Raw genomic sequence first — 56,013 nt, 5'->3', positions numbered from 1 at the left:
GTTTGAAGTGACGCGCAGCCCGCCCTATGTGGCGCGTGGCATCACCCTGACTCTGCCTTTTACCCCGCCCGGAGCCAGCGATCGACAACTTGAGCTGATTAACGCCGAATACGACGCGGCCAGCGGCCAGCTCTACACGTTTGGTAAGGGCCGTGGATTAGGCGACTGCGGCAGGGCGACACGCTGGCAGTTTGATGGCACACGTTTTGTGTTAGCGGAATATGCGGAAGAGTCGACCTGTGACGCCTGGCACAGCAGTGATGACTGGCCAACCCTGTGGGTCAGCCAGTCTGACGGTGGCGTTCAGCAGCGTTAACGAATGACCTGCACCATCATCGGTGAGCCAAGCTGGTTGCCGACCAGTTCGGCCAGCATATTATTCACACCGTCGCTCATCGGCGTAAAGCGGGTCAGCGGCGAGCGCGTCACCACCACAAAAACCCCCACGTTATGCTGCGGCACCATCGCCATATAGGTGATGAATCCACCGCCGCCGCCGGTTTTCTGAATGATCCCTGGGCGACCACTTTTCGGTCCCATGTAGACCCAGCCCATGCCCAGCGCATCCGCTTTACCCGGCACATCCATACCTTCAACTTTATTGAGCTGATCGCGGCGATAGATCAGCGTCTGCAGGCGATCGATCTGCGGCGTGCGATGGTTAACCGACGAGTTCAGGAACTGCTGCATCCAGCGGCCCATGTCATCCGGCGTTGAGTAAACCCCGCCGCTGCCAATCGCGGCCAGCGTGTTATTACACGGGCTGGCCCCTTTTTCGGCCACCATCAGACGTCCGCACTGCTCAGGCGACGGCGTAAACGTGGTGTCCTTCATGCCGAGCGGGCGGGTAATCAGCTGCTGAAACAGCGCCGGATAGGGGGTTCCGCTGGCACGCGACAGCGCATCACCCAGCAGATCGTAGCCCAGGTTGGAGTAGGCGGCACTGCTGCCTGGTGCCGCTTTGAGGTTCGCGCGCGCCAGCCATGCCCAGCGTTCGCTCTTCGTTGGCCAGACAAACACCGGACGCTGTGCTTTGCCGCCGGGCTGCTCGCGCGGCAGTCCGCTGGTGTGAGTTGAGAGATTAATCAGGCGAATCGGCTGGCCATTGTAAGTAGGCACCCGTGCACCCGGAGGCGCATATTTACTCAGGGGATCGTCAAGGCGAATCTGTCCGCGCTCAGCCATTTTTACCATCACTTCACTGGTCATCAGCTTACTCAGCGAGGCGATACGAATCAGCGAATCTTTCTGCGGACGGACATTGTTGCCGGGACGGGTTTCACCGAAGCTGGCGAACACCCGCTGATTGCCATCAATCGCCACCAGCGCCATACCGGTTGCGCCGCTGCCATAAAAGATATGTTCCGCATAGCGATCAACAATCTGTGAGGCCAGCAGCGGATCGGGCGCAACCTGCGCCATGCTTTTTAATGGAAGCAGTGAAACCATCAGGGCCAGTAAATAGGGTGTACGCATGTTCAACGGAAGTGGCTTCGCTATAAAAATCGGAGGAAATCTGCCTTCACTCATCAGGATGCATCAGGTCGCAGCCGCGTTATCCCGGCAGAATGACAGCAGGAAAAGACGGTCAGCCCGTGCACAGGCAGCATTAAGTATGACGGCTCTATAGTAATCAGTTTGCGCGGAGCGGGAAGAGGGGAATGGATATTTTTTTATCTGCGAGGCTGCAAAATAAAATGGCCCTTCCCGATGAGGCCGGGAAGGGCAAAAGCATTAAACCGGCTTGAGTAATGCTTCAGCGTGGCTGACGATGTTCTCAACCGTAAAGCCAAACTCCGGGAACAGCTGACTGGCTGGCGCGGATTCACCAAAGGTGGTCATGCCCACAATTGCACCGTCCAGACCGACATACTTAAACCAGTAGTCAGCAATACCCGCTTCTACCGCCACACGCGCTTTCACGCCGCTCGGCAGTACCGATTCGCGGTAAGCAGCATCCTGCGCATCAAACAGGTCAGTAGAAGGCAGTGAAACCACCCGCACCTTGTGACCGCCTGACGTGAGCTTCTCAGCTGCACCCAGGGTGATCTCAATCTCTGAACCGGTCGCAATCAGAATGACTTCTGGCGTGCCGTCGCAATCCTTCAGCACGTAGCCACCGCGTTTGATGTTTTCGATCTGCTCCGGGGTGCGTTCCGGCTGCAGCAGGTTCTGACGTGACAGGATCAGGGCAGTCGGCCCATGATGGCGCTCGACAGCAGCTTTCCACGCCACCGCGGTTTCAACCTGATCGCATGGACGCCATACGCTCATGTTTGGCGTCAGGCGCAGGCTGGCGATCTGCTCAACCGGCTGGTGCGTCGGGCCATCTTCGCCCAGACCGATGGAGTCATGGGTGTAGACCAGAATCTGGCGTGCCTTCATCAGCGCTGCCATACGCGCGGCGTTACGCGCATATTCGACAAACATCAGGAAGGTTGCGGTGTAAGGCACGAAACCGCCGTGGTGCGCGATACCGTTACCAATTGCCGTCATACCAAATTCACGCACACCGTAGTGGATGTAGTTACCCGCCGGATCCTCTTTGATCGATTTAGAGCCTGACCAGATGGTGAGATTACTCGGTGCCAGGTCAGCCGAACCGCCGAGGAACTCCGGCAGCATTTTGCCATAGGCTTCCAGCGAGTTTTGTGACGCTTTACGGCTGGCGATTTTCTGCGGGTTAGCCTGCAGATCCTGGATGAAGCGGGCCGCTTCCGTTTCCCACGAGGCGGGCATTTCGCCATTCATACGGCGCTCATACTCTTTCGCCAGCTCGGGATGGGCCTCTTTATAAGCCGCAAACTTCGCATCCCAGGCTTTTTCGCGTTCAGCACCCGCTGCTTTGGCATCCCACTGCTGGTAGATTTCAGCCGGGATTTCAAATGCCGGATAGTTCCAGCCAAGCTGTTTACGGGTCAGCGCCACTTCGGCCTCGCCCAGCGCTGCGCCGTGCGATTCTTCTTTACCGGCTTTGTTCGGTGAACCGAAACCGATAATGGTGCGGCAGATAATCAGTGAAGGCTTATCGGTGACGCTCTGCGCTTCTTTGATCGCCTCGCGGATAGCATCAGCGTCATGGCCATCGATGTCGCCGATGACATGCCAGTTATAGGACTCAAAACGTTTATGCGTATCGTCGGTAAACCAGCCACTGGTTTCGCCATCGATGGAGATGCCGTTATGGTCATAGAAGCCGATCAGTTTGCCCAGACCCAGCGTGCCCGCCAGAGAACAGACTTCGTGCGAGATCCCTTCCATCAGACAGCCGTCGCCCATGAACACATAGGTGTGGTGATCGACGATTTCATGGTCCGGACGGTTAAACTGTGCAGCCAGCGTGCGCTCAGCAATCGCCAGGCCCACGGCATTAGCCAGGCCCTGACCCAGTGGGCCGGTGGTGGTTTCAACGCCAGGCGTATAACCGATCTCCGGATGGCCTGGGGTCTTAGAGTGCAGCTGACGGAAATTTTTCAGCTCTTCAATCGGCAGGTCATAACCGCTGAGGTGCAGCAGGCTGTAAAGCAGCATTGAGCCGTGGCCGTTGGAGAGGATGAAGCGGTCGCGATCAAGCCAGGCGGGATTGGTCGGATTGTGCTGGAGGAAGTCGCGCCACAACACTTCGGCGATATCGGCCATACCCATCGGCGCACCGGGGTGGCCTGAATTTGCCTTCTGTACTGCATCCATGCTCAGTGCACGAATCGCATTTGCCAACTCTCTGCGTGAGGACATAAAGTTCTCCCTTGTTATGCATCAGGGCGGGAAAGTCCCGCCCGATTAAAATAAAATAAAGACTACAGGCGTGCGGCGAGCACATCTTCCAGCTTCTGCTGGTCAACCGCGAACTGGCGGATGCCGTCAGAGAGTTTTTCGACTGCCATTGGATCCTGGTTATGTTCCCAGCGGAACTCCGCCTCGGAGAGCGGCGACGGCTGATGGAAGCCCTCGGTAGAGGGTTCCAGTTTGCGCTCCAGCGGCGCATCGCTGTTCTGCAGCTCTTCCAGCAGGTTCGGCGACAGTGTCAGGCGATCGCAGCCGGCCAGCGCGATAATCTGCTCCACTTTACGGAAGCTGGCACCCATGATGATGGTGCTGTAACGGTGCTTTTTGTAGTAGTCATAGATACGACGCACAGATTTTACGCCTGGATCTTCATCCGCCACGTACGGTTCCAGTGGCTTGCGTGAGTTGTACCAGTCGTAGATACGGCCCACGAACGGAGAGATCAGGAACACGCCCGCTTCAGCACAGGCACGCGCCTGCGCAAAGGAGAACAGCAGCGTCAGGTTACACTGGATGCCGTTCTTCTCCAGCTCTTCCGCTGCACGGATGCCTTCCCAGGTTGAGGCCAGCTTGATCAGCACGCGTGAACGATCGATGCCGTGCTCTTCATACATCCGAATCAGTTTTTCTGCTTTGGTGACACACATGCCACGATCGAAGGAGAGGCGCGCATCCACTTCGGTCGAAACACGGCCCGGTATGCTTTTCAGGATTTCCATACCGAGGTTAATCGCCACTTTGTCGCTGGCATTGATAATCTGCGTCTCTTTGCTGCCGCCCTGTTTTTTCGCGTATTCAATCGCGTCATCCATCAGGTGCTTATATCCTTCCAGACCTGACGCTTTCAGAATGAGTGAAGGGTTGGTGGTGGCGTCTTCCGGATGGTAATTACGAATCGATTCGATATCACCACTGTCCGCCACCACGGTGGTGAACTGTTTTAGGGCTTCTAGCTGGTTCATCTCTAAACTCCTTGAAAAGAAAAATGAAAGCGAACAGGGTGCACCTCAGGCCTCGCAGCCGGTCTGTGGCATGTTCTGCTACCGGTAACGCGAACCCATAACATTGCAACAGAGACTTTCTGATGAAAATGCGGTTTCTCTGATTGTTGCGCTGCGAGGCGGTGCGAAGGAGCCGTCATGCGGTTTTTACCGTGGGGTGCGCCATATTCCATCCTTAAGCATAGCAGTCAGGACGAATGACGCAGGCTACACTGTAGCAATCTGTGCCCTGTGAAACGGAACGGGTCTGTCGTGAGAAAGGTAAGCGCAGCGCGGGTTGCGGGCCGCGCTGCAGCAGAAGAAGCGATCAGACGGGGAGGTTCAGCCAGTTTTTTACCGGCAGGAAGTCGCGATAGAGCGCAGCTTCAGGCGAGTCGGCATCGGGCTGATAATCATATTCCCAGCGCACAAGTGGTGGCATCGACATCAGAATCGATTCCGTACGACCGCCGGTCTGCAAACCAAACAGCGTGCCCCGGTCCCACACCAGATTGAACTCAACATAGCGACCACGGCGGTAGAGCTGGAACTGGCGCTCACGATCGCCCCACGGATGATCTTTACGGCGCGCCACAATCGGCCGATAGGCATCCATAAAGCCGCGGCCTACTGCCTGCATAAAGCTGAAGCTCTGCTCAAAGTGGGGCGTGTTGAGATCGTCAAAAAAGAGGCCGCCAATGCCGCGCTGCTCATCACGATGCTTCAGATAGAAGTAATCATCACACCACTTTTTATAGCGCGGATAGACATCCTCGCCAAAGGGCTGACAGAGATTGGCGGCGGTCTGATGCCAGTGCAGCGCGTCTTCTTCAAAGCCATAAAACGGCGTCAGGTCAAAGCCGCCACCAAACCACCAGACCGGATCGGCCCCCGGTTTCTCTGCGATAAAAAAGCGCACGTTGGCGTGGCTGGTCGGCACATAGGGGTTATTCGGGTGGATCACCAGCGACACGCCCATCGCTTCAAAGCTGCGACCGGCCAGCTCAGGCCGGTGCGCGGTCGCTGATGCCGGCATCTGATCGCCATGCACATGCGAAAAGTTAACGCCCGCCTGCTCAAATACCGTGCCGTTGCGCAGGACGCGGCTCTGACCGCCGCCGCCGCCAGGGCGCTGCCAGCTATCTTCAGCAAACTGTGCGCCGCCATCTTCAGCCGCCAGCTGGTTACAAATCTCATCCTGCAATGCGAGCAGGAACGCTTTTACGCGGGAAATATCAGCCATCTTTTCGCTTATCGTTTGTCAAAGTCTGACGCGATTATACGCAAAACTGCGCCGCTTGCATGAGCGCGGCGCGTCGCACGATGCAAACCAGCCAGACGAATCAGGCGTTGCGTCGGTCAAACTCATCGAAGTAGTTGACGATGCCGCTGGCAATCGCTGAAGCAATTTTCTGGCGAAACGCGGTAGTGCCGAGCAGCTGCTCTTCACGGGGATTGGTAATAAAGGAGGTTTCGACCAGCACCGAGGGGATCGACGGTGACTTGAGCACCGCGAAGGCCGCCTGCTCGGTATGCTGGCTGTGCAGATGGTGCACCGGACGGATCTGATCCAGCACGTGCTTGCCCAGCGTCAGGCTGTTTTTGATGGTATCGGTCTGTACCAGGTCAAACAGGATCTGCTGCAGATAGTGATCCTGCTGCTGTGCCTTTACGCCGCCCAGTTTGTCCGCATCGTTCTCACGCTGTGAGAGATAACGTGCCATCGAGCTACTGGCACCGCGGTTAGAGAGCGCAAACACCGAGGCGCCGCTGGCATCAGGGCTGGTAAAGCCGTCGGCATGAATCGACATAAAGAGATCGGCACCGTGCTGATGGGCGATTTCTACCCGCTGATAGAGCGGAATAAAGTGGTCACTGTCGCGGGTCAGGCGCACTTCAATGCGCGGATGGCTCTGAAGCTGACGCTGCACGTTACCGGCAATCTCCAGCACGATATGCTTCTCTTCAGAACCCTCTTCACCCACCGCACCAGAGTCGATGCCACCGTGCCCCGGATCGATCATCACGATGCGTTTACCGTTTTTCGCTGGTGGGGCAGGGCGCGTATGACGATTTGCCCCGGTAAGGCCCGTCTGCTCTTTAGCCTGAATCGCACGCGGCGATAAAATGGCCAGAGCCAGCCCGGAAAGAAGTAACTGACGACGATGAATCAAACGTTTAAGCAGCTGCATGTACGGGTCCGGTAACAGGAATCTTGCCGGTGTTATAGCCTAAGGCTCTGTTGCCTGCGATCACAGAACCATTTCAGGGCATTACTTTGTATTGCAGGTCGCGAACAGAAAATTTGCGCTTTTTTATTTTCCGCCGGTCATCGAGGGTTGCGTGCGGCAGAGAATGCGTGATAATCAGCAAATTGTGCTTATCTGCAGGTAAATAAGATGGAAATCCGCGCCTTCCGCCAGGAAGATTTTGAAGAAGTGATCACTTTATGGGAACGTTGCGATTTGTTACGGCCATGGAACGATCCCGAGCTGGATATCGAACGCAAAATGAATCACGACCCCGATCTCTTTCTGGTTGCTGAAGTGGGCGGCGTGGTCGTTGGCACGCTGATGGGCGGTTACGATGGTCATCGCGGCGCGGCTTACTATCTCGCGGTGCATCCAGACTATCAGGGACGCGGCTTTGCGAATGCCCTGATGAACCGTCTGGAGAAAAAGCTCATCGCGCGCGGCTGTCCGAAACTGCATCTGATGATCCGCGAAGAGAACGATCAGGTGGTGGCGTTCTATGAGAAGCTCGATTATGAGCCGGTCGACGCGCTGCTGTTTGGTAAACGTCTGATCGAAGATCGTGAATACTAACCCGTTGCCTGGCTATTCGCCGGACGAGTATGACGCCAGAGGGCAGCTGCGGCTGCCGTTTGTTTTTTGGCCGATCCTGTTACTTCAGGCGCGGACCTGGCTGCTGCTGGTGATGGCCGGAGCGTCACGGCAGCAGGGCAACGACCTGCTGGCACTGTTCTATCCGGATCGTCAGGCGTTCTGGGTCGGCCTGGCGCTGGGTTTACCGGCGCTGGCGGGCCTGCTGCTGACCGGCTATCGCACGCGACTGCCGCGCCTCTGGCAATCCTGGCGCAGCGTACTGGCGCTGTCGCTGCTAATCAACCTGCTCTGGCAGGGCTGGCAGTTTACGCAGGGCGATTTGCTCAGCTCACCGCTGCCCTTGTTGCTGACGCTGTTCGACCTACTGGCGCTAATCTGGCTGCAGTCGAATCGTCGCTGCCGTGACTGCTTTCTGCCTGAACATCATCTCAACTAAACTTTTTGTCGCTTTGCGACTCCAAGCAGTTCCGCCTTTCCGGCATCGCATTTACAGGAGTTCTCATGAAAGCTGTTCGTTCCACGCTACTGATCGCCGCCGTTGTACTGAGCGGCTGTGCCAGTTCGGGTTCCGGCGCTGACAGCAGCCAGCAGGCAAGCTGGTGGAATCCGCTGACGTATCACTGGTCTTCGGCACTGCCGTGGAACTGGTTCGGTTCTTCGCTGACCGCGACTGAACAGGGTGTGGGGGGATTAACCGCCTCCACCGCCATGAAAGAGGACGCGATTAAGGACGGACTGAACGGTGACTATACCCTGCGTCAGGGCATGCGCAGTCAGAACGGTCAGGTGGTCTCTTTCTGGCAGGCGCTGGATGACGGCAAGGTTAAGCTGGTGATTTACGGACAGTCGCAGATCGAACGTATTGAGGTGATGGACAGCGCGATTGCCAGCAGTGACGGCAGTAAAGTGGGCGACGCCTTCAGTAATAAGTTCAGTAAAGCCTTCGACAACTGCACACTCGCCAGCGGCACCGATGCGCGTGATGTAGCGTGCCGTGCGCCTGGCAGCCAGCATCTGACCTATGTCTATCACGGCGACTGGCATGGACCGGAGGGATTGATGCCCTCTGACGATACCCTGAAAAACTGGAAAATCAGCAAGATTGTCTGGCAGCGTTAATCTTTTTCTTCAGCGCGCCGCTCCTCAGGCGGCCGCTGACGCCTCTTAAACCCCTGCCAGAACGGGCTGCACGCGGTTCCTCTCCTCCATCGGCTTTTGCTGATTTCTGCATAAACTCTGCCGTCGTCTTATGCTTTTTTCGACTTTGAAATCATCAAACGATATATAAAACCGCTACTGGTTTTCACTGAGTTATAAATAAACTGATGCCTCAGCGGGTGAGATCCGCATCAAACTTTTTCAGGGTGCCAAATGACATTACAAGCGATGAAAAAAATCGTGAGCGGTATCGCGTTGTCGCTGAGCCTGGCCGGCGCAGCCAATGCCACTGAACTTCTTAATAGCTCATACGATGTGTCGCGGGAGCTGTTTGTCGCCCTGAATGCCCCGTTTGTTAAACAGTGGGATGCCAGTCACCCCACTGATCCACTGACCATTAAGATGTCGCACGCTGGTTCATCGAAGCAGGCGCTGGCTATCCTGCAGGGACTGCGCGCAGATGTGGTCACGTACAACCAGGTAACAGATGTGCAGGTGTTGCACGATAAAGGCAATCTCATTGCCGCAGACTGGAAAAGCCGTCTGCCGAATAACAGCTCGCCTTTCTACTCCACCATGGCGTTTCTGGTGCGCAAAGGGAATCCAAAGCAGATTCATGACTGGTCAGATTTGACCCGCAGTGATGTGAAGCTGATTTTTCCGAACCCGAAAACCTCGGGTAATGGTCGCTACACCTACCTGGCCGCCTGGGGTGCAGCAGATAAAGCGGACGGCGGCGATCAGGCTAAAACCCGTGCCTTTATGACGCAGTTCCTGAAAAACGTGGAAGTGTTCGACACCGGCGGTCGCGGCGCGACCACCACCTTTGCTGAACGCGGCCTGGGCGACGTACTGATTAGCTTTGAGTCGGAAGTGAATAACATCCGTAATCAGTACGGTAAAGATGAATACGAAGTAGTGGTGCCGAAAACCAACATTCTGGCGGAGTTTCCGGTGGCATGGGTGGATAAGAACGTCGCGACGAATAAAACCGCTGATGCGGCCAGCGCCTATCTGAACTATCTCTACACGCCAGAAGCGCAGAATATTATTACTCACTACTATTATCGTGTGAACAACCCACAGCTGATGGCAGAGCAGAAAGATCGCTTCCCGCAGACCAGCCTGTTCCGGGTCGAAGAGGCCTTTGGCGGCTGGGATAAGGTGATGCAGACGCATTTTGTCAGCGGCGGTGAGCTGGATAAATTGTTATCGGCGGGGCGCGGATAATGTTTGCAGCCAGCCATAAACGCGTGTTGCCCGGCTTCGGTCTCAGCCTGGGTACCAGCCTGCTCTTTACCTGTTTGATCCTGCTGTTGCCGATTAGCGCCGTGATCATGCAGCTGTCGCAGATGACGCTGCAACAGTACTGGGATGTCGTGACCAACCCTCAGCTGGTGGCCGCCTATAAGGTGACACTGCTCTCTGCCGGTGTCGCGTCCCTGTTTAATGCGGTGTTCGGCATGCTGATGGCATGGATCCTGACCCGTTATCGTTTTCCAGGCCGGACACTGCTGGATGGCCTGATGGATCTGCCGTTTGCTCTGCCGACTGCGGTAGCAGGTCTGACCCTGGCCGGACTCTTTTCTGTCAACGGCTGGTACGGACAGTGGTTCGCCCAGTTAGACATCAAAATTTCTTACACCTGGATTGGTATCGCCATTGCCATGGCCTTTACCAGCATTCCGTTTGTTGTGCGTACCGTTCAGCCAGTGCTGGAGGAGTTAGGACCGGAGTATGAAGAAGCGGCCGAAACGCTGGGTGCCACGCCGTGGCAGAGCTTCCGCCGCGTCGTGCTGCCGGAAGTTGCGCCTGCGCTGCTGGCCGGTACGGCGCTCTCCTTTACCCGCAGCCTGGGTGAGTTCGGTGCGGTAATCTTTATTGCCGGTAATATCGCCTGGAAGACGGAAGTCACCTCGCTGATGATCTTTGTCCGGCTGCAGGAGTTCGACTATCCGGCAGCCAGCGCTATCGCTTCGGTGATCCTGGCGGCATCGCTGATTCTGTTATTCGCGATTAATACACTGCAGAGCCGCTTTGGCCGTCGTCTGGGAGGTCACTAATGGCCGAGGTTTCACAACTCAATCACGCGGCGCGTCAGCCTGTGAACTGGGGCAAATGGCTGCTTATTGGTATCGGCGCACTGATCTCGATTCTGCTGCTGGTGGTGCCGATGGCTTCCATCTTCTGGGAAGCGCTGAATCAGGGGCTGATTGTCGCGCTCAGCAATCTGGCCGATCCGGACATGCTGCACGCCATCTGGCTGACTGTGCTGGTGGCGCTGATTACCGTTCCGGTGAACCTGGTGTTCGGCACGCTGCTCGCCTGGCTGGTGACGCGCTTTACCTTTCCGGGCCGTCAGCTGCTGCTGACCCTGTTTGATATTCCTTTTGCCGTGTCGCCCGTCGTAGCCGGTCTGATGTATCTGCTTTTCTGGGGCGTGAATGGCCCGGCAGGCGGCTGGCTGGATGCGCATAACATTCAGATTATGTTTGCCTGGCCTGGTATGGTGCTGGCGACGGTGTTTGTGACCTGTCCGTTTGTCGTGCGCGAACTGGTGCCGGTGATGCTGAGCCAGGGCAGTCATGAAGATGAAGCGGCGGTGCTGTTAGGCGCGTCCGGCTGGCAGATGTTCCGTCGTGTGACGCTGCCGAACATTCGCTGGGCGCTGCTGTATGGCATCGTCCTGACCAACGCCCGTGCGATTGGTGAATTTGGTGCGGTCTCAGTGGTCTCGGGATCGATTCGCGGTGAGACCTACACCTTACCGCTTCAGGTTGAATTATTGCATCAGGACTACAACACCGTTGGCGCGTTTACTGCCGCCGCCCTGTTAACCCTAATGGCAATTGTGACGCTGTTTCTGAAAAGTATTGTGCAGTGGCGTTTAGAGCAACAGCACAAACGCCTGCAACAGGAGGGAAATCATGAGCATTGAGATTAACAAGATCAACAAGTCCTTTGGTCGCACCTCGGTGCTGAACGATATCTCTCTGGATATTGCCTCAGGTGAAATGGTGGCGCTGCTTGGCCCGTCAGGCTCGGGTAAAACCACGCTGCTGCGGATTATTGCCGGGCTGGAGCATCAGAACAGCGGTCAGATCCGTTTTCACGGCAACGATGTCAGCCGCCTGCATGCGCGCGATCGCCAGGTCGGCTTTGTCTTCCAGCACTATGCGCTGTTCCGTCACATGACGGTGTTCGACAACATCGCCTTTGGCCTGACCGTGCTGCCGCGTCGTGAACGTCCTTCAGCGGCGGAGATCAAACAGCGTGTAACCCGTCTGCTGGAGATGGTGCAGCTGGCGCATCTGGCTAACCGCTTCCCGGCACAGCTGTCAGGCGGCCAGAAGCAGCGTGTGGCGCTGGCGCGTGCGTTGGCAGTTGAACCGCAGATTCTGCTGCTGGATGAACCCTTTGGCGCGCTGGATGCTCAGGTGCGTAAAGAGCTGCGCCGCTGGCTGCGTCAGCTGCATGAAGAGATTAAATTCACCAGCGTGTTCGTGACCCACGACCAGGAAGAGGCGATGGAAGTCGCGGATCGCGTGGTGGTGATGAGTCAGGGCAACATTGAGCAGGTCGGCACGCCAGATGATGTATGGCGCGATCCGGCGACCCGCTTTGTGCTGGAGTTCCTGGGTGAAGTGAATCGCTTTGATGGCGAAATTCAGGGATCGCAGTTCCATGTCGGTGCGCACCACTGGCCGCTGGGTTATACCTCAGCTCATCAGGGCGCGGTTGAGCTGTTCCTGCGTCCGTGGGAAGTCGACGTGTCACGCCGCAGCAGTTTAGAAACGCCGCTGCCGGTGCAGGTGCTGGAAGTCAGCCCGCGTGGCCACTTCTGGCAGCTGGTGGTTCAGCCTGCTGGCTGGCAGAGCGAGCCGTTCTCACTGGTGTTTGAAGGTGAGCAGACAGCCCCGATTCGCGGCGAGCGCCTGTTTGTTGGCTTGCAGCAGGCGCGGCTCTATAAGGGCGACACGCCGCTGCGCGCAGTTGCCTTTGCACAAAGCGCCTGATATTTTCTCATCAACACCGGGCGGGAGTGTCACTCCCGCCTTTTTTTCGCCTCTCGTTTGTAAGATGCCAGGAACTGCACCGTGACGACTCTTGAACATACCATCGGCAATACCCCGCTGATTAAGCTGCAGCGCCTGACGCCAGCTAACGGCAGTGAGGTCTGGCTCAAGCTGGAAGGCAATAATCCGGCAGGCTCGGTAAAAGATCGCGCGGCCTGGTCAATGATCAATCAGGCGGAGCTGCGCGGTGAAATTTCACCCGGCGATCAGCTGATTGAAGCCACCAGCGGCAACACCGGCATTGCGCTGGCGATGATCGCGGCGATGAAAGGCTACCGACTTCGCCTGCTGATGCCGGACAACATGAGTCAGGAGCGGCAGGATGCGATGCGTGCTTATGGCGCAGAGCTGATTCTGGTGCCGCGGGAGCAGGGCATGGAGGGCGCACGCGATCTGGCACTGGCGATGGCGGCGCGTGGTGAAGGCCGGGTGCTGGATCAGTTTAATAATCCCGATAACCCGCTGGGTCACTATCAGACCACCGGGCCGGAGCTGTGGCAGCAGTCGAACCAGCGCATGACCCATTTTATCTCCAGTATGGGCACGACCGGCACCATCACCGGTGTGGGGCGTTACCTGAAAGAGCACAACACCGGCGTGAAGGTGATCGGTTTGCAGCCGAGTGAAGGCAGCAGTATTCCGGGCATTCGTCGCTGGCCGCTGGCCTACCTACCGGGGATCTACCGCCCCGACTTAGTGGATGATGTGATGGATATGACGCAGAAAGAAGCGGAAGAGACCATGCGGGTGCTGGCTCGCCGTGAAGGTATTTTCTGTGGCGTCAGTTCGGGCGGTGCGGTGGCGGGTGCGCTGCGTATTGCGCAGGCGAATCCGGGCAGCGTCGTGGTGGCGATCGCCTGCGATCGTGGCGATCGTTATCTCTCGACCGGACTCTATCATCAGTAATCTCTGCTGATACGGAACCAGACCTGTGCGCGCCTTTAACGCCCACAGGTCTTTTTTTTAGCCAGCATTCCCATAACGGATAGACTGAATCTGTAAGGATCGCGTAAATCAGGCTGCGCGAATGCCCGGCACAGGACAAAATAGCGCCAATTCTGTCGAGAGATAACCATGAAAATTTTGCTTGTTGATGATGATGTCGAATTAGGCACGATGTTAAGCCAGTACCTTATTGCCGAAGGATTTGATGCCCAGCTGGTGCTGACCGGCAGCGCCGGGATTCAGGGCGCACTCTCCGGCGAGTTCACTGCCATGATTCTGGATATTATGCTGCCCGACATGAGTGGCATCGATGTGTTACGTCAGGTGCGCCAGAACAGCCGGATACCGGTGATCATGCTGACTGCCAAAGGCGATAATATTGATCGCGTGATCGGCCTGGAGATGGGGGCGGATGACTATATGCCTAAACCCTGTTATCCCCGTGAACTGGTCGCCCGCCTGCGCGCGGTATTGCGCCGTTTCGAGGAGCAGGTACCGCAACCGGATGCTAAAGAGCCGCTGCGCTGGGGAGACCTGACGCTTAATCCTGCCACCCGAATGAGTGAATGGCAGGGTAAAACCTTCGATCTGACTGCTTCAGAATTTAATCTGCTGGATCTGCTGCTGCGCGCGCCGGATAGGGTCGTGTCAAAAGATGAACTCTCTGAAAAGGGGCTGGGTCGTCCGCGTGAAGCCTATGACCGCAGCGTTGATGTGCACATCAGCAACATCCGCCAGAAGCTTAGCGCGTTAACCGCTGATAGCATCAATATCGAAACCGTTCGCAGCATCGGTTATCGCATTCGATGAAACAGAGTTACCGCGGTCGCATGTTCTGGAAGATCTTTATCGGCTTCTGGGTCGTTTTTGTCATCATGAGCCAGCTTATCTGGCTCGGTTTTTCGCTTTCCGGTAAACGGCATGAACCGCCTGAAATAATGGCTATCCGTCGCATTATTGATCTGCAGATGACCTCTGCTGCATCGGTGCTGGAGCGGGGCGGGCCTGATGAGCTGAACGCGATGCTGTCTGACTGGGATGAAACTGACCGTCAGTTCTTTCACGTTACGCAGCAGACTAAATCGCCACAATCCCAGGACAGCGGCAACCTGGATTTCAGGGGCCCTCTTCCTGAAGAGGTGGTGCGCTGGGTACAGGGTGCGGATGGCAAAGAATATCAGCTGCGCTACGACCTGGATGGCATGCGCTTGAACAGCAAACAGAACATGATGCCGCGAAAATTTCTGAATATTCCCGAGCCGATGTTTGTCTTCGCCGGTTCGGTGGGATTGCTGTTCAGTCTGCTGCTGGCCTGGAATCTGACGCGACCCATGCGTCAGTTGCGGGAGGGATTTTCCCGCGTCGCTGAGGGCGATTTAAGCGTGCGTCTGTTCCCGATTATGCGTAAGCGCCACGACGAGATTTCAAATGTCGCAGAAGCGTTTGATGCCATGGTTGAGCGGCTTGATACCCTGGTGCGCGCCCGGGAAGAGCTGTTGCACGATATCTCACATGAGCTTCGTTCACCGCTGGCGCGACTGCAGCTGGCGACCGGACTCGCCAGACAGACGCCAGAAAGCGTAAACAGTTCGCTTGATCGCATTGATGAAGAGGCGCGTCGCCTGGACAAAATGATCGGTGAACTGCTGACGCTGTCGCGGGCTGAACATGAAAGCATCCCGGATGAGCAATATTTTGACCTGACCGGATTACTGGAGGCGGTCATCACCGATGTCCGCTATGAAGCACAGATCCCTGGTGTGCAGGTGGAGTTACAGGTTGACGAGCGGGGCGATTACACCGTGCGCGGCAATGCGGAGCTGATACGGCGCGGTGTCGAGAACGTCTTACGCAACGCGCTGCGCTTCTCTTTGCCAGGGCAGCGGATTGAGGTCGACTTGCGTACAGAGCAGCAGTGGCTGGCGATTCAGGTGCGCGATCAGGGGCCGGGTGTCGATGAGGAGAAACTCTCCAGTATTTTTGACCCGTTTGTGCGGGTGAATTCGCCGCTGATGGGCAAAGGTTATGGTCTGGGACTGGCTATCGTGCGTAAAGTGATACTGGCGCATCATGGTGAAGTTGAGGCGCGGAACCGGCCAGAAGGCGGACTTGAACTGACGCTGCGCCTGCCACACTGGCAGGGTTAAAACTTCACACAGCAGAAACAATAACGGCACCCGCAGGTGCCGTTATGTTATATACGAATGCTTACTTTCTGATGCGAATCACCGGCGTTTCGCCGACGGTGACCTGGCCAGACAGCTTAATCAACTCCTTGATTTCATCCATGTTGGAGATGACAACCGGTGTCAGGGTTGATTTTGCTTTCTCTTCCAGCAACGGCAGATCGAACTCAATAACCACGTCGCCTTTTTTGACCTTCTGGCCTTCTTCAGCAATGCGTTTGAAGCCTTCACCTTTCAGTTCAACCGTATCGATACCGAAGTGGACGAACAGCTCGATGCCGTTGTCTGATTCGATCGAAAAAGCGTGATTGGTTTCAAAAATCTTGCCGATAGTACCATCAACAGGTGCAACCATTTTGTTGCCGCTGGGTTTGATCGCAATACCGTCGCCCACGATTTTTTCTGCAAACACCACATCTGGTACGTCTTCAATGTTCACGATTTCGCCTGACAGAGGCGCTACAATGTCGATTGTCCCAGCGCTATCCGTTTTTTCGCCAAAAAGTTTAGAAAACAAACCCATGATCTTCTCCTAAGCAGTAATTTGGGGCCAGCATCATGCAGGTCAGCAGAGCGTTTTTTCCTTAATGAACTTGTTAACCAGGTTCATTAAGTCTTCCGCTGTCGGTTGAGCCAGTGCCTGCTCTGCCAATGCCTTCGCATCTTCAAAATTAGTATTACGAATGATTTTCTTGATGCCAGGGATAGAAATGGCACTCATGCTGAACTCGTCCAGCCCCATTCCCAGTAACAGTAGTGTAGCACGTTCATCACCTGCCAGCTCACCACACATGCCGGTCCATTTACCTTCAGCGTGAGATGCATCAATGACTTGCTTGATTAAGTTAAGCACAGACGGTGTCATTGGGTTGTACAGGTGCGAGATCAAATCATTACCACGATCGACCGCCAGAGTATACTGCGTCAGATCGTTTGTCCCAATACTGAAGAAGTCGACTTCCTTCGCCAGGTGATGGGCAATGACGGCAGAAGCCGGGGTCTCTACCATAATGCCGACTTCGATGCTTTCATCAAAGGCTTTACCTTCTTCACGCAACTGCGCTTTCAGCAGTTCCAGTTCCGCTTTCAGGCTGCGTACTTCTTCAACCGAAATGATCATCGGGAACATGATGCGCAGTTTACCGAAGGAGGAGGCGCGCAGGATGGCACGCAGCTGTGCATGCAGAATCTCTTTGCGGTCCATCGCGATACGGATAGCACGCCAGCCGAGGAACGGGTTCTCTTCTTTCGGCAGGTTCATGTAAGGCAGATCTTTGTCACCGCCAATATCCATGGTACGCACAATAACGGCCTGTGAACCCATCGCTTCAGCAACGGCTTTATACGCCTGGAACTGCTCTTCTTCACTTGGCAGAGAGTCGCGGTCCATGAACAGAAATTCGGTACGGTAGAGGCCAACGCCTTCCGCGCCGTTACGCTCAGCACCGGCGATATCACGCACAGTACCGATGTTGGCACAGACTTCAACCTGATGGCCATCCAGCGTCACGGCTGGCAGATCTTTCAGCTTGGCTAATTCGTGTTTTTCCGACAGATACTGGTTCTGTACGGCTTTCAGCTCTTCCTGAATCGCTTCCGAAGGATTGACGTGAATCGCATTGTTAACGCCATCCAGGATCAGGAAATCGCCGTTTTTTACCGTGACGGTTACATTGCCAGTGCCGACAATGGCCGGGATTTCCAGCGAGCGCGCCATGATTGAGGTATGTGAGGTACGGCCACCCAGATCGGTGATAAAGCCCAACACCTTTTTCAGGTTCAGCTGTGCGGTTTCTGACGGCGTTAAATCTTTGGCCACCAGAATGGATTCGTCCGGAATCGCGCTCAGGTCAACGATGTGCAGACCGAGGATGTTTTGCAGCAGACGCTTACCGATGTCACGCACGTCAGCCGCACGCTCTTTCAGATATTCGTCATCTAACTCTTCCAGTGCTTTCGCCTGGCCATCAATGACCGAGTAAGCAGCAGCATCGGCAGTCGCGTGATCTTTTTTGATCAGGTCGATGATTTCCTGCTCCAGCTCTTCATCTTCCAGCAACATGATGTGGCCTTCGAAGATGGCTGCTTTCTCTTCACCGAGGGTTTCACCCGCTTTGACGCGAATCGCTTCCAGTTGTAATGCCGCTTTGCTGCGGCCATCGAGGAAGCGCTGAACTTCCTGCTCAACCTGGTCATCAGAAATTTTCTTGCGGTTGATGACGATCTCGTCTTCTTTCAGCAGCAGTGCTTTGCCGAAAGCGATACCTGGTGATGCTAAAATGCCTGAAATCATAACGCTACCTTTTAATCACGATGGCTGATGGGACTCTTTGCGGTGCCATTGTCGCGGGACACGTACTCTACGAAAGCAATAACGCGGACAGGTTGTCCGCGATCAAGATGTTTGCACTCAATGGCGCAGAGGAGTCGATTGGCTGGAGAGCTGAGCGGAGATTACTCCAGTTCAGCCATCAGTTTGACCAGATGCTCAACTGCTTTCTGCTCGTCTTCACCTTCCGCGGAAAGGGTCACAACCGTTCCCTGGGTTAAACCCAGCGTCTGCAGTTTGAACAGGCTTTTCGCGCTCGCTGATTTGCCGTTAGAGGTCACGGTGATTTCTGACTGGAAAGCTTTGGCTTCTTTAACGAATTGCGCAGCTGGGCGAGTATGCAGACCGTTTGGTGCAGTAATGGTAACTTCTTGCTGGAACATTCTATTTCCCCAACGTTATCAGGATGAGTGTTATGGATCTAAAGTCTAGCCTGGAGCCTTCACTTTAGCCTGTGTAGGTGCGCGGGTATAGCTTCATGCTGACCAAAGACGCGCATGCGTCAAATCTACAATCCGTTGCGTCTCAAAACCGATTCTACACGTCACCGGTTAATTATGCCGTGATTCGCCGTTTCACTGAATCCGTAAATCGATTCAGCTTGATCCACTTCAAACGCGGATTAATTTCAGGCATCGAAATAATTGGCAGTCTGAATACCAGATCGGCATCACTGAAATCAATCTGCCGGTTGGTGAAAGTGAGATCTGCACCACAAAAAAGCACCCGGATGGGTGCTTTTTTCGGCATTTTCAGACTATCGACCCCGGCTACTGCAGCTCTTTCTCAGTGAAGAGATCGGCGAACAGCGCGGTACTCAGATAGCGTTCGCCAGAGGAGGGCAGAATCACTACGATGTTTTTATTTGCGAAGGTTTCATCTTCCTGCAGCTTCAGCGCTGCGGCGACGGCAGCACCGGATGAGATACCGGCCAGGATACCTTCTTCTTCCATCAGCCTGCGTGCCGTGCTGATCGCTTCTTCATTGGTAATGGCCACTACGCGGTCAACCAGGTTCAGCTCAAGGTTACCCGGAATAAAGCCGGCACCAATACCCTGAATTTTGTGCGGGCCGGGTTTGATCTCTTCACCCGCCAACGCCTGCGCAATCACCGGCGAATCGGTCGGCTCAACCGCGACGGTGATCAGATCTTTTTTGCCTTTAGTGTTTTTGATGTAGCGACTCACGCCGGTCAGCGTACCGCCGGTGCCGACACCCGCAATAAAGACATCCACTTCGCCATCGGTGTCTTCCCAGATTTCCGGGCCGGTGGTCTTTTCATGGATTTCCGGGTTAGCCGGATTGCTGAACTGCTGCAGCAGCACATATTTGTCCGGGTCGCTGGCGACAATCTCTTCCGCTTTGCCAATGGCACCTTTCATGCCTTTAGCACCTTCGGTCAGAACCAGCTTCGCGCCCAGCGCCTTCAGCAGCTTACGACGTTCCACCGACATGGTTTCCGGCATGGTCAGCGTGAGTTTGTAACCGCGCGCAGCAGCCACATAGGCCAGCGCAATACCGGTGTTACCGCTGGTCGGTTCAACCAGCTCAATGCCGGGTTTCAGAATACCGCGTTTCTCTGCGTCCCAAATCATATTGGCACCGATACGGCATTTAATGCTGAAGCTCGGGTTACGGGATTCAACTTTCGCAAGAATGCGGCCGTTACCGATGCGGTTCAGTCGAACCAGCGGCGTATGACCAATTGTCAAAGAGTTGTCTTCATAGATCTTACTCATAGCCTGCCCTTAACTGTATGAATTATTGGGAACCCTATGAGCATACCTGTTCTGCCTGGGGGCGGAAGGAAAGAAATCGTATATCTATATGTCCCCCGGCAATAAGCCCTGCAAAAAAGAGCATAAGGCGCGCTGATGAGTCTAGCGCACCTCATTGCGGGCCAGCTGCGGCCGGTAGCGATCGACCCACATGGCGGTGGCACCGCAAACGGCAACCGGCATAATCACGAGGTTCAGAATCGGAATCATAGTGAACAGGCTAGTGAGTGCGCCGAACTGCATATTGGCGGTTTTGTGGCGACGCAGGGCGTTCCGCATCTGCTGAAACGGCACTTTGTGGTTGTCGAACGGATAGTCGCAATACTGAATGGATAACATCCAGGCACTGAACAGGAACCACAGAACGGGCGCAACCGTCTGACCAAAGCCAGGAATAAAGTAGAGCAGCAGCAGTCCCAGCGCGCGGGGCAGATAATAGCCCAACTTCTGCAACTCGCGCTTCATGATGCGCGGCACATCTTTGATCATTCCTGCCCAGCCACTGTCAGGCAGGGGCTTGCCGGTCAGACGGCCTTCCAGCTGTTCGGCCAGCAGGCCGCAGAAAGGGGCGGCAATCAGGTTCGCCAGCGTCGAGAAGAAGTAGCTGAACACCAGCACAATCGCTATCACCGACAGCGGCCATAACAGATAGCTCAGCCACTGCAGCCAGTCGGGAATATGGGCCATCAGGCGTGGGATCCAGTCACCGAGACGATAGAACAGCCAGATGAATGCGCCACCGAGCATAATAATGTTAATCAGCAGCGGCATCACCACAAAGCGGCGAATACCAGGCAGACGGACCAGTTTCCAGCCCTGGCTAAAGTAGTGCGTGCCATTAAAATCTGAGACCGAATTCTCACGGGCCATAAAGCCATTTCTCCTGAAAGTGTTAAGGCGCGCCCACTATAACCTGGCTTTTTCTCCAGGCCAGGTGCCGTTTGGGTAAAAAAACAGCGAAAAAGCGTGTGTTGCCTATCTTATTTGTCAGAAAATAGTGCACAGACTTGCACTTGTGTAGCAGGGCAAATACAGTTAGAGGATAAAGTTTGCCGCGGTGGCAAGGTATTGGAACAACAGAGAATACAATGATGCAGGATTTGCGTCTGATATTAATCGTTGTTGGCGCGATCGCCATTATAGCGCTCCTTCTTCACGGGCTGTGGACCAGCCGTAAAGAGCGTTCGTCAGTGTTCCGCGATCGCCCGCACAAACGTCTGAAACAACGTGAAGAACATGATGAGCAGGACCTGATTGACGACGAAGATGACGGCGTCGGCGAGGTTCGCGTTCGTTCCGATCGCAGCACACACCAGGAACCTCGTTTCGATGAGATTCGTGAGCCACAGCCAGAAGCGCCGCGTAAGCAAGCGCCTGCTGAGCCTGTGCGTCAGCCTGCGCCACGACCCGCACCGCAACCTGAACCAGAAAGCGATCCGCTTTTCAACACGGCGCCGAAGCCTGCTCCGCAGCCGCGCCCAGAACCGGTTCGTCAGCAGCCTGCACCGACATTTGTCGCGCCGCCAGTTCAGGCTGACCCGCTGCTTGATCTCGATCCGCTGGAATCTGTCCAGCCCGCTCCGCAGTACCAGGCAGAACCTGAGCCACAGCCTGAAGTAACGCCGGCTCCCGCGCCTTCACAGCCTGTAGCGAAAGCGCCAGCTGAAAAGCCGAAAGAAGCGGTACTGGTACTGCATGTTGCCGCCCATTCGGGCGGTGAGCTGAACGGTGAGGCATTATTGCAGGGTATTCTGCAGGCGGGCTTCCAGTTTGGTGAAATGAACATTTTCCATCGTCATCTGAGTCCGGCAGGCAGCGGTCCGGTTCTGTTCAGTCTGGCTAACATGGTTAAGCCGGGCTCGTTCAACCCTGACCTGATGACCGATTTCAGCACGCCAGGCATCTCTATCTTTATGATGGTGCCTTCTTATGGTGATGCGAATCAGAACTTCAAGCTGATGCTGCAGTCGGCACAGCGTATCGCTGACGACGTTGGCGGTGTCGTGCTGGATGATGAGCGTCGTATGATGACGCCGCAGAAGCTGGAAACCTACAAAGCGCGTATCCGCGATGTGGTTGGCGTCTGAAAACTGCGCTGACCGCTATCTGAATTGTTAAAATAAACCCCCGCCTGTCGGGGGTTTTTTATCTGATGGGGCTATATGAAATCCGTCCAGGATCACATCACCGAACTGCGCACCACGTTGCGTCATCACGAATATCTCTATCACGTCATGGATGCGCCGGAAGTGCCGGATGCCGAATATGATCGTCTGATGCGTGAACTGCGTCAGCTGGAAGAGGAACATCCCGATCTCATTACCCCGGACTCGCCGACGCAACGCGTAGGTGCTGCGCCGCTAACGGTATTTGAGCAGGTCCGCCACGAAGTCCCGATGCTGTCGCTGGACAACGCCTTTGATGAAGCCACGTTCATGGCCTTCAACAAACGGGTGCAGGATCGGCTGAAAAGCAGTGACGACATTACCTACTGCTGTGAACTCAAGCTCGATGGTGCTGCAGTCAGCCTGATGTATGAAAATGGCCTGCTGGTCCGGGCCGCGACGCGCGGTGACGGTACTACCGGCGAGAACATTACCGCCAACGTTCGTACCATTCGCGCGATTCCGCTGCGGCTAAAAGGCGACAATATCCCGGCCCGTCTGGAAGTACGCGGTGAAATATTTATGACGCAGCGCGGCTTCGAAAAGCTGAATGAGGAAGCGCGACGCACTGACGGCAAAGTCTTTGCTAACCCACGCAACGCAGCTGCAGGTTCTTTGCGTCAGCTTGATCCGCGCATTACCGCTAAACGTCCATTAACTTTCTTCTGCTACGGTTTCGGCCTGCTGGAAGGCGGGGAGATGCCGCACAGTCACATGGGGCGCCTGCAACAGTTCAAAGCCTGGGGCCTGCCGGTCAGCGACCGCATTAAGCTGGTGCACAACGCCGAAGAAGCCCTGGCTTTCTATCGGGATATTGAGCAACAGCGTCCGAACCTGGGTTTTGATATTGATGGCGTGGTGATCAAGGTCGATTCACAGGCATTACAGGAGCAACTGGGCTTTGTGGCGCGCGCACCGCGCTGGGCGATTGCCTTCAAATTCCCGGCACAGGAACAGCTGACCTGGGTACGTGACGTCGAATTCCAGGTTGGCCGCACGGGCGCTATCACGCCAGTGGCGCGTCTTGAGCCGGTGCAGGTAGCGGGCGTCATCGTCAGCAATGCCACGCTGCATAATGCGGATGAAATCGAGCGGCTGGGATTACGCATTGGCGACCGCGTCGTGATTCGCCGCGCCGGTGATGTGATCCCGCAGGTGGTCAACGTGGTGATCGCGGAACGACCTGAAGAGACGCGTGAAGTGGTCTTTCCTGCCCATTGCCCGGTCTGTGGTTCCGAGGTGGAGCGGGTCGAAGGCGAGTCGGTCACGCGCTGCACGGGCGGTTTGATCTGCGGTGCGCAACGCAAAGAGGCATTAAAGCACTTTGTCTCGCGTCGGGCGCTGGATGTTGACGGTATGGGCGATAAGATTATCGATCAGCTGGTGGAAAAAGAGTACGTCGATACACCTGCCGATTTGTTCCGTCTCACGGCCGGCAAGCTGACCGGCCTGGATCGCATGGGACCAAAATCGGCGCAGAATATCGTCGACGCGCTGGAGAAAGCGAAGTCGACCACGCTGGCGCGTTTCCTTTATGCGCTGGGCATTCGCGAAGTGGGTGAGGCTACTGCCGCCAATCTGGCTAACCACTTTGGTGAATTACAAAAGGTGATGGATGCCGATCTTGAGGCACTGATTGCCGTGCCGGATGTCGGCAAAGTCGTTGCCGCACACGTGCGTAACTTCATGGAAGAGGAAAGTAACCGTGAGGTTATCCGTCAGCTGACAGACGACATCGGCATTCATTGGCCGCAGGTGGTAGTGGTGAAAGCCGAAGAGATCGACAGTCCGTTTGCCGGTAAGACGGTGGTGCTGACCGGCTCGCTGTCGCAGATGAATCGCGATGATGCCAAAGCGCAGCTGATCGCGCTGGGGGCAAAAGTCAGCGGCAGCGTATCGAAGAAAACCGATCTGCTGATTGCCGGTGAAGCTGCAGGTTCAAAACTGGCAAAAGCGCAGGAGCTGGGTATAGAGGTAATTGATGAAGCGGAAATGATCCGTCTGCTGGGTGCCTGAAATGGATGAGCATCAGCTGGTGGCGATAGCCAATACGCCTATGCCGTTTGGCAAATATAAAGGGCGGATGCTGATCGATCTGCCTGAGCCTTATCTGCTCTGGTTTGCCCGCAGTGGCGACTTTCCGTCTGGTCAACTGGGGGATTTGATGCAGCTGACCCTGACCATAAAAACAGAGGGCCTGGAGGGATTAGTTAAGCCGCTCCAGACCCGCAAATAATCGTGCCCGCACAGGCGGGCAACGGTTTTACTTCTGAGACTCCATCACTGAATCTTTCACCTGCAGAGCCTGCTGTTTCTCATTGGTTTTCTTGTAGCGTCCGGCAATAAATGAGCAGATCATCAGCTGTACCTGATGGAAAATCATCAGCGGCAGCACAATAATCCCCACCGTACTTGCCGGGAACAGAATATTCGCCATCGGCACACCATTCGCCAGACTCTTCTTCGAGCCACAAAACAGCACCACGATTTCATCGGCGCGCTTAAAGCGGAACAGACGCGAGGCCAGCAGATTGATAATCAGCACGGCGGTCAGTAGGATAATGGAACCTGCCACAATCCACAGCAGCGTAATCAGGCCAACGCGATGCCAGATGCCGTTTACCACCGCTTCACTGAAGGCGGAATAGACAACCAGCAGAATGGAGGTCTGGTCAGTTTTGCCAATCAGGCTGCGGTGTTTCTCAATCCAGCCACCGATCCAGCGACGTGAGAGGTGACCCAGAATGAAAGGCACCATCAGTTGCAGCATGATCTTGCCAATCTGCTCCAGACCATCACTGGGCGCGCTGCTGTGGATATCCATGACCAGATTCACCAGCAACGGTGAAATAAACACACCCAGCAGGCTCGATGCCGAGGCGCTGCACACCGCTGCCGCGACATTCCCGCCCGCCATTGAGGTAAAGGCGATAGCAGACTGGACGGTAGCCGGCAGGATACAAAGGTAGATAAAGCCGGTATAAATTTCCGGACCGACATCAACCGGATGCCACCAGACCAGCAGCAGACCCAGTGCCGGAAACAGCACAAAGGTGCTGAACATAATCCACAGATGCAGCTGCCAGTGACTGCTGCCCGCGATGATCTTTTCACGCGAAAGTTTGGCACCGTGCATAAAGAACAGCAGTGCTATCGCTGCCGTTGCGAGGTAACTGAAGATATCAACGTAGATCCCTTTTGCTGGCAGGAAAGAGGCCAGCAGCACGGTGATGATCAGTTTAACCATCATCGGATCGAGTTTTAAAAAGCCCATTGTTAAATTCCGGTAAATTATTCAATAGCGCGATTGTGCGGCAAGTAGTTTTAGAAATAAAATTGATTTATTGAATTAATCTATGAGCGCAATCGATGAATTACACCCTGCGTCAGCTGCGAACGTTTATTGCCGTGGCCCACTATGGTGGCTTCAGTCAGGCAGGGCAGGCGATAGGCCTGAGCCAGTCGGCAGTCAGCCACAGTATTAAAGAACTGGAAGCCGAAACCGGCGTGCGGTTGCTGGACAGAACCACCCGGGAGGTCATGCTGACGGAGGCGGGAAAACAGCTGGCGTCACGCATGGAGCGCCTGCTGGAGGAGATTCATACTACGCTACTGGACATCCGCAGTTTTGGCGAGCAGCGCAGTGGCACCGTCAGAGTAGCCGCCAGCCAGACCATTTCCGCGCATCTGATGCCGCAATGTCTGGCCGCCAGCCAGCACCATTTTCCCGATATCAAAGTGATTCTTCACGATCGCGCCCAGCAGTGGGTGCTGCAAAGTGTGCGTAACGCGGAAGTCGATTTCGGCATCGTGATTGGGCCGCTCAGCGACAGCGATTTCGACAGCATCGCGATTCTGGATGAGCCGTTCCTGCTGCTATGTCGCGAAGATGATCCGCTGGCGAAAGTGGAAAGGGCTGAATGGGCGATGCTCGATGGTCGCACTATGGTATTGCAGGATTACGCTTCCGGCAGTCGGGTTTTGATTGATGCGGCAATGCAGCAGCAGAATATCAGGGCTGAAGTCGTGCAGGAGATTGGTCATCCCGCCACGTTGTTCCCGATGGTACAGGTGGGAATCGGCATCAGTATTCTGCCTGCGCTGGCGTTACCTTTACCAGCGGATCGCGCCCTCACGGTGCGGCGTCTCTATCCGGAAATCAATCGTAGCCTGACGCTAATTAAACGTAAAAACCGCTCGCTGACCCCGGCTGCCGAAGCGATCTGGCAGGAGGTGCGCCAGCAGGCGATGCTGCTGGCGCAACAACGCGCGGTTAAACCGGCGTTTTAGATATAAACGTCAACTTTGTTCGTATCGGTTGGGCGGTTAATCCCGTCCGCTTTGATCTCACTGACGGGCGAACTGTCACTTTTTGGCTGATCCTGCTCAGCCTGCTTCTGTTCCAGCTGCGCAATCTGTGCCTGCAGCATGGTGATTTGTGACTGGTACATCTGCTGCATCTCAGCCTTCTGTTCGTCAGTCAGTTCTTTATTGTCAGCCAGCTCCTTAACCTGCGTTAACACACCCTGAATCTGTTTATTCAGTGCCGCAACCTGCGAGGCCACACTGCCGCCGCCGCTGTCACCGCTACTGACCGCACTGTTTAAAATTCCGGAAATTGAAAACATCATTTTCTCCCTGTAAGTGGTCACATACGTTATCGGCACGCTGCGAAACGACTTGAGAGCGGAGATTGTTAAGGTTTAGAAAAGGCAGGCGCTTATTTAAGAAGCCAATGTCAGTGCAGCAGAAACGAAAAAAGCGCCCAAAAAGCGCTTTATTCTGAATGGGTGGGTCGTGCAGGATAGCCTCGGCCCATCGTGGGCCTCGCCCTCCGGGTGATGCTGTCGCATCAGACTGAATCGCCGGGCGATTCAGTCGAACCTGCGGCAGGTTCTCATCCTGCACGGTAGAGTCCGTGCCCCGGAAACGAAAAAAGCGCCCAAAAGGCGCTTTATTCTGAATTGGTGGGTCGTGCAGGATAGCCTTGGCCCATCCAGGGCCTCGCCCTCCGGGTGATGCTGTCGCATCAGCCTGAATCGCCAGACGATTCAGTCGAACCTGCAGCAGGTTCTCATCCTGCACGGTAGAGTCCGTGCCCCGGAAACGAAAAAAGCGCCCAAAAGGCGCTTTATTCTGAATTGGTGGGTCGTGCAGGATTCGAACCTGCGACCAATTGATTAAAAGTCAACTGCTCTACCAACTGAGCTAACGACCCGAAGTGGTGGGTGATGACGGGTTCGAACCGCCGACCCCCTCCTTGTAAGGGAGATGCTCTACCAACTGAGCTAATCACCCACTTCGTACTTCGATACTGCTAACAGGCAAGATATGGTGGGTGATGACGGGTTCGAACCGCCGACCCCCTCCTTGTAAGGGAGATGCTCTACCAACTGAGCTAATCACCCATATCTTCATACCTGTTCACTGCGGGCACCCTGTTAAGAGTGGTGGGTGATGACGGGTTCGAACCGCCGACCCCCTCCTTGTAAGGGAGATGCTCTACCAACTGAGCTAATCACCCCCGCTGTGTGGAGTCGCATTATAGGGATAGTTGATTTTGAGTCAACGCTTTTTAAAACATAAATGTGCGTTCGGTTTATTTTTAAACATCCTGTCGCGCTTTTAGTCAATGTGCTGGTTTAATGGCAGAAAAGCCCCTTTTCCCGTAGGGCAACCCGCGGGCATGCATTGAGGATTCACCGTCAGATGCTAGAATGTGCCCACTGTTTTTTCGCGTCTAACCTGTTTTTTGTCATCCAGACAGAGAACCCGCGCATCTAAGGCAATACTCAATGAAAATCAAAACACGCTTCGCGCCCAGCCCGACCGGCTATCTGCATGTCGGTGGCGCCCGTACCGCACTTTACTCCTGGCTCTTTGCCCGTCATAACCAGGGCGAGTTCGTGCTGCGCATTGAAGATACCGATCTGGAACGCTCCACGCCGGAAGCTATCGAAGCCATCATGGATGGCATGAACTGGCTCAGCCTAGACTGGAACGAAGGCCCTTACTACCAGACTAAACGTTTTGATCGCTACAACGCGGTCATTGATGAAATGCTGGAAGCGGGCACGGCTTACAAATGCTACTGCTCTAAAGAGCGTCTGGAAGCCCTGCGTGAAGAGCAGATGGCCAACAACGAAAAGCCGCGTTACGACGGCCGCTGCCGTGACAGCCATGAACATCATGCCGATGACGAGCCGTGTGTGGTGCGCTTCCGCAACCCGCAGGAAGGATCGGTCATCTTTGACGATCAGATCCGCGGCCCGATCGAGTTCAGCAACCAGGAACTCGACGATCTGATTATCCGCCGCACCGATGGTTCCCCCACCTATAACTTCTGCGTCGTTGTGGATGACTGGGATATGGGCATCACGCACGTTATTCGCGGTGAAGACCACATCAACAACACACCACGTCAGATCAACATCCTTAAAGCGATTGGCGCGCAGGTTCCGGTCTATGCCCACGTTTCAATGATCCTGGGCGACGATGGCAAAAAGCTCTCTAAGCGTCATGGCGCAGTAGGGGTGATGCAGTATCGGGATGATGGCTACCTGCCGGAAGCGCTGCTCAACTACCTGGTTCGTCTGGGCTGGTCACATGGCGATCAGGAAATTTTCAGCGTGCCTGAAATGACCGAGCTGTTTACTCTGGACGCTGTCAGCAAGTCTGCCAGTGCGTTCAACACAGAGAAACTGCAGTGGCTGAACCATCACTACATCACTACGCTGCCGCCAGAATATGTGGCGACGCATCTGCAGTGGCATATTGAAGAGCAGAAAATTGATACCCGTACCGGGCCGGAACTGGCGAAACTGGTTAGCCTGCTGGGTGAGCGCTGCAAAACGCTGAAAGAGATGGCGGCGTCCTGTCGCTACTTCTATGAAGACTTTGCAGAGTTTGATGCCGATGCCGCGAAGAAACATCTTCGTCCGGTGGCGCGTCAGCCGCTGGAAGTCGTGCGCGATAAGCTGGCCGCAATCACCGAGTGGAACGCTGAAAACATCCATCAGGCGATTCAGAGCACTGCAGATGAGCTGGAAGTGGGAATGGGTAAAGTCGGCATGCCGCTGCGTGTGGCGGTGACCGGTGCCGGTCAGTCACCGGGTCTGGATGTCACTGTTGAAGCGATTGGCCGCACCCGCAGTGTGGCACGAATTGAGCAGGCTCTGGCCTTTATCAGTGAGCGTGAAGCACAGGCTTAATAAACACAGCCGGAAGCGTCACGCTTCCGGTTTCTTTACTCTTCACCAATTCCCAGACGCTGCATTACGCCCTTAATCCCTTCACGTAAGATTAACGCAGTGAACTGATCCTGTTCATCCTGACTCATTTGCTGGATGGAACTTATCAATAACGCAGGTAAAGAATTCGCCACTGCACCATAGGTCGCTGCGGGCTCGTTGAGATTGCGTGTCGACTGAATAAAACTTTTTACGCGTTCATCAATATGAATCAGACGCGCCTTACCGCCTTGTACACCGGGCTTTGGCGTGGTTGTCCAGTTCTCTCGCTTGATCCATTTATTCACCGTTTGCCGACTGTAACCCGTTTCTGCAGCCAGCTCTTCGGGAGTAAGCCATTCCTTTTTCACGATGCTATCCCTGTTAAATACATTAGCGGTACATATTACAGCAAAACGTAACGGGGGAAAGTAACTGAAGCTGAAATTGCCTTTTGTCTTTTGACAAAAGGCAAAACAGGATTACTGCGGGTTGCTGGCAGGTTCTGCGGCAGGGCGGAAGGCAAGGAAGTAGGCCAGGCCAACGAAGACGGCACCGCCCACGGCATTGCCCAGGAAGACGGCAACAAAGTTAGGCAGATACTCTGCCCAGCTCATCTGACCGGCAAAAATGGCGGCCGGGATAATAAACATGTTGGCGACAACGTGCTGGAAGCCAATGGCAACAAACGCCATCACCGGGAACCACATGCCGAAGATCTTGCCGACCACATCTTTACTGGCAAACGCCAGCCATACTGCCAGACACACCAGCCAGTTACAGCCAATGCCTGAAATAAAGGCGTGCAGGAAATCGGCATGGACTTTTGCAGAGGCAATCGCAACGGTCTTTTTCAGGTAATCGCCTTCGGTCATGCCCAGCATATGGCCAAAGAACCAGGCGACAGCCACGCTGCCGAGGAAGTTCGCCAGGGTTACCCAGAACCAGTTCCGCGCCACGCTCATAAAGCTGATGCGGCGGGCGAACCAGGCTACCGGCAGGGTCATCATATTACCGGTCAGAAGCTCACCCCCTGCCAGCACGGTCATGATGATACCTACCGGGAAGACAGCTGCACCTAACAGGCCACCAAACGAGCCCCACTCAGCGGGCAGGGTGTTGATGACGTGAAGATCCAGCAGGAAGCCGGTCGCAATAAATGCGCCCGCCATGAAGCCGAGAATAAGGAGGATGCTGACAGGCGCACGGCTTTTTGCCACGCCTGACTGGATCGCCAGTTGTGCGATTTCTTTAGGTGTATGCAGCGACATAGTATCTCAATAGTTTTTTTATGATTAATGGGACGATAACGCCTGGTGGACGCGTGGTGTGCGGGAGAGGGTCCCGGTGACCACTAAATTAGCGGGCTAAGTTTTGCACGCGAAAAAGACGAAGACAAGAAAATTCCTATAACATATTTAACCGGGAATTAACCTGACGGCAGACTGAATAACAGTTAAAAAACGGCCCTGCCGGAACAGACATGATTTTCAGCTGCGGCATGCTGCTGAAACTTCGCAGGTTGCCGCCTTTTTCAGCGATCAAACAGAGAATGTCATTTTGCCGTTGACACCCTGGAGGCGGTTTCATATTATGCCGTCCGTCGCTTAACGCGACAGTTTTTCGGTTCGGGGCTATAGCTCAGCTGGGAGAGCGCCTGCATGGCATGCAGGAGGTCAGCGGTTCGATCCCGCTTAGCTCCACCAAACTTCGTCTCAAAAGTTTGGCACTGAAAAACGATTCCAGATGTGGGGGTATAGCTCAGCTGGGAGAGCGCTTGCATGGCATGCAAGAGGTCAGCGGTTCGATCCCGCTTATCTCCACCACTTTCTGACACGTTGTTGTCAAAATCCTTTCCGATTTCTCTTTCACTCGCCTTTTCCTGCGAATCTATATTCATTGCGATTTACATTACGCTGCTGCGTACGCTATTTACTGGCAATACTTTCTGTGACGCCTCCAGCACCCCTGGCGGGACATTGTGCTGTCCGTCGCGCATGGGTTAACTCCAGACGTGACCAGGGTGTGCAGTGGAAGCAGGCATGTAAAAGAAGAGGCAAAGCGGAAAGGGCGAATCAGCGGAAGCTGAGCAGGGATGGCGCAAAATGAAAAGGGCGAGCCAGGCTCGCCCTTTGATGCTCAGAACCTTATCAGAACGCCAGAACCAGACCGGCGATAGCGGCGGAGAGCACGCTGACCAGCGTAGAGCCGTACAGCAGCTTGAGGCCAAAGCGGGAAACCACGTTACCCTGTTCTTCGTTCAGACCTTTAATCGCACCGGCCACGATGCCGATTGAAGAGAAGTTGGCGAACGACACCAGGAACACGGACAGAATACCTTCTGAATTTGGCGACAACTGACCCGCGATTTTCTGCAGATCCATCATGGCTACAAACTCATTCGATACCAGCTTGGTCGCCATAATGCTGCCGACCTGCAGCGCTTCACCAGAAGGCACTCCCATCATCCAGGCAAACGGATAGAAGACAAAGCCGAGAACGCCCTGGAAGCTGATGCCGAAGATCAGATCAAACAGCGCATTCAGGCCTGAAATCAGCGCGATAAAGCCAATCAGCATGGCGGCGACAATAATCGCGACGCGGAAACCGGCCAGGATATATTCGCCCAGCATCTCGAAGAAGCTCTGACCTTTATGCAGATCCTGCAGCTGCAGATCTTCTTCGTTCTCAACCCGGTACGGGTTGATCAGCGACAGCACGATAAAGGTACTGAACATGTTGAGCACCAGTGCAGCGACTACATATTTTGGCTGCAGCATTGTCATGTAGGCTCCGACGATAGACATCGAAACGGTGGACATTGCGGTAGCGGCCATGGTGTACATGCGGCGCTGTGACATCTTGCCCAGGATATCTTTATAGGCGATGAAGTTTTCTGACTGTCCCAGTATCAGAGAACTCACGGCGTTGAAAGATTCCAGTTTTCCCATGCCATTCACTTTCGACAGCACGGTACCGATACCACGGATCACCCACGGCAGGATACGGAAGTGCTGCAGAATACCGATCAGGGCAGAGATAAAGACAATTGGGCACAGTACGTTGAGGAAGAAGAAGGCCAGACCTTTGTCGCTCATGTTGCCGAAGACAAAGTTGGTTCCCTGAGCCGCATACTTCAACAGATGATCGAAGAAGCCCGCGAAGCCTTTGACGAAACCCAGTCCCGCTTCTGAGTTCAGGAAGAACCAGGCGAGCACAATTTCAATCACCAGTAGCTGTATAATGTAGCGAATGCGAATGCTTTTACGATCGTGACTGACCAGCAAGGAGAGTATCCCGACCACCACCAGTGCTAAAAGAAATTGCAAAATATGGGACATGGTTGCTCCAAATTTGAGGAGGGTTGTATTTTGTTGCGTATTCTATGTAACGCGTTACTTAAAAACGAGATCTGAACCACAATATAAGTATTCGCTATCGCTATATTTTCCAGAAAAGTTCCAGAGATCACGTCCTGTTTACAAATCATTCACGCCAAATAACCACATAATTATTGTCTATATTTTACACGGGGCGTAGAGTGACACTATTGCTCACATTTTTAGCAATCACCTCCTTTACTGTAAGATATAGCAATGGCTATACTTTATAGCAGCATCTATTACACCGATAACAATAAACGAATTTCACTTGCACATGCTAACCCCTAAGCTGGCGGGGCAGGCAAATGTTCAGACAGGGTACCGGATATGTTTGAAAGTCGTACCGCCGAGCGCGCCGCTCGCGGAGTCAGAAAAGTCAAACTCGCACTGCTGGGCCCCGCCTTTATTGCCGCTATCGGCTATATCGATCCGGGCAACTTTGCGACCAACATTCAGGCGGGCGCTGCTTACGGCTACAAATTGCTGTGGGTGGTGGTGTGGGCCAACATCATGGCCATGCTGATCCAGCTGATGTCCGCCAAGCTGGGTATCGCCACCGGCAAAAATCTCGCCGAGCATATCCGCGATCGCTTTCCTCGTCCCGCCGTCTGGTTTTACTGGGTGCAGGCAGAAATTATTGCGATGGCCACCGACCTTGCGGAGTTTATCGGCGCGGCGCTGGGCTTCAAGCTGTTGCTCGGCATCTCACTGATGCAGGGCGCGGTGCTGACCGGCATCGCCACGTTCCTGATATTGATGTTACAGAGCCGCGGTCAGAAACCGCTGGAGCGGGTAATTGGCGGACTGCTGCTGTTTGTGGCGGCGGCCTATATCGTCGAACTCTTCTTTTCTCAGCCCAACGTCAAAGAGCTGGTGGTCGGCATGGCGCTGCCCGCGCTACCGACGTCAGATGCCGTTTTCCTGGCAGCCGGTGTGCTGGGCGCGACCATTATGCCGCACGTAATCTATCTGCACTCCGCACTGACGCAGGGCAAAAGTGAGGACAGCAAAGGCCAGCGTTACTCTTCAACCAAACTGGATGTGGCGATTGCCATGACCATCGCCGGATTCGTTAACCTGGCGATGATGGCGACCGCGGCGGCGGCCTTCCACTTCAGCGGTCACAGTAAAATCGCTGAGCTTGACCAGGCCTATCTGACGCTGCAACCGTTGTTAGGTCAGGCGGCGGCGACGGTGTTTGGTCTGAGCCTGGTGGCTGCCGGACTCTCCTCAACGGTGGTCGGCACGCTGGCGGGACAGGTGGTGATGCAGGGCTTTATCCGTTTCCATATTCCGCTCTGGGTGCGGCGAACTGTCACTATGCTGCCTTCCTTTATTGTTATCTGGGCAGGATGGGATCCAACAAAGGTGCTGGTAATGAGTCAGGTGCTGCTGAGCTTCGGTATTGCGCTGGCGCTGATTCCGCTGCTCTCCTTTACCGGCAACCGCGAGCTGATGGGCGACGATATGGTTAACTCACGCCTGATGCAGAACACCGGACGACTGATCGTGGTGCTGGTCATTGCGCTGAATCTTTATCTGCTGGTGGGCGAAGCGCTGGGGCTATAAGGGTTTCTGGAAACAAAAAAACGCCCGGCATTTGCCGGGCGTTTTTTATTAGTGGCGATCGTGTCCGTGATGATCGGGACCACCAGGCCCAAAACCACGCGGGCCAGGACCACCACGGTCATGACGATCCCAGTCACGATCGCGGCGATGCTGATGTTCCCAGCGGCGCTCACGTTCGCGCTCATGCCAGCGGCGTTCACGCTCCCACTGCTGCTGACGACGCCACTCTTCGTGTCGCCACCAGCGGCGTTCATTATAGGAATAACGATCATTCCACCAGCGTGGTTCACGCCAGCGACCGCCATCCCAGTAATAACCACGATTGTCGCGATCGCCCAGATTCAGCGTAACGCCGGGGGCCAGAGTAATAGAGGCACTGGAGGCCTCAGCTGTGTGGTTTGCCAGCGGCGACAACACCGCCAGCAGGGCAGCAAAAATAAGAGCTCTTTTCATTATATTCTCCTCATCAACAGTCTGATGCTGTTGCGGCGCAGTGATTATGCCTGCGTAATGCTGTCGTTACCGCATCATTGTGTCGGAAGATTGTGAGGAAATTGGGGAGAGAAAGGGGATTGAGACTATTCTGGCGAGAAAACACCCGGCCTGCGCCGGGCGGGGAAAAATTACAGCAGAGCCGCGTCAATCGCCGCTAACTCCGTGTCGCTGAACTGACGTCGGGCGAGCATTGCCACCGCATCATCGATCTGGGCCGTTTTACTGGCCCCAATCAGCACGGAGGTGACGCGATCATCGCGCAGCACCCACGCCAGCGCCATCTGCGCCAGCTTCTGCTCACGCAGCTGCGCAATCACGTTCAGCTTACGGACCTTCTCCATCTTCTCATCCGTCAACTGATTCTCTGTCAGGAATTTGCTGCCGCTGGCCGCACGCGAATCTTCCGGAATGCCCTGCAGATAGCGATCGGTGAGCACGCCGCCCGCCAGCGGCGAGAAGGCTATACAGCCGACGCCCTCATCACCCAGCGTCTGAATCAATCCCTGTTCAGGCGTTCGCTCAAACATCGAATAGCGCGGCTGGTGGATCAGACAAGGCGTGCCGAGATCGCGCAGGATAGCAATCGCCCTGGCAGCAAGATCGGCCGGATAGTTAGAAAGGGCAGCGTAAAGCGCTTTGCCCTGGCGCACCACATGATCCAGTGCGCGCATGGTTTCTTCCAGCGGCGTTTCCGGATCGGGGCGGTGATGATAGAAAATATCCACATACTCCAGCCCCATGCGCTTCAGGCTCTGATCCAGGCTGGCGACCAGATACTTACGCGAACCCCAGTCGCCATATGGCCCCTGCCACATGGTATAGCCCGCTTTGGTGGAGATAATCAGCTCATCACGATGGACACGAAAATCTTCCCGCAGAATACGACCAAAATTCTCTTCCGCTGAGCCAGGCGGCGGACCGTAGTTATTCGCTAAATCGAAGTGGGTGATGCCGAGGTCAAACGCATGACGCAGCAGCTCACGGCTGTTATCGACCCGGGTGCTGTCACCAAAGTTGTGCCACAGTCCCAGCGAAATGGCGGGCAGTTTAATACCGCTGCGGCCGCTGCGACGGTATTCCATCTGTTGATAGCGATCGGGATGGGGGAAAGAGGACATTCAGCGCTCCTGAGTAAAAACGGGGATATGTGCCAAAAGTCTATCAGTGTATACGGTTACACTCAGTGACAGCGCGCAGCAGTTCGCGTTTTTACAGAATATTCCGCCAGCGTAACGCCGGCTTTCCAGCCATTGTGGCTGGCGGAAAGCGTGGCATTCCTCGCTAATTTCATCGGCTGTCAGATACTTAACCCAACTCTTCCCTGAAAGGATTGCGCAATGTCCACATTCACTGTTGGAAACTACCTGCTGAACCGTCTGCAGGAGATGGGTATAAAGCATCTGTTTGGCGTGCCGGGCGACTATAACCTGCAGTTTCTTGACTGCGTTATCGACCATCCGGAAATCAGCTGGGTGGGCTGTGCCAATGAGCTTAATGCCGCCTATGCGGCGGACGGCTATGCACGCTGCAACGGTGCTGGAGCGTTGTTAACCACCTTTGGTGTTGGCGAACTCAGCGCGATTAACGGCGTCGCAGGCAGTTATGCTGAGTATCTGCCGGTGATTCATATCGTTGGCGCGCCTGCGACTTCCGCACAATTACAGGGTGACTGTGTTCATCATTCGCTGGGCGATGGCGATTTCCGACATTTCATACGCATGGCTGCCGAAGTCAGTGCCGCAACGGCGCAACTTACTGCCGACAATGCCACTGCTGAAATTGACAGGGTAATAGAGCACGCGTTACAGGCCCGTCGTCCCGGCTATCTGTCGCTGGCCGTTGACGTGGCAGCCATCGAGGTGCAGCCACCTGTTCAGCCCCTGAACCGTCATCAATTCTCTTCGCCCGCTGCGCGCCGCGCTTTCCGGGACGCGGCGGAGCAATTGCTGGCACCGGCAGAGCGCGTTTCACTGCTGGCCGATTTTCTGGCGCTGCGCTGGCAGCAGCAGTCTGCTCTGGCCGCTCTGCGTGAAAAGAGTGCGATTCCCTGCGCCAGCCTGCTGATGGGTAAAGGCGTACTGGACGAGCAGCAGCCGGGTTATGTAGGGACTTATGCCGGTGAAGCCAGCGCAGGTCAGGTGTGTAGGCAGATTGAGCAGGTGGATGTGGCGATCTGCGTCGGGGTGCGTTTTACCGACACGATTACAGCAGGATTTACGCAGCAGTTTGCACCTGAGCGACTGATCGATCTGCAACCCTTCAGCGCCAGCGTAGGCGGTGAGCATTTTGCACCGCTGTCGATGGCGGATGCGCTTAGCGAGCTACAACCGCTGTTTGAACACTATGGCCAGCAGTGGCAGCCCGCCATAGCACCGTCTGCCGTGCAACCGGCTGAACCGGCCGCCGTGATCAGTCAGCAGGCTTTCTGGCAGGCGATGCAGGCTTTTCTGCAACCCGGCGACCTGATTCTGGCGGAGCAGGGGACAGCCGCCTTTGGTGCCGCTGCGTTGCGACTACCCTCGCAGGCGCAGCTGGTGGTTCAGCCATTATGGGGATCAATCGGCTATACTCTTCCGGCAGCGTTTGGCGCACAGACCGCTGACCCCGATCGCCGGGTTATCCTGATTATCGGCGACGGTTCGGCGCAGCTAACGATTCAGGAACTGGGTTCAATGCTGCGGGATGAGCAGCGAGTGACGCTCTTTTTGCTGAATAATGAAGGGTATACCGTCGAACGGGCCATTCATGGCGCAACACAGCGTTATAATGATATTGCTCAGTGGAACTGGACGGCCTTACCGCACGCACTGAGTCTGCAGGGCCAGGCGCAGAGCTGGCGCATCAGTGAAACGGTGCAGTTAGACGAGGTGATGGCGCGACTTTCCGCGCCTCAATGGCTGTCGCTGGTTGAGGTGGTCATGCAGAAAGAGGATTTGCCGCCACTGCTACGAAAAGTCACCGCCTGCCTGAATCAACGCAACGGCGGCTAAGATTCAGATAGTTGCCGCTGTGCAGGGTGGACTATCGCGGTTAGGCTGTAGCACACCTGAGTAAGACGCTCACCAATCGCACCGGTGAGCGTTGTTGTTTTATGGGCAGAAATTTATAGTGTCCTCCAACTCTTAAGACCCCAAGCGGAGCAACAGAAGAATGACAACCTATGCCTTGGTCGGCGATGTCGGCGGTACTAACGCACGCCTCGCCCTGTGTGAGGTGGAAAGCGGCAGCATCACCCAGGCCAAAACATTCTCAACATCAGAATACGACAGCCTCGAAGCCGTCATCCGCCACTATCTTGATGAACAACAGCAGGATGTTAAAGATGGCTGTATCGCTATCGCCTGCCCGATTACCGATGACTGGGTTGAAATGACCAACCATGACTGGGCGTTTTCTACGCGCAAGCTCAAAGAGAACATCGGTTTTGAACACCTGGAAATCATTAACGACTTTACTGCGGTATCCATGGCGATTCCGATGCTGACCGCCGACAACGTGATTCAGTTTGGCGGCACTGCCCCGGTTAAAGATAAGCCTATCGCGATTTATGGTGCCGGTACCGGATTAGGCGTCAGCCATCTGGTGCACGTGGACAAACGCTGGGTCAGCCTGCCAGGTGAGGGCGGTCATGTCGATTTCGCCGCTAACAGCGAAGAAGAAGATCAGATTCTGGAAGTGCTGCGTGAAGAGCTGGGCCATGTTTCAGCAGAACGTATCCTGTCCGGTGCCGGTCTGGTCAACCTCTATCGTGCCATTGTTAAAGTTGATAACCGTGTGCCGGAAAACCTGAAGCCGAAAGATGTCAGCCAGCGTGCGCTGGATGATAGCTGCATCGACTGCCGTCGTGCACTGTCGATGTTCTGCGTCATCATGGGCCGTTTCGGTGGCAATCTGGCATTGAACCTCGGGACCTTTGGTGGCGTCTACATTGCGGGTGGCATCGTGCCACGCTTCCTGGAGTTCTTTAAGGCGTCAGGTTTCCGTGCCGCTTTCGAAGACAAAGGCCGCTTCCGCGACTATGTTGCCAGCATCCCGGTCTATATGATCACGCACGATCAGCCTGGCTTGCTGGGCGCGGGCGCGCATCTGCGTCAGACGCTGGGTCGCATTATCTGATTCAGTTACACCTCGCGCGCACGGCCACTTTGTGCGCGTTCGATTTTCCTGGCCTGCCTGCTTCAGCTGGGCAGGTTCGGGAAATCATCCTCGGCTTCACCACACGTTCTTCTGAAATATTCACCACTCCAGCGCTACAGGCGCATCAACTGCCGAAACTGCTTCACCTTGCTGCGGCTCACCGGCACCTGAAACTCCAGATCGCGCAGCTTCAGCAGATAGGTGTTGTTAAACCACGGCTCAATTTCTCGGATCTTGCTAAGGCTGACGCAGTAAGAGCGGTGGCAGCGGAAGAACTGCTGTTCCGGCAGACGTGAACAGAATTCGGTAATATTCATCGACATCACGTAAGACTCGCGCCGTGTATACACAAACGTCAGCTTTTCATGGGCTTCTACGTAGTAAATGTCATTCACGTCCGTGACGATAATGCGCTCATCTTTAATCAGGTTGACCGTCTGCGGGGCTGGCGTGGCGCTGAGATGGCTGACCGCCTGTTGCGCCTGCGCCGTGGCTTCCAGCTTGTTCAGCATGGTGACGATCCGCGACTCCTGATAAGGCTTGAGAATGTAGTCAAACGCCTCCAGCTCAAACGCCTCCACCGCATGCTCTTTCCACGCGGTGATAAAGACAATCAGCGGCTTGTGGGCAAACTGATGGATATTCTGTGCCAGCAGCATGCCATCCAGCGAAGGAATGTTGATGTCGAGAAAAATCACATCGACCCGATGCTGTTGCAGATACTTCAGCACGTCGAGGCCATCGTCAAAGCAGGCTTCAATCTCGATTTTGCTGTGATGCTGAATCATCCAGCTCAGCTCCTGCTGCGCCAGGAATTCATCTTCCACAATAATGGCTTTCATAACAGATTCTCCGCCAGGCGCTGGCCATTCTTACTCAGCGTAAAGGAAATCTCGGTGCCCTGCTGGTGCCGCACGATGTTCAGTCCCTGACCCGACAGAAGTTTTACCCGATGATGCACATTGAGCAGGCCGATTTTATTTCCGGGCATCTCATTGCGCGCCACTCTTGCCACGACTTCGTCACTGATGCCCTGGCCGGTGTCCCGCACCGAGATGCGCACGCTATCGCCCCGATCCCGGACGCTCAGTGTCACCACGCCTTTACCTTTACAGGGCTGGATACCGTGGACAATCGCATTCTCCACCAGCGGCTGGATCAGCAGACTGGGCAGCAGAAAATGAAGATCCTCGTCGACGTCATAGATCATCGTCAGCTTGTCGCCAAACCGCGCCTGCTCAATGGCGATGTAATCTTTGACCTGCCACAGCTCCTTACGAATATCAATCAGCTCATCATCATTCAGCTCCAGGTTGTAGCGCAGGTAGCGTGACAGGTTAATCACCAGCTGGCGGGCGGTATCGGGATTGAGACGGATAGAAGAGGAGATGGCATTCAGGGCGTTGAACAGGAAATGGGGATTTATTTTACTTTGCAGCGCCCGTAGTTCCGCTTTATTGGCCATCTCACGTAACTGCTCGGCACGTGACACTTCAAGCTGGGTAGATATGATTTGTGACAGGCCGATGGCCATCTCCTTCAGCGAGCCGGTAATACGGTGCGCGCGGCGATAGTAGATTTTCAGCGTGCCAGTGACTTTGCCTTTTTCCCATAGAGGAATGACGATCATCGAATGGATATCTTTAGTGCGGTGCGCTTCATCGTTGTTCTTAATAATAATTTTGCCACTGGCAATCGACTGCGCCGTGGTGGGGCTGATGCCATCATCCCCATGTTGATAGTTATGTTCGCCATAGCCGACGTAGGCCAGAATCTTTTTCTTGTCGGTCATCGCCACCGCATCGGCTTTGATCTCCCGCCGGATAATGTCACAGATGTTGCGAAGTGAGTCGCTGTTCACCTGACGAAACAGCGGCAGGGTTTTGTTGGCGATCTCCAGCGCCAGCTTGGCCTGACGGGCGGCAATCGCCTCTTTCTCTCCTTCGACGCTCTGCACCAGCAACACAATGATACCGATGCTGGAGGCACCGAGGATCATCGGCAGGGCAATCTCCGACACAATCGCCAGCCCGAGTGAGGTTGGGCGCGCCCACATGACGATCAGCACCATCGTCAGGGCTTCACACAGCATGCCGCCGACGATACCGGCACGCCAGCGATGCTCTTTCAGTACCCGCCGGTTAATACCGCCCGCGACGATACCGGCAATGATGCTGGTAATCAGACAGGGCACCGAGGTCACGCCGTGAATATCGATCAGAAAACGGTGCAGCCCCGCAATCACACCGGTGGCGATGCCGACCCAGGGACCAAACAGAATGCCGCCCGCCATCACGGCGATGACACGCACATTCAGCAGCGAACCGTCGACATTGACGCCCGACCAGGTACTGAAAAGCGCAAACAGGGAAAAGATGGCCGTTACCGCCACTTTCTCCGCGCGCGTGTGTTCATCTTTTTGCAGCAGCTGACGAAACGGGCGGGTGCGCGTCAGGAAGAACAGGCAGATCAACATCAGGGCGGCGCGGTCAAATACTGCCAGTAACATCGTGAAGTGGGAAGACACAGGCGGCTCGTCGGCAATGGAAAGTGTCCCTATGATAAAAAATGTGATCGCGAACCGCTAGCGCCCCGCACAATCACGCCGGGACTTCGTGTTTCAGATCAATTTTTATGGCCTGGGCATAAAAAGAGGAAAGGTTGAGTGCAATAAAGGGGAACAGTTTTTCATCCTGCCAGCGCTGGTCGGTGTGATGCCGTTTTGCTATGTTGCGCGATGACGCGCGCCAGCGACCGCTGGAAAACCGTGCCCATCGGGAGCAGCAGATGCAACTTGTCACCGCCAGATTAACCCTGAATAAATTACAGCCTGAAGACTGGCAACTGTTTCGTGCCGTCCATGAAGATCGTGACACCATGACCTGGGTGAGCGAAATCCCCGATGAAGCGGATATTCGCCAGCGTTTCACCGAGCGTCTGGCTCCGTGGCAGCCAGGCAGTTTTCATATGCTCTGCCTGGTGGCACGACGACGCGACAGCGGTGAGCCGATTGGCCTGTTTGGCTGCAGTCCGGAGTGGGAGCCACACCGTCAGGCCGAGGTGGGTTATATGCTGCTGCATCGCCACTGCGGACAGGGCTACGGCAGCGAGGCGCTGGCGGCGCTGTGTCAGTTTCTGCTCGAAGCCGATTTCCATAAACTCAAGGCGATGGTGGTTGAAGGTAACTGGGCCTCACGCCGGATTCTGGAGAAAAACGGCTTCCAGCTGGAGGGCACGCTACGGGATAATTATCTGCTGAACGGCTGCTGGGTGAACGATTGGCTGCTGGGACGACTGAATCCGCAACAATAAAAATATTTTCTGCCCCTCGACAAAATGATCCTCACCGCGTTATGTTCGTAACGGGTCACCGCAGTGACCCGCGTCGCTCGGACGGTCCGGGCGCTTACGTAATCCAGAGGACATCATGGCTGATAACAGCACACCCCGTCGTTTCTCACGTATTGAACGTTTACCCCCTTACGTTTTCAACATCACCGCTGAACTGAAGATGGCTGCGCGCCGGCGCGGCGAAGATATCATCGACTTTTCAATGGGGAATCCTGATGGCCCGACCCCGCCGCACATCGTCGAAAAGTTATGCCAGGTAGCGCAGCGCGACGACACCCACGGTTATTCCACCTCACGCGGCATTCCTCGTCTGCGCCGGGCGATCTCGCGCTGGTACGCCGATCGTTACCAGGTGGAGATCGATCCTGAATCTGAGGCGATTGTTACCATCGGTTCCAAAGAGGGACTGGCGCATCTGATGCTGGCGACGCTGGATCATGGGGATACCGTGCTGGTACCGAACCCTAGCTATCCGATTCATATCTACGGTGCAGTGATTGCCGGAGCGCAGGTGCGCTCAGTGCCGCTGGTGGCGGGTGTCGACTTCTTCAATGAGCTGGAACGCGCTATTCGTGAGAGCTATCCCAAGCCAAAAATGATGATCCTTGGCTTCCCGTCTAATCCCACCGCACAGTGTGTGGAACTCGACTTTTTCGAGCGGGTGATTGCGCTGGCAAAACAATACAATGTGCTGGTGATCCACGATCTGGCCTATGCCGACATCGTCTACGATGGCTGGAAAGCGCCGTCGATTATGCAGGTGCCAGGTGCGCGTGATGTCGCCGTCGAGTTCTTCACCCTGTCAAAAAGCTACAACATGGCGGGCTGGCGCATCGGTTTTATGGTGGGCAACAAAGAGCTGGTCGCCGCGCTGGCACGGATCAAAAGTTACCATGACTACGGTACCTTTACGCCGCTGCAGGTGGCGGCGATTGCGGCGCTGGAAGGGGATCAACAGTGTGTTCGCGACATCGCAGAGCAGTACAAACGGCGTCGTGATGTGCTGGTCAAGGGATTGCATGAAGCGGGCTGGATGGTCGATAACCCGAAAGCCTCGATGTATGTCTGGGCAAAAATTCCGGACCACTATGCGCATCTGGGCTCCCTGGAGTTTGCCAAACATATGCTGCAGGAGGCGAAAGTCTGTGTTTCGCCCGGTATCGGGTTTGGCGACTATGGTGATACGCACGTGCGTTTTGCACTGATTGAAAACAGCGATCGCATTCGTCAGGCGGTACGGGGAATTAAAGCGATGTTTCGTGCCGATGGCGTTTTGCCTGGCAGCATGAAAACGGAAGAAGAGCACTAACAGCCAGCAGGGGCGACGCAATGGTCGCCCCTTGGCGGCACTGTCACGCCATTACTTCAGCAGCAGAACAAAGGTTCCGAACCAAAGTAACGCGAAAAAAGATATTCCCATCAAGGCATATTTCACAAAGCAACTCCTCTGAGCGGTTACGATGATGGCGATCCCAAACCAGTGCAACGCGAACAGCTGTGGAATAGAGATCGCCATTTCAATAATGGTCTGCTCATTTCCGGGTCGATCTGAATAACTCAGAACAGGATCAGGCGCTAATTTACGCGTAATCCTGCCTAAATGAAATAGGTCCGTTCTGAGATATTGCTCACAATTTTACGGCACCTGGATTTCCGGGATCGCCGACATGCCGACACGTAACTGAGCCAGATGCTGTTGGTCACTATCCAGCACAATTTTAACCGGCAGACGTTGAACGACTTTAGTGTAGTTGCCGGTGGCGTTATCGGGAGCAATCGCGGAAAAAGTTGCGCCGGTGGCCGGCGCGATACTGTCCACATGGCCGGTAAAGGTCTTGCCTGGCAAGGCATCGATACGGATTTGCACGCGCTGACCCGGACGCACATCGCTTAACTGCGTCTCAAGGTAGTTAGCCGTAATGTAGGTCTGCTGCAGTGGTACTACCGCCAGCAGACGGGTTCCGGCTGACACATAAGCGCCAATCCGCACTGAGCGCTGACCGACCATGCCGTCAACGGGCGCTGTGATTCGCGTGTAGGAGAGATTCAGCCTGGCCTGATCGACGCTGGCTTTAGCCGCTGCGACATCCGCTTCCGCTGAACGTACCGCAGCCTGTAATACGCCGACCTGTTTCACTGCCGACGCCAGCGCAGCCTGACTCTGATGCACCGCTGCCAGCGCCGAGCGCTGGTTAGCGCTGGATTTCTGCTGATCGTCGGCGGCTACGGTGCCACTTTTATAAAGTCGGTTGTAGCGATCGGCGCTCTGTCCGGCATACTGCGCGGACGCCTGGCTGGCCGCGACGCTGGCTTTCTGCTGATCAATCACCGACTGCTGCTGTTCAAGCTGGGCCTGGCTGCTCAGCAGTTTCGCCCGACTCACCTGCAGGTCAGCCTCGGCACTCTCCAGCGCCACACGGTAGTCACGGTCGTCCAGCGTTGCCAGCAGCTGACCGGCTTTGACTTGCTGATTATCCTGCACCTGCACATTGCTGATGTAGCCGGAGACTTTTGGCGCGACCAGAGTGTAATCCGCATTAACGTAAGCGTCGTTGGTGCGGTGATCGTTGCCGCTCATCAGTGACCAGACTGCAAAGGCGATGGCCAGTAACACCAGCAGCAGCAGTGTGAGCACCAGAGTTCTTTTCATTTCGAAAGCACGCATATTCAGTTATTCCGGGAGGGGTTTTGAAGCAAAGTTTGAGGCGGCCAGACCCGTTTTGGCAGGATGGCGGTAAGCAATAACAGGCAGGCGGCAAAACCGGTCAGCATCAGCCAGCTGTCGCTCAGACTCAGTACTGTGGCCTGATGACGAACCAGCGTGGCAAATCCGCTGAGATTATCGCTGGCGCTGATGCTGCCATCCGGCAACAGCGGCAGGCTGCGACTGGCCTGATCGGCCGCTGGCGCGGTCATCAGCCAGCTCCGGCTGGCGGCCTGATCAATCAGAACACTGGAGTGAAACTGCTCACGATGGGAGAGGAAAACCTCAACCAGCGTGGAGGCGGTAATGCTGGAGAAGCCGCGCACCGTATTAAACATCGCCGAGGCAAACGGGCCCTCGGGGGGAGCCACCACGCTGGTGGCGCTCATCAGTATCGGCAGAATTATCATCGGTTGGCCAAACGCCTGCAGAATCTGCAGCAGCCAGAAATTCTGGCGCGCCCACTCACTGGTGATTTGCGAGCCCAGCAGACAGGACGTTACCAGCAGGCCGACGCCCGCCGTCAGCATCCAGCGGCAGTCAATCCAGCGAATATTCAGCAGGGCCGCAATCAGCGGTGCGATCAGCAGTTGCGGCAGGCCAACCGACAGCGCCAGCGGGGCAAACTCCAGGGTGCGAAAGCCGCTGACCTGAGCAAAATAAGCCGACGGCAGGGCGGAGCCTGACAGACCAAGGATCAGCACGCAGGCCAGTCCCAGCAAGCCGTGCGCCAGATTGGGCCGCCGCAGCATCTGCAATTTAAACAGGGGCAGCGGGTGAAACCACTCATTAATCAGGAAAACCAGCAGCAGCGGCAGCGCGGTCAGCAGCATACCGGCGATCAGTGGCGAGTTCAGCCAGTCGAGACGCTCACCCTGAGTCAGCACCAGAACCAGCAGCGCAACCGCGCTGCAGCCGGTCACCATGCCAAACAGATCGATCTGCTGAAAGCGCTCCGGACGCAGCGGGTCCTGCGGTATCCCCCAGCTAATCAGCACCATGGCAATGAGCATGAATGGCACGACCTGCCAGAACACCATCATCCAGCTGACGTGGTCGGTCCATAACGATGCCATTGAGGCCGCCATATTGGGGCCAAACGTCGCGGTCAGGGCATAGCCCGCCAGGCCAAACAGCTTAAAAGGCGGCGGCAGGAAGCGCAGGGCGACGGTCATCAGCATTGGCGGCAGTGCGCCACCGAACAGACCCTGCAGTACGCGCAGGCTGATAAAAAGCGTCGGATCCGGTACCAGCGGCAGCAGAATACCGGTCAGCATAAATCCTGCCGATACGCCCAGTGTGAAACGCCGCAGCGACAGAGTGACGGCAAACCAGGGCGCGATCATCATGGCAGCCACTTCTGCCGCCTGATAACCGGAAATAATCCAGCTACCCTGATCGTAACCGATGCCTATAGCAGCCCGGATATCTGCCAGCGCGATATCACTGACGCGATCGTTCAGCCCGGAGGTCAGGGCAGCAATGAGCACGCCGACCAGGCCAAGTGCCAGTCGCAGTGTAAAAGGATGAGGGGCCGGCGCGGCGGCTGGCTTAGCGTTCATTGCAGGCGATCTCGTTATTATGATGCAGTGTACTGCGATGTGATACAGGGCGTAATATTACATCCCGGTATGCTGTATTGCAATGTGGTACAGACTGTAAAAAGTGCGGCATTCGCGCTACAGTAAGGCAGCTCAAACAGGACGACGCTATGGCACATCAACCCTCCAGCCGTGAGGATGAAAAAACGGGCGGCATTCAGGTCATCGCCCGTGCGGCAAAAATTCTTAATGCGCTGGGCGAACAGCCGGGCGGCATGAGCCTCGGCGAGATAGCTCAGGCAGTAGAACTGCCCCGTTCAACGGTGCAGCGCATCGTTGCCGCGCTCGACAGCGCCGAGCTGGTGCGCAGCAGCGGGGCAGGCGGACTGCGCCTGGGGCCGGCACTGTTAAAACTGATCTCCAGCGTGCATACCGATGTGGTCGATCTGGTCAGTCCGCTACTGGAAAAACTCTCTTCTGACACCAACGAGACGGTTTCACTGGCGCGCGCCAGCGGCAGCCAGCTGGCGATTATTCACCACGTGGTCGCGTCGCGGGAGCTGCGGGTCGTTCCACATATGGGACTCAATCTGCCGCTCTACAGCACCTCCGGTGGACGGGCACTGCTGGCGCTGGAGTGTGAAAAAGATGTGCGGACGATCGTCGGTGACGCCTGGCAGGAGTTAACCGATATGACGGTGAAAACCCTGCCGCAGTTGCTGCAACTTATCAGGGAAGTGCGCGAAACCGGTATCGCCGTGGATCGCGGTGAAACGCTGGAAGGTATTTCTACCATGGCGTTTGCGCTGGATACGCTGTTTGGTCGCTTTTCTGTCTCTTTGCTGGTGCCCTCTGCACGTTTTCTGCGTCATGAAGCCCGTTTTCGTGACGAGATGCTGAAGTGCAAAGAGGCGCTGGTGCGTGAAATCGGCAAAGTCGCCGCGATAGAAGGATAAGCATCTGATGAAAACCCTGCTGATGGCCATTGATCACTCTCCGGTGGCGGAGAAAGTAGTCGCCTTAACCATTGAAGAAGCGCTGGCGCATCGCGCCGATGTGGTAGTGCTGTGCTGCGTGGATCCTGCTTACTCTTCCTGCAATCAGCCGATGGAAATCGATGCAGGTGAAGACCCGGCCGATTTTGTGGCGGCGCAGGATGAGCAGAATACGGCGGAAATGGTGGTGCGCCATGCGCTGGCACCGTTATTGCGCGCGGGCATTAATGCGCGTGGCATGATCCTGGCGGGGGACGCAGCAGACACCATCGTTGCCCAGTCGCAACAGCTTAAGGCCAGTATGATTATCATGGGACGTCGCCATCTCTCCTCTTTTAATCGGCTATTAAAAGGCTCGGTCAGCGCTTCAGTTATTGAGCGTGCTCACTGCCCTGTGCTGATCGATGTGCGTAAGGATTAATCCCGCAGCATGAATTCTCTGCTTTTTATTACGCTGGCCGCGTTTGCGCTGCTGGCGCTGATCGTCATTGTACTGATCAAAACCACCCGGCTGCGTTTGTGGCAGGGGCTGATCCTCTTTCTGCTGCCACTGATACTGGCAAATCTGCTCTGGTTCAGCTGGGTCGCGCCGCATCAGCAGCAGACTGCTCAGCATGAGCAGGCGGTGAATCAGCTGGCAAAGATGCCTGGCTATCGGGTATTGCAGACGCAGGAACCGGCATTATGGCTGTTGCTGACTCAGGAGCTGACCCGGCGGATCCGTGCGGGCGAGCAGCCTGACAGGGCGACAGGTGAACTGCGTGGCTGGCTGATTGAGGTGATTAATCAGCGACTGATGCGCGGAACCGATGCGGCGGTCGTTAACTATATCAGCATCTCGGTGGAAGAGATGCGGGCGCTGAACCATATCGATCCGGGCCTCTGCTTCCGTTATCTCTATCCGCAGGTAAGTGGTGGCATCAATCTGCTGACCACGCTGCCGTCGTCGCTGAATCGCAAAGAGGCGGATGCCATGGAGCTGCTGCTGCTCAATAGCCCGCCGCCCGAACAGCCCCTTGATAAGACGCAGGCGCAGGATGATCTGCAAAAGATTGTCGGCCGGCTTTATCTGAAGTGGGGCGACAAACTGCAGCAGCTGAATATGCCTGCCGACACGGCGGTGGATCGCTCTTCGCTGTGTTCCATGTCAATTGACCTCTACAGTGCCATTCTGGCATTACCTGACAAGCGCGCCGCTAACCTGTTACGTAGAATGGTGGCACTGACCGGTCAGTAAACTCGCGCTTAGCGGGCGAAAAAAAGCCCGCTAAGCGCGGGCAGGGAAGAGAGAGGAACAGATTTTTATTTTTGGCATTTCCTGGTGTGGTGCAGTCTTCGTTTGGTCTGATTACATCCTGTCACTTCCGGCATGATAGTGATAGCCGTTTAATCGTATTACATTAATTGGTAAAAGCTTCTCAAGTTTTGATTTTTCGCGCATTAATCCTATGGATGCGTGGCATGCTGCGTCATACACTGCGCGGCAACGTGAGGATAACTAAATGAAAAAATTAATTACCGGCGCACTGGCGCTGATTCTGCTGAGTGGATGTACTGCCAGCAAACCCGGGGCATTTGAACGCGTTGATGAAGATCCCAGCTCGAATACCGTGCAGTACCGTTTTGACCCGGCAAAGGTCAATCGTGATGCAATGGATATCGATCTGGCGAATTACTGCAGTAATAAAGGATTTGATAAAGTTGAGGCGCTGCCTGCTCAGGAAAGTCATATTCCCGGGCTGAAGAAAGTCTGGTTCCAGTGTAATTATGCGCTGAAAAGCTAAATAAAACGGGCGGGATAATTATCCCGCCCTTAAAGTTTACTGCTTTTATTTTATGCTGTGTGACATCTTTGCCCGTTAGTGGCGATGGTGACCGCCATGATACCCACCGTGATAACCTCCATAGTAGCCTCCATGATATCCGCCGCCACCCCCGCGATGCCAGCCATTGTCGTGTCTGGGGCTGATGATACAACCGCTTAGTAATGTCATCAGCGCAACCATCGAAGCGACTTTAATTAATCTCTTCATCGGAAGCCTCTCCTTTTTTCCAATGACTACGACACTACGCTGGAAAAGTGGAGTGAAGATGCAGGCTTTGTAGAGTTATTTAATAAGATATGACGGAATATTTCAGAGTGCTGTATTTTGCCGCGGCAGGAAATAAGGAAATCGGAATGAGCTGAATAACAAATACTATCAAAGAGAATAGTCTTAAAATCAAGCGAAAATAATTCTCATTTGAAAGTTTTTACCACTACATTATTAGCATGTCATTTCAATGGGAGAGAAACATGGCGCATAACGTAAAAAATATTCTGGCGTTACAGGCTGAACTGGGGGAATGCCCGCTCTGGTCATCAGAAGAACAGGTGCTCTATTGCGTCGATATTCTGGCGCCAGCCATTCACCGTTTTGATCCGGTCAGCGGTGAATTGCAGACCTTCCCGCAGGCGGAAGAGGTAGGGTGCATCGGCCTGCGTGAGCAGGGCGGGCTGATAGCCGCATTGCGCAATGGTGTCTGGCTGCTGGATGCGCAGGGTAAACCAGAGAAAAAGATCGCAGAGAATCCCGGTGTGGCCGCGCAAAGTCGCTTTAATGATGGCCGTGTGGATCCGTGGGGTAACTTCTGGTGCGGCAGTCTGTGGGAACCGCAGGATAAAAATGGCGGTCTGTTATGCCGCGTGACGCCTGACCTGAAGCTGGAAGTGAAGGCGCAGGACATTAAAATTTCCAACGGACTGGCATTCTCTCCGGACCGGCAATGGATGTATCACAGCGATACGCCGAATGAGGCGCTCTATCGCTATCCGTTAAGCGAGCAGGGCGAACCGGGTGAGCGCACGCTGTTCCGTCGTTTTGACGCGAAAGGGGGATTACCGGATGGTGCCGCGGTGGATAGCGAAGGTTTTTACTGGTCAGCACAGTTTGATGGCGGACGCGTGGTCCGTATCGATCCGCAGAGCAGCGAAATCGTTGATGAGATCCTGCTGCCGGTGAAGTGGCCAACCATGGTGGCCTTTGGCGGTGCCGATCTTAAAACGCTGTTTATCACCAGTTCACGGGAAGATCGCACGGAAGAGGAACTGGCACGCTATCCGCAGTCAGGCGATATCTTTGCCGTGGACGTCGCGGTGGCGGGAATAGCAGAGCCGCGATTCCGCGGCTGAATGTTAACGGGCCGCGTAATGGCGGCCCGTGATCGTTGTCCGTGAAGTTAGTGGCGTTGCAACACCGGCTCTGCTGTGACGGAACTCTGCGGCAGTCGGATGGTGAGCGACAGGAACAGGGAGATGACCAGCAGCGTCATAATCAGGCTGAAGGTGACGGTGAAACCACCAAACAGTGATGCGACCAGCGAACCCAGCACGCTACCGATACCAAAGCCGAGATAGAGCAGGCCATAGTTTTTTGTCAGGTTGTTGAGGCCGAAAAAGTCACTGACCAGTGATGGGAACACCGTGATGGTCCCGCCAAAGCTAAAGGCCACACAGGCGAGTGACAGGAAGAAGGTGACCTCATTCATCCGGGTAAACAGCAGCACACTCATACCGATCAGCGACACAATTTGCGCCAGCGAAATGACCCGGATACGCAGCATTTTGTCGGAGAGCACACCCAGCACCAGACGACCACTCAGATTGGCAATCGCAATCACCGTTACCGCGCTGGCAGCAGTCTGCGTGGAGAGATGCACCAGACCTTCGCCGATATCTTTGGCAACCCCTATCACATAGAGGCCACTCATACAGGCGGTCAGGAACATCAGCGCCAGCATCCAGTACTGCGGCAGACGCACTGACTGTGCCAGCGTGTAATCCCGCGCAGGTTGCTGACCTTTGGCGGTGGTCCCGGTCTGCTGCAGTGGCGCTTCACGCATCAGCAGCGCACCGAGAATAATCATCGACATGGCCAGCACGCCCCAGATCATAAAGGTCTGCTCCAGACCGACCGTCGCCAGCAGTGCTCCGCAGATAAACTTGAATCCCAGACTGCCAAGGCCGTAAGCGCCAATTGCACAGGCCGAGATCATCCCCTTACGCTCAGGGAACCATTTCACGCAGTTTGACAGTGTCATCAGGTAACCGGCACCATCGGCCAGACCGACCAGCAGTCCGGCACTGAAGTAGAGCATCATCAGGTTATTTGCGTGCGCGGTGAGCCAGAAGCCCAAAGCCATCAGTACACCCGCACCAATTGTGACGCGGCGTACGCCAAAACGTTCCTGTAATTTTCCGGCCAGTGAAGAGGCGATAGCCAGACCTAAACTCAGCAGGCCAAAGGAAAATGCGACCTGACTGATCGGTGCATCCAGCTTCTGTGACAGCTGGCCGTTGAACAAACTCCATGTATAAACTGACCCCAGCGCAAACTGAGTGATTACCGTTCCGAACAATGTAAGCCAGCGGTAACGCTGGTAAGACGCCTGTTGAGTCTGGTTCATAATTTATCTCTCCCGTCCGGGAATCTGGAAACTGCGGTCAGAATAAAGCAGTGATTCGCGCGCGTGAGCAACAAAGGTATGAACGGAACATATCATGGAATGAAATGCCATTCTGGCGGTATGAATGACACAACGCAGGTCAGTAGCGATAATGCAGCGTTGCGTTAAAAGTAACCAAAGCGGCAGCTTAATCAATAACCGTAACCACCCGTAATAGAATGTTTCAGCGAGCCGGTTATGTGTGCAGCCTTCCGGATCTTTTGCCAGGCTGAAAGTTCACTTATCAGGAGGAAATATGAAAGACCGGACATATGAATCCACCACCAGTGAGGACGAAGTTTGCTGCATCATCGGTCAGGCGGTGATTGAACTCAGTACAGAACAACAGCCTGTGACTAAATCGACGCTGGCATTAAAACTGCTGTCGATGGCCGATCGTGATAGTGACGATGAGCGTGTTCTGCTCTACTGGATTGCGCGTAAAGCGATCAATCAACCACAAAAACTTCTTCAGCAGCAGTCGGCGTAATGCCCAGCCGGACGCGGGCCTGAGCCCGCCTCCGTGTCAGATGATCACCCGGCGACGGCTTGCCGGCCAGCGGGCAAACATCACGATATTGCCCAGCAGAATCATGACAAGGCCAGGGATGGCGCTGATATGCCACTCATACCCCTCAAAGCGGGTCGAGAGTGCAAGCGCAACCAGTGGAAACAGAACGGTTGTGTACGCAGCCCGACTGGCCCCGATTCGTCCTACCAGCGTAAAGTAGGCCCCGAAACCCATCACCGATCCCACGATAGCCAGATAGGTTAATGCGCCAATCCACTGGGCATTCCATGTTGGCTGTAGTGAAACACCCTGTAGCAGTGAGACCAGTCCCATTATCAGCGCGCCATACAACATGCCGTAACTGTTGGTTGTCAGTACGTCGCGTTGCAGACGCTGATGCCGCTGACTGATCATATTGCCAAATGAAAATCCCAGCGTGCCCAGCGCACTCAAACCAATTCCCCACATCAGCCCGGCAGAGGCCTGCGTGCTGCGCAGATCGTGCCAGAACAGCGCAACGATGCCTGCCATGCCCAGCACGATCGCCGGAATCAGACGCGGGGAAGGGCGCTGACGGAAAAATATCCAGCTGTTAATGGCGTTATACATGACCGCCATAGAGAAAATAACCGACTCCAGTCCGCTGCTGATATAGCCTGAAGCGTAATAGAAACAGACAAAATTGAAGCCAAAGACGCAGCAGCCCTGCAGCATGCAGAAAAGATGATCGCGCAGCGTCAGCCTGTGCAGTCGTTTTATCAGCTTAAGCAGCAATAACATGACCAGTGAGGCCAGTAAAAATCGCCAGAACACGGCGACAGTCACGGCCCCTATGCCAGCAGACTGTTGCGCATAGATCGCAATCCAGGTTGTACCCCAGATGAGCACGACAGAAAGATACAAAAACAGGTTCATTGCCAGGTTCTCCACCATAAAACGCCGAGTCTGCACTGTTAACGCACCAGAATCTTGCAGCGGATTGCGCCGGGTTTGCAAAATCTTGCGCATTTTTATCCTCTGTCCCGATGTGACCTGTTTTCTGTCCCCTGCAATCCGTAAACTGGCCTTCTGTTTATCTGAATTGATACCCCGATGCGTACCTATCAAACCTTTGAAATGCTGCAACGCCACAAAGCACAACTGCGCGATCAGGTACACCTCAATAATGGCATTCAACTGGCCGCCTGGTTTAATAGTGGCGATCGCGTCACCAATCTGAGCGATCATCACACGCTGAGCCTTTATGTGGCGGGCGGCTACGATACCTGGCATAAAACAGCGCACGGCTGGCGCAACGGTGGGGCCCCGGATCGCTTCTGTCTGATGCCCGCAGGCACGGAATCAACCTGGGATTTGCGTGCCGACCTCGCTTTTGTTCATCTCTATTGCAGCGAGAATCAGCTGCGGCACCTGGCCGAACAGGTCTGGGACCGCAGCCCGGCGCAGTTAAATCTGCATGAGAAAGTCTTTTCCGCTGATGACCGCATTACCCGGCTTTATCGGCACTTTCTGCTGAGCAGCGACTGGCAACAGCCCGCCAGTCAGCTGACATTGAGCAGCGCATCAACCCTGCTTCTGACCCATCTGTTGCAGCACTACAGTGAGGTTAAATGGCAATTGCCACAGGTGCGGGGCGGACTGGCTCCAGCAGTCCTGCGGCGGATTCTCGACTTTATTGAAAACCATCTCGACCAGCCATTAACCCTGTCTGTGCTGGCGCAGGAAGCGGCGTTGAGTGAGTTTCACTTTGCCCGTATGTTCCGTCACACCACTGGCGAAGCGCCGCATCAGTTTGTGATGCGTCGTCGTATGGATCGTGCGCGGACGTTACTTGAAAGGACTGATGTGACGCTAACCGATATTGCTCTTCAGTGTGGTTTTCACTCTTCAGCGCATTTCAGCCATCGCTTCCGTCAGGTCTATGGTATGACGCCTTCGGCATGTCGGCGAGGGAGTGGCAGAACGTCTTAGCGGCAACAGCCACGCTATATAGCGTATAGTAATGCCACTAAACATTAACATAACTTATCATGAAAGCTAACCCTTTAGGGTTAAGTCTCGTCATCCATTTCTGACCCACTTCTATTAAATAATCATTAACCGCACTTTTTAGCCATGAGGGATTTTGCTCCGCCGCCCTGCATTAAATAGCTAACTGAAACATTCCGTAGCCCCAGTCATCAAGCGCCACAGAGCGAAAATCTTAAGAAATATCTTATATATCAGATCGGTATGGGGTTATTGTTGATAGCATTACACTGTTACCTTTTGTTACATCTTATCATTTCCTTTAGCTAACCCACTATTTTTACACTCGCGCCATGGGTGTTTATCTGAAAATTTATCCCGGATTTTCGCCCTTACATCGCGTCATATTGCCAGTAAATGGAATGTACTCGCTTCAGAGCGCAGATTCTGCTTTTAACTTAATGTTTAATAGTAGGAATGTTTTATGGCAGGAGGAGCCGTTCTTAACTTTGACACTGGCTGTGACGGTTTCTATCACTCAATAGACCAGGGACAGCCATGTCTAACTCTTCCTTTCAGTCCGAAATACCCAAGGCCCGTATTAATTTAAAGCTTGATTTGCATACGGGTGGAGCGAGCAAGAAAACCGAGCTTCCTCTGAAATTATTGGTGGCAGGCGGCTTCAGCAATGGCCTGGAGTCGGCACCACTGAATGAGCGCAAAAAAGTTAATGTGAACAAAAATAACTTTGACTCAGTGCTTTCCGAATACTCCCCAAAAATCAATCTTACCGTTAAAAACACGCTTGCCGATGACGGCAGCGAAAATAGTGTTTCACTGACCTTCCGGAGCATGAAAGATTTCACCCCCGAGCAGGTTTCCCGCCAGATCCCCCAGCTGAAGGCGATGCTTTCCATGCGCAATTTGCTTCGCGATTTAAAAGCTAACCTGCTGGACAACCAGGCTTTCCGAAAAGAGCTGGAAAAAATCCTGATCGATCCTGCGTTAAGCGCAGAACTCAGAGCCGAACTTTCAGCCCTGGCACCGAAACAGCCATAACGGTCACGATGATTTAACGGATTAATAAGGAAGATGCTGATGTCTGTAAAAAATGAGAATGCGACTGGTGGCGAAAGTGTGATGCTGGAGCGTCCTGCAGCGGGTGGGGTTTATGCGTCCCTGTTTGAAAAAATCAATCTGAGCCCGGTCTCTGAGCTGAGTGCGCTGGATATCTGGCAGGACGCGCAGGCGATGTCGGATGCGACTGCGGATGAACGTTTAACGGCGGGGATGCAGGTGTTCCTGGAGTGTCTGACAAAATCGGGCTCAAAGGTTGAAAAACTCGACAAAAACTTGATTGACCACCATATCGCAGAGCTGGACTACCAGATTAGCC

The 56,013-nt window shown here is 54.9% G+C and carries 53 protein-coding genes, 6 tRNA genes, 2 other RNA genes and 1 pseudogene (2 of these 62 cut by a window edge); 32 read left to right on the top strand and 30 right to left on the bottom strand.

Annotated elements, in window-relative coordinates:
* Positions 1–316, top strand: the end of a protein-coding gene (locus AC6I8C_RS13810; RefSeq protein WP_497822812.1) for a DUF1176 domain-containing protein. It extends 758 nt beyond the left edge of the window; only the last 316 of its 1,074 coding nucleotides appear in the window; its start codon lies off the left edge, out of view; it ends in the stop codon at positions 314–316.
* Here AC6I8C_RS13810 and ampH read toward each other — a convergent pair.
* From ampH to amiA, 5 genes are all read right to left on the bottom strand, one after another.
* Entirely contained in the window at positions 313–1,476 is a 1,164-nt protein-coding gene (ampH, locus tag AC6I8C_RS13805; RefSeq protein ID WP_033783837.1) for a D-alanyl-D-alanine-carboxypeptidase/endopeptidase AmpH, read from the bottom strand. The two genes, AC6I8C_RS13810 and ampH, sit on opposite strands and share 4 nt — an antisense overlap.
* Positions 1,477–1,734: 258 nt before the next feature.
* Complete coding sequence (gene tkt, locus AC6I8C_RS13800; RefSeq protein ID WP_497822811.1) at positions 1,735–3,735, bottom strand: transketolase; 2,001 nt, start codon at positions 3,733–3,735, stop codon at positions 1,735–1,737.
* Between the two features lie 62 nt (positions 3,736–3,797).
* Positions 3,798–4,748: a transaldolase gene (gene tal, locus AC6I8C_RS13795; protein ID WP_497822810.1), complete on the bottom strand. Its 951-nt coding sequence runs from the start codon at positions 4,746–4,748 to the stop codon at positions 3,798–3,800.
* Between the two features lie 346 nt (positions 4,749–5,094).
* Positions 5,095–6,009 carry an oxygen-dependent coproporphyrinogen oxidase gene (gene hemF, locus AC6I8C_RS13790; protein WP_497822809.1) on the bottom strand — a complete coding sequence of 305 codons (915 nt, stop codon included), beginning with the start codon at positions 6,007–6,009 and terminating at the stop codon, positions 5,095–5,097.
* A gap of 100 nt (positions 6,010–6,109) precedes the next feature.
* Entirely contained in the window at positions 6,110–6,958 is an 849-nt protein-coding gene (gene amiA, locus AC6I8C_RS13785; protein WP_497822808.1) for an N-acetylmuramoyl-L-alanine amidase AmiA, read from the bottom strand.
* 207 nt (positions 6,959–7,165) lie between these two features.
* Between amiA and AC6I8C_RS13780 the strand changes: the two genes are divergently transcribed.
* From AC6I8C_RS13780 to AC6I8C_RS13735, 10 genes are all read left to right on the top strand, one after another.
* Positions 7,166–7,591, top strand: a complete 426-nt coding sequence (locus AC6I8C_RS13780) for a GNAT family acetyltransferase (protein WP_003848834.1) — start codon at positions 7,166–7,168, stop codon at positions 7,589–7,591.
* Positions 7,581–8,048, top strand: coding sequence for a DUF2919 family protein (locus tag AC6I8C_RS13775; RefSeq protein ID WP_497822807.1), 468 nt, complete (start codon positions 7,581–7,583; stop codon positions 8,046–8,048). The genes AC6I8C_RS13780 and AC6I8C_RS13775 overlap by 11 nt, the downstream gene beginning before the upstream one ends.
* A 65-nt stretch (positions 8,049–8,113) precedes the next feature.
* On the top strand, positions 8,114–8,731 hold the full coding sequence (locus AC6I8C_RS13770; protein WP_135907896.1) for an RpoE-regulated lipoprotein: 618 nt from the start codon (positions 8,114–8,116) through the stop codon (positions 8,729–8,731).
* A gap of 252 nt (positions 8,732–8,983) precedes the next feature.
* Entirely contained in the window at positions 8,984–10,000 is a 1,017-nt protein-coding gene (locus tag AC6I8C_RS13765) for a sulfate ABC transporter substrate-binding protein (RefSeq protein WP_497822806.1), read from the top strand.
* Positions 10,000–10,833, top strand: a complete 834-nt coding sequence (gene cysT / locus AC6I8C_RS13760) for a sulfate/thiosulfate ABC transporter permease CysT (RefSeq protein ID WP_497822805.1) — start codon at positions 10,000–10,002, stop codon at positions 10,831–10,833. The genes AC6I8C_RS13765 and cysT overlap by 1 nt, the downstream gene beginning before the upstream one ends.
* Positions 10,833–11,708, top strand: coding sequence for a sulfate/thiosulfate ABC transporter permease CysW (cysW, locus tag AC6I8C_RS13755; protein WP_013358664.1), 876 nt, complete (start codon positions 10,833–10,835; stop codon positions 11,706–11,708). Before cysT ends, cysW begins: the two co-directional genes overlap by 1 nt.
* Positions 11,698–12,786: a sulfate/thiosulfate ABC transporter ATP-binding protein CysA gene (gene cysA / locus AC6I8C_RS13750; RefSeq protein WP_013358663.1), complete on the top strand. Its 1,089-nt coding sequence runs from the start codon at positions 11,698–11,700 to the stop codon at positions 12,784–12,786. The genes cysW and cysA overlap by 11 nt, the downstream gene beginning before the upstream one ends.
* A gap of 81 nt (positions 12,787–12,867) precedes the next feature.
* On the top strand, positions 12,868–13,752 hold the full coding sequence (cysM, locus tag AC6I8C_RS13745) for a cysteine synthase CysM (RefSeq protein ID WP_497822804.1): 885 nt from the start codon (positions 12,868–12,870) through the stop codon (positions 13,750–13,752).
* A gap of 168 nt (positions 13,753–13,920) precedes the next feature.
* The gene (locus tag AC6I8C_RS13740; protein ID WP_013358661.1) at positions 13,921–14,601 is read left to right on the top strand and encodes a response regulator transcription factor; all 681 of its coding nucleotides are present in this window, start codon (positions 13,921–13,923) and stop codon (positions 14,599–14,601) included.
* Positions 14,598–15,938, top strand: a complete 1,341-nt coding sequence (locus tag AC6I8C_RS13735; RefSeq protein WP_497822803.1) for an ATP-binding protein — start codon at positions 14,598–14,600, stop codon at positions 15,936–15,938. The genes AC6I8C_RS13740 and AC6I8C_RS13735 overlap by 4 nt, the downstream gene beginning before the upstream one ends.
* Positions 15,939–15,999: 61 nt before the next feature.
* Here AC6I8C_RS13735 and crr read toward each other — a convergent pair whose 3' ends face one another.
* The 5 genes from crr to cysZ all read right to left on the bottom strand — a co-directional run bounded on the left by crr (position 16,000) and on the right by cysZ (position 20,954).
* A complete protein-coding gene (gene crr / locus AC6I8C_RS13730; RefSeq protein WP_008926530.1) occupies positions 16,000–16,500 on the bottom strand; it encodes a PTS glucose transporter subunit IIA in 501 nt (166 codons plus the stop codon).
* A gap of 42 nt (positions 16,501–16,542) precedes the next feature.
* Positions 16,543–18,270: a phosphoenolpyruvate-protein phosphotransferase PtsI gene (gene ptsI / locus AC6I8C_RS13725; protein WP_033783822.1), complete on the bottom strand. Its 1,728-nt coding sequence runs from the start codon at positions 18,268–18,270 to the stop codon at positions 16,543–16,545.
* 161 nt (positions 18,271–18,431) lie between these two features.
* Positions 18,432–18,689: a phosphocarrier protein Hpr gene (gene ptsH / locus AC6I8C_RS13720; RefSeq protein WP_003848868.1), complete on the bottom strand. Its 258-nt coding sequence runs from the start codon at positions 18,687–18,689 to the stop codon at positions 18,432–18,434.
* Between the two features lie 387 nt (positions 18,690–19,076).
* Positions 19,077–20,045: a cysteine synthase A gene (cysK, locus tag AC6I8C_RS13715; protein WP_033733457.1), complete on the bottom strand. Its 969-nt coding sequence runs from the start codon at positions 20,043–20,045 to the stop codon at positions 19,077–19,079.
* A gap of 141 nt (positions 20,046–20,186) precedes the next feature.
* Complete coding sequence (gene cysZ, locus AC6I8C_RS13710) at positions 20,187–20,954, bottom strand: sulfate transporter CysZ (RefSeq protein WP_095706823.1); 768 nt, start codon at positions 20,952–20,954, stop codon at positions 20,187–20,189.
* Positions 20,955–21,172: 218 nt separating this feature from the next.
* On the opposite strand from cysZ, the gene zipA reads away from it, so the two are divergent.
* The 3 genes from zipA to AC6I8C_RS13695 all read left to right on the top strand — a co-directional run bounded on the left by zipA (position 21,173) and on the right by AC6I8C_RS13695 (position 24,485).
* Positions 21,173–22,171 carry a cell division protein ZipA gene (gene zipA / locus AC6I8C_RS13705; protein WP_135907904.1) on the top strand — a complete coding sequence of 333 codons (999 nt, stop codon included), beginning with the start codon at positions 21,173–21,175 and terminating at the stop codon, positions 22,169–22,171.
* 75 nt (positions 22,172–22,246) lie between these two features.
* Positions 22,247–24,265, top strand: coding sequence for an NAD-dependent DNA ligase LigA (gene ligA, locus AC6I8C_RS13700; protein WP_147789505.1), 2,019 nt, complete (start codon positions 22,247–22,249; stop codon positions 24,263–24,265).
* 1 nt (position 24,266) lies between these two features.
* Positions 24,267–24,485, top strand: a complete 219-nt coding sequence (locus AC6I8C_RS13695) for a DUF3820 family protein (protein ID WP_098052681.1) — start codon at positions 24,267–24,269, stop codon at positions 24,483–24,485.
* Positions 24,486–24,512: 27 nt separating this feature from the next.
* Here the strand turns inward: AC6I8C_RS13695 and AC6I8C_RS13690 are convergent, their stop codons facing one another.
* Positions 24,513–25,523 carry a bile acid:sodium symporter family protein gene (locus AC6I8C_RS13690; protein ID WP_497822802.1) on the bottom strand — a complete coding sequence of 337 codons (1,011 nt, stop codon included), beginning with the start codon at positions 25,521–25,523 and terminating at the stop codon, positions 24,513–24,515.
* Positions 25,524–25,618: 95 nt separating this feature from the next.
* On the opposite strand from AC6I8C_RS13690, the gene AC6I8C_RS13685 reads away from it, so the two are divergent.
* Entirely contained in the window at positions 25,619–26,539 is a 921-nt protein-coding gene (locus tag AC6I8C_RS13685; protein ID WP_013358651.1) for a LysR family transcriptional regulator, read from the top strand.
* On the opposite strand, the gene AC6I8C_RS13680 is transcribed toward AC6I8C_RS13685, so the two are convergent.
* From AC6I8C_RS13680 to AC6I8C_RS13650, 7 genes are all read right to left on the bottom strand, one after another.
* Positions 26,536–26,877: a FlxA-like family protein gene (locus AC6I8C_RS13680; RefSeq protein WP_497823343.1), complete on the bottom strand. Its 342-nt coding sequence runs from the start codon at positions 26,875–26,877 to the stop codon at positions 26,536–26,538. The two genes, AC6I8C_RS13685 and AC6I8C_RS13680, sit on opposite strands and share 4 nt — an antisense overlap.
* 160 nt (positions 26,878–27,037) lie before the next feature.
* Positions 27,038–27,171, bottom strand: a non-coding RNA gene (locus AC6I8C_RS13675) — RtT sRNA.
* A gap of 43 nt (positions 27,172–27,214) precedes the next feature.
* Positions 27,215–27,348: non-coding RNA, RtT sRNA (locus AC6I8C_RS13670), on the bottom strand.
* A 43-nt stretch (positions 27,349–27,391) separates the two neighbouring features.
* Positions 27,392–27,467 (bottom strand) — tRNA-Lys (locus AC6I8C_RS13665).
* Positions 27,468–27,471: 4 nt separating this feature from the next.
* Positions 27,472–27,547 (bottom strand) — tRNA-Val (locus AC6I8C_RS13660).
* A gap of 34 nt (positions 27,548–27,581) precedes the next feature.
* Positions 27,582–27,657, bottom strand: a tRNA-Val gene (locus tag AC6I8C_RS13655).
* A 40-nt stretch (positions 27,658–27,697) separates the two neighbouring features.
* Positions 27,698–27,773, bottom strand: a tRNA-Val gene (locus AC6I8C_RS13650).
* A gap of 271 nt (positions 27,774–28,044) precedes the next feature.
* Between AC6I8C_RS13650 and gltX the strand changes: the two genes are divergently transcribed.
* A complete protein-coding gene (gene gltX, locus AC6I8C_RS13645) occupies positions 28,045–29,460 on the top strand; it encodes a glutamate--tRNA ligase (RefSeq protein ID WP_497822801.1) in 1,416 nt (471 codons plus the stop codon).
* Positions 29,461–29,495: 35 nt separating this feature from the next.
* Here the strand turns inward: gltX and AC6I8C_RS13640 are convergent, their stop codons facing one another.
* Both AC6I8C_RS13640 and AC6I8C_RS13635 read right to left on the bottom strand, forming a co-directional pair.
* Positions 29,496–29,849, bottom strand: a complete 354-nt coding sequence (locus AC6I8C_RS13640) for a YfeC-like transcriptional regulator (RefSeq protein ID WP_013358648.1) — start codon at positions 29,847–29,849, stop codon at positions 29,496–29,498.
* Between the two features lie 111 nt (positions 29,850–29,960).
* On the bottom strand, positions 29,961–30,749 hold the full coding sequence (locus tag AC6I8C_RS13635) for a formate/nitrite transporter family protein (RefSeq protein WP_013358647.1): 789 nt from the start codon (positions 30,747–30,749) through the stop codon (positions 29,961–29,963).
* 359 nt (positions 30,750–31,108) lie between these two features.
* Between AC6I8C_RS13635 and AC6I8C_RS13630 the strand changes: the two genes are divergently transcribed.
* Positions 31,109–31,184, top strand: a tRNA-Ala gene (locus AC6I8C_RS13630).
* 44 nt (positions 31,185–31,228) lie between these two features.
* A tRNA-Ala gene (locus AC6I8C_RS13625) sits at positions 31,229–31,304 on the top strand.
* A 324-nt stretch (positions 31,305–31,628) separates the two neighbouring features.
* On the opposite strand, the gene AC6I8C_RS13620 is transcribed toward AC6I8C_RS13625, so the two are convergent.
* Positions 31,629–32,819 (bottom strand): NupC/NupG family nucleoside CNT transporter, encoded by a 1,191-nt coding sequence (locus AC6I8C_RS13620; RefSeq protein WP_013358646.1) that lies wholly within the window; start codon positions 32,817–32,819, stop codon positions 31,629–31,631.
* A gap of 369 nt (positions 32,820–33,188) precedes the next feature.
* Here AC6I8C_RS13620 and AC6I8C_RS13615 point away from each other — a divergent pair, with 369 nt between their 5' ends.
* Positions 33,189–34,430 carry an Nramp family divalent metal transporter gene (locus tag AC6I8C_RS13615; protein WP_497822800.1) on the top strand — a complete coding sequence of 414 codons (1,242 nt, stop codon included), beginning with the start codon at positions 33,189–33,191 and terminating at the stop codon, positions 34,428–34,430.
* Between the two features lie 48 nt (positions 34,431–34,478).
* On the opposite strand, the gene AC6I8C_RS13610 is transcribed toward AC6I8C_RS13615, so the two are convergent.
* Both AC6I8C_RS13610 and mgrA read right to left on the bottom strand, forming a co-directional pair.
* Positions 34,479–34,883 (bottom strand): DUF2502 domain-containing protein, encoded by a 405-nt coding sequence (locus AC6I8C_RS13610; protein ID WP_497822799.1) that lies wholly within the window; start codon positions 34,881–34,883, stop codon positions 34,479–34,481.
* A gap of 170 nt (positions 34,884–35,053) precedes the next feature.
* Entirely contained in the window at positions 35,054–36,043 is a 990-nt protein-coding gene (gene mgrA / locus AC6I8C_RS13605; RefSeq protein WP_497822798.1) for an L-glyceraldehyde 3-phosphate reductase, read from the bottom strand.
* A gap of 219 nt (positions 36,044–36,262) precedes the next feature.
* Between mgrA and ipdC the strand changes: the two genes are divergently transcribed.
* Entirely contained in the window at positions 36,263–37,915 is a 1,653-nt protein-coding gene (gene ipdC, locus AC6I8C_RS13600) for an indolepyruvate decarboxylase (RefSeq protein ID WP_497822797.1), read from the top strand.
* Between the two features lie 160 nt (positions 37,916–38,075).
* Positions 38,076–39,041 carry a glucokinase gene (gene glk, locus AC6I8C_RS13595; protein ID WP_013358641.1) on the top strand — a complete coding sequence of 322 codons (966 nt, stop codon included), beginning with the start codon at positions 38,076–38,078 and terminating at the stop codon, positions 39,039–39,041.
* A gap of 134 nt (positions 39,042–39,175) precedes the next feature.
* On the opposite strand, the gene AC6I8C_RS13590 is transcribed toward glk, so the two are convergent.
* Together AC6I8C_RS13590 and AC6I8C_RS13585 are read right to left on the bottom strand one after the other, a co-directional pair.
* Positions 39,176–39,904: a LytR/AlgR family response regulator transcription factor gene (locus AC6I8C_RS13590; protein ID WP_003848909.1), complete on the bottom strand. Its 729-nt coding sequence runs from the start codon at positions 39,902–39,904 to the stop codon at positions 39,176–39,178.
* The gene (locus AC6I8C_RS13585; RefSeq protein ID WP_497823342.1) at positions 39,901–41,571 is read right to left on the bottom strand and encodes a LytS/YhcK type 5TM receptor domain-containing protein; all 1,671 of its coding nucleotides are present in this window, start codon (positions 41,569–41,571) and stop codon (positions 39,901–39,903) included. The genes AC6I8C_RS13590 and AC6I8C_RS13585 overlap by 4 nt, the downstream gene beginning before the upstream one ends.
* Positions 41,572–41,849: 278 nt before the next feature.
* On the opposite strand from AC6I8C_RS13585, the gene AC6I8C_RS13580 reads away from it, so the two are divergent.
* Positions 41,850–42,374, top strand: a complete 525-nt coding sequence (locus tag AC6I8C_RS13580; RefSeq protein WP_497822796.1) for a GNAT family N-acetyltransferase — start codon at positions 41,850–41,852, stop codon at positions 42,372–42,374.
* A gap of 115 nt (positions 42,375–42,489) precedes the next feature.
* Entirely contained in the window at positions 42,490–43,722 is a 1,233-nt protein-coding gene (alaC, locus tag AC6I8C_RS13575; RefSeq protein ID WP_013358638.1) for an alanine transaminase, read from the top strand.
* 51 nt (positions 43,723–43,773) lie between these two features.
* Here the strand turns inward: alaC and ypdK are convergent, their stop codons facing one another.
* From ypdK to AC6I8C_RS13560, 3 genes are all read right to left on the bottom strand, one after another.
* On the bottom strand, positions 43,774–43,848 hold the full coding sequence (ypdK, locus tag AC6I8C_RS13570; protein ID WP_099257831.1) for a membrane protein YpdK: 75 nt from the start codon (positions 43,846–43,848) through the stop codon (positions 43,774–43,776).
* 201 nt (positions 43,849–44,049) lie between these two features.
* Positions 44,050–45,078: an HlyD family secretion protein gene (locus AC6I8C_RS13565; protein ID WP_497822795.1), complete on the bottom strand. Its 1,029-nt coding sequence runs from the start codon at positions 45,076–45,078 to the stop codon at positions 44,050–44,052.
* 2 nt (positions 45,079–45,080) lie between these two features.
* Positions 45,081–46,679, bottom strand: a complete 1,599-nt coding sequence (locus AC6I8C_RS13560) for an MFS transporter (RefSeq protein ID WP_497822794.1) — start codon at positions 46,677–46,679, stop codon at positions 45,081–45,083.
* A gap of 149 nt (positions 46,680–46,828) precedes the next feature.
* Here AC6I8C_RS13560 and AC6I8C_RS13555 point away from each other — a divergent pair, with 149 nt between their 5' ends.
* From AC6I8C_RS13555 to AC6I8C_RS13535, 5 genes are all read left to right on the top strand, one after another.
* Complete coding sequence (locus AC6I8C_RS13555) at positions 46,829–47,614, top strand: IclR family transcriptional regulator (protein ID WP_010257875.1); 786 nt, start codon at positions 46,829–46,831, stop codon at positions 47,612–47,614.
* A 7-nt stretch (positions 47,615–47,621) separates the two neighbouring features.
* A complete protein-coding gene (locus AC6I8C_RS13550) occupies positions 47,622–48,074 on the top strand; it encodes a universal stress protein (RefSeq protein ID WP_013358635.1) in 453 nt (150 codons plus the stop codon).
* A 9-nt stretch (positions 48,075–48,083) separates the two neighbouring features.
* Positions 48,084–48,890, top strand: coding sequence for a hypothetical protein (locus AC6I8C_RS13545; protein ID WP_497822793.1), 807 nt, complete (start codon positions 48,084–48,086; stop codon positions 48,888–48,890).
* A 265-nt stretch (positions 48,891–49,155) separates the two neighbouring features.
* A complete protein-coding gene (locus AC6I8C_RS13540) occupies positions 49,156–49,437 on the top strand; it encodes a putative periplasmic lipoprotein (protein ID WP_013358633.1) in 282 nt (93 codons plus the stop codon).
* A 512-nt stretch (positions 49,438–49,949) separates the two neighbouring features.
* Positions 49,950–50,825, top strand: a complete 876-nt coding sequence (locus AC6I8C_RS13535) for an SMP-30/gluconolactonase/LRE family protein (protein ID WP_497822792.1) — start codon at positions 49,950–49,952, stop codon at positions 50,823–50,825.
* 47 nt (positions 50,826–50,872) lie between these two features.
* On the opposite strand, the gene AC6I8C_RS13530 is transcribed toward AC6I8C_RS13535, so the two are convergent.
* A complete protein-coding gene (locus AC6I8C_RS13530) occupies positions 50,873–52,099 on the bottom strand; it encodes an L-lactate MFS transporter (protein ID WP_497822791.1) in 1,227 nt (408 codons plus the stop codon).
* Positions 52,100–52,394: 295 nt separating this feature from the next.
* On the opposite strand from AC6I8C_RS13530, the gene AC6I8C_RS13525 reads away from it, so the two are divergent.
* Entirely contained in the window at positions 52,395–52,628 is a 234-nt protein-coding gene (locus tag AC6I8C_RS13525; protein WP_497822790.1) for a hypothetical protein, read from the top strand.
* Between the two features lie 36 nt (positions 52,629–52,664).
* Here the strand turns inward: AC6I8C_RS13525 and AC6I8C_RS13520 are convergent, their stop codons facing one another.
* Positions 52,665–53,564 (bottom strand): DMT family transporter, encoded by a 900-nt coding sequence (locus AC6I8C_RS13520; protein ID WP_497822789.1) that lies wholly within the window; start codon positions 53,562–53,564, stop codon positions 52,665–52,667.
* Positions 53,565–53,741: 177 nt separating this feature from the next.
* On the opposite strand from AC6I8C_RS13520, the gene AC6I8C_RS13515 reads away from it, so the two are divergent.
* The 3 genes and pseudogenes from AC6I8C_RS13515 to tssC all read left to right on the top strand — a co-directional run.
* Positions 53,742–54,620, top strand: coding sequence for a helix-turn-helix domain-containing protein (locus AC6I8C_RS13515; protein ID WP_497822788.1), 879 nt, complete (start codon positions 53,742–53,744; stop codon positions 54,618–54,620).
* A gap of 555 nt (positions 54,621–55,175) precedes the next feature.
* Positions 55,176–55,676: a type VI secretion system contractile sheath small subunit gene (gene tssB, locus AC6I8C_RS13510; protein WP_497822787.1), complete on the top strand. Its 501-nt coding sequence runs from the start codon at positions 55,176–55,178 to the stop codon at positions 55,674–55,676.
* 33 nt (positions 55,677–55,709) lie between these two features.
* Positions 55,710–56,013, top strand: a pseudogene (gene tssC, locus AC6I8C_RS13505) (type VI secretion system contractile sheath large subunit) (it continues 1,244 nt past the right edge of the window).

The organism is Pantoea sp. X-Soil-YNGN-844, assembly GCF_059730595.1.
This window is presented reverse-complemented; position numbering and strand designations above follow the sequence as displayed.

Excerpts from the sequence above, each read along its gene's own strand:
- AC6I8C_RS13530 (WP_497822791.1), bottom strand. The coding sequence starts at position 52,099 with ATGAACCAGACTCAACAGGCGTCTTACCAGCGTTACCGCTGGCTTACA.
- zipA (WP_135907904.1), top strand. The coding sequence starts at position 21,173 with ATGATGCAGGATTTGCGTCTGATATTAATCGTTGTTGGCGCGATCGCC.
- AC6I8C_RS13535 (WP_497822792.1), top strand. The coding sequence starts at position 49,950 with ATGGCGCATAACGTAAAAAATATTCTGGCGTTACAGGCTGAACTGGGG.
- AC6I8C_RS13680 (WP_497823343.1), bottom strand. The coding sequence starts at position 26,877 with ATGTTTTCAATTTCCGGAATTTTAAACAGTGCGGTCAGTAGCGGTGAC.
- AC6I8C_RS13515 (WP_497822788.1), top strand. The coding sequence starts at position 53,742 with ATGCGTACCTATCAAACCTTTGAAATGCTGCAACGCCACAAAGCACAA.
- amiA (WP_497822808.1), bottom strand. The coding sequence starts at position 6,958 with ATGCAGCTGCTTAAACGTTTGATTCATCGTCGTCAGTTACTTCTTTCC.
- gltX (WP_497822801.1), top strand. The coding sequence starts at position 28,045 with ATGAAAATCAAAACACGCTTCGCGCCCAGCCCGACCGGCTATCTGCAT.
- AC6I8C_RS13520 (WP_497822789.1), bottom strand. The coding sequence starts at position 53,564 with ATGAACCTGTTTTTGTATCTTTCTGTCGTGCTCATCTGGGGTACAACC.
- cysT (WP_497822805.1), top strand. The coding sequence starts at position 10,000 with ATGTTTGCAGCCAGCCATAAACGCGTGTTGCCCGGCTTCGGTCTCAGC.
- ipdC (WP_497822797.1), top strand. The coding sequence starts at position 36,263 with ATGTCCACATTCACTGTTGGAAACTACCTGCTGAACCGTCTGCAGGAG.
- AC6I8C_RS13565 (WP_497822795.1), bottom strand. The coding sequence starts at position 45,078 with ATGCGTGCTTTCGAAATGAAAAGAACTCTGGTGCTCACACTGCTGCTG.
- AC6I8C_RS13540 (WP_013358633.1), top strand. The coding sequence starts at position 49,156 with ATGAAAAAATTAATTACCGGCGCACTGGCGCTGATTCTGCTGAGTGGA.
- AC6I8C_RS13590 (WP_003848909.1), bottom strand. The coding sequence starts at position 39,904 with ATGAAAGCCATTATTGTGGAAGATGAATTCCTGGCGCAGCAGGAGCTG.
- AC6I8C_RS13770 (WP_135907896.1), top strand. The coding sequence starts at position 8,114 with ATGAAAGCTGTTCGTTCCACGCTACTGATCGCCGCCGTTGTACTGAGC.
- AC6I8C_RS13580 (WP_497822796.1), top strand. The coding sequence starts at position 41,850 with ATGCAACTTGTCACCGCCAGATTAACCCTGAATAAATTACAGCCTGAA.
- AC6I8C_RS13615 (WP_497822800.1), top strand. The coding sequence starts at position 33,189 with ATGTTTGAAAGTCGTACCGCCGAGCGCGCCGCTCGCGGAGTCAGAAAA.
- cysZ (WP_095706823.1), bottom strand. The coding sequence starts at position 20,954 with ATGGCCCGTGAGAATTCGGTCTCAGATTTTAATGGCACGCACTACTTT.
- AC6I8C_RS13780 (WP_003848834.1), top strand. The coding sequence starts at position 7,166 with ATGGAAATCCGCGCCTTCCGCCAGGAAGATTTTGAAGAAGTGATCACT.
- AC6I8C_RS13550 (WP_013358635.1), top strand. The coding sequence starts at position 47,622 with ATGAAAACCCTGCTGATGGCCATTGATCACTCTCCGGTGGCGGAGAAA.
- tssB (WP_497822787.1), top strand. The coding sequence starts at position 55,176 with ATGTCTAACTCTTCCTTTCAGTCCGAAATACCCAAGGCCCGTATTAAT.
- AC6I8C_RS13695 (WP_098052681.1), top strand. The coding sequence starts at position 24,267 with ATGGATGAGCATCAGCTGGTGGCGATAGCCAATACGCCTATGCCGTTT.
- AC6I8C_RS13740 (WP_013358661.1), top strand. The coding sequence starts at position 13,921 with ATGAAAATTTTGCTTGTTGATGATGATGTCGAATTAGGCACGATGTTA.
- cysW (WP_013358664.1), top strand. The coding sequence starts at position 10,833 with ATGGCCGAGGTTTCACAACTCAATCACGCGGCGCGTCAGCCTGTGAAC.
- cysK (WP_033733457.1), bottom strand. The coding sequence starts at position 20,045 with ATGAGTAAGATCTATGAAGACAACTCTTTGACAATTGGTCATACGCCG.
- AC6I8C_RS13735 (WP_497822803.1), top strand. The coding sequence starts at position 14,598 with ATGAAACAGAGTTACCGCGGTCGCATGTTCTGGAAGATCTTTATCGGC.
- AC6I8C_RS13525 (WP_497822790.1), top strand. The coding sequence starts at position 52,395 with ATGAAAGACCGGACATATGAATCCACCACCAGTGAGGACGAAGTTTGC.
- tal (WP_497822810.1), bottom strand. The coding sequence starts at position 4,748 with ATGAACCAGCTAGAAGCCCTAAAACAGTTCACCACCGTGGTGGCGGAC.
- ptsH (WP_003848868.1), bottom strand. The coding sequence starts at position 18,689 with ATGTTCCAGCAAGAAGTTACCATTACTGCACCAAACGGTCTGCATACT.
- ampH (WP_033783837.1), bottom strand. The coding sequence starts at position 1,476 with ATGCGTACACCCTATTTACTGGCCCTGATGGTTTCACTGCTTCCATTA.
- glk (WP_013358641.1), top strand. The coding sequence starts at position 38,076 with ATGACAACCTATGCCTTGGTCGGCGATGTCGGCGGTACTAACGCACGC.
- cysA (WP_013358663.1), top strand. The coding sequence starts at position 11,698 with ATGAGCATTGAGATTAACAAGATCAACAAGTCCTTTGGTCGCACCTCG.
- AC6I8C_RS13585 (WP_497823342.1), bottom strand. The coding sequence starts at position 41,571 with ATGTTACTGGCAGTATTTGACCGCGCCGCCCTGATGTTGATCTGCCTG.
- AC6I8C_RS13635 (WP_013358647.1), bottom strand. The coding sequence starts at position 30,749 with ATGTCGCTGCATACACCTAAAGAAATCGCACAACTGGCGATCCAGTCA.
- hemF (WP_497822809.1), bottom strand. The coding sequence starts at position 6,009 with ATGGCTGATATTTCCCGCGTAAAAGCGTTCCTGCTCGCATTGCAGGAT.
- AC6I8C_RS13560 (WP_497822794.1), bottom strand. The coding sequence starts at position 46,679 with ATGAACGCTAAGCCAGCCGCCGCGCCGGCCCCTCATCCTTTTACACTG.
- AC6I8C_RS13610 (WP_497822799.1), bottom strand. The coding sequence starts at position 34,883 with ATGAAAAGAGCTCTTATTTTTGCTGCCCTGCTGGCGGTGTTGTCGCCG.
- AC6I8C_RS13545 (WP_497822793.1), top strand. The coding sequence starts at position 48,084 with ATGAATTCTCTGCTTTTTATTACGCTGGCCGCGTTTGCGCTGCTGGCG.
- AC6I8C_RS13685 (WP_013358651.1), top strand. The coding sequence starts at position 25,619 with ATGAATTACACCCTGCGTCAGCTGCGAACGTTTATTGCCGTGGCCCAC.
- AC6I8C_RS13555 (WP_010257875.1), top strand. The coding sequence starts at position 46,829 with ATGGCACATCAACCCTCCAGCCGTGAGGATGAAAAAACGGGCGGCATT.
- ligA (WP_147789505.1), top strand. The coding sequence starts at position 22,247 with ATGAAATCCGTCCAGGATCACATCACCGAACTGCGCACCACGTTGCGT.
- AC6I8C_RS13765 (WP_497822806.1), top strand. The coding sequence starts at position 8,984 with ATGACATTACAAGCGATGAAAAAAATCGTGAGCGGTATCGCGTTGTCG.
- alaC (WP_013358638.1), top strand. The coding sequence starts at position 42,490 with ATGGCTGATAACAGCACACCCCGTCGTTTCTCACGTATTGAACGTTTA.
- crr (WP_008926530.1), bottom strand. The coding sequence starts at position 16,500 with ATGGGTTTGTTTTCTAAACTTTTTGGCGAAAAAACGGATAGCGCTGGG.
- mgrA (WP_497822798.1), bottom strand. The coding sequence starts at position 36,043 with ATGTCCTCTTTCCCCCATCCCGATCGCTATCAACAGATGGAATACCGT.
- AC6I8C_RS13690 (WP_497822802.1), bottom strand. The coding sequence starts at position 25,523 with ATGGGCTTTTTAAAACTCGATCCGATGATGGTTAAACTGATCATCACC.
- AC6I8C_RS13620 (WP_013358646.1), bottom strand. The coding sequence starts at position 32,819 with ATGTCCCATATTTTGCAATTTCTTTTAGCACTGGTGGTGGTCGGGATA.
- ptsI (WP_033783822.1), bottom strand. The coding sequence starts at position 18,270 with ATGATTTCAGGCATTTTAGCATCACCAGGTATCGCTTTCGGCAAAGCA.
- tkt (WP_497822811.1), bottom strand. The coding sequence starts at position 3,735 with ATGTCCTCACGCAGAGAGTTGGCAAATGCGATTCGTGCACTGAGCATG.